This window comes from Methylobacterium sp. 13MFTsu3.1M2 (genome assembly GCF_900112625.1).
GTDB lineage: Bacteria > Pseudomonadota > Alphaproteobacteria > Rhizobiales > Beijerinckiaceae > Methylobacterium.
Genome location: NZ_FOMM01000003.1, coordinates 111,794 through 167,772, shown reverse-complemented (window position 1 = coordinate 167,772; position 55,979 = coordinate 111,794). Strand labels below are relative to the sequence as shown.

The window sequence follows — 55,979 nt, the reverse complement described above, 5'->3', positions numbered from 1 at the left end:
CTCGGCCTCGTACGAGGGGATCCGCAAGGACCAGACCGACCAGGCCTCGGCGCTGATCAACGTCGCCCGCAACGTCGGCGGCTCGATGGGCGTCTCCCTGGCGCAGAACATCCTGGCCTACCGGAGCCAGTTCCATCAGAGCCGCCTCGTGGAGAGCGTCAACCCGGCCTCGCCGGCCTATCAGGAGACCATGCGGCAGGCGACGCAGTACTTCTCCGAGCACGGCTACGCCGGGATCGAGGCCCAGAACCAGGCGACGGCGTGGATCGGGAGCGTGCTCAGCACGCAGGTGGCCTACTGGGCCTATATCGACGTGTTCTGGGTGCTCGGCCTCGTCGCGGCCTGCGCGGTCCCGCTGGCCCTGAGCCTGAAGAGCGTCAAGCTCGGCGGCGGGGCGCCGGCCGGGGGGCATTGAGGGCGGTCGCGGCCAGGGCGCCGCCCGGACTCTGGACGCGCCGCCGGCGCGCGGACCGACCGCCGTCCCTAGCCCGGATCGTCCGCGGGCTTCTCACCCGGCGCCGCGAACAGGTCCTCCGGCGCGACCACGGTGACGCGGCGCTGCGCCACGTCGAGGACCGGCACGAAGGCCTTCGTGAAGGGCAGGAGCGCGGTGGCGCCGCCGTTCGGCGAGCGCAGTTCCAGGAGGTCGCCGCCGCCGTAATTCGGCACGGCCACGATCGTCCCGACGAGGGTCCCGGCCTCGTCCACCGCCGCGGCGCCGATCAGGTCAGCGGCGTAGACCTCGTCGTCGTCCTCGGGCGCGGCCAGACGGTCGCGGGGAACGTACAGGGCGACGCGGTTGAGCGCCTCCGCGGCGCTGCGGCCCGAGACGCCCTTGACCCGGGCGATCAGCATGTCGGGCGACGGGCCGGGGGCGCGACGCACGTCGGCGAGCATCAGCGTCCGGCCGTCGGCCGTCTGGAGAGTTCCGTAGCCGGCGATCGCCTGCGGATCGCCGGTGTAGGATTTGAGCCGGACCTCGCCGGTGAGGCCGTGCGCCCGCCCGAACTCGCCCAGCAGGACGAGGTTCGGATCGGGCGGCGCGGGCCGGGGCGCCGGCTTGGGGGCCGGCGCCTTGGGCGAGGTCGCCGCGTCGGGCGCGATCTTGCCGATCGCCGAGCTCGTGCGGCCTCGGCGGCCGCCGTCGCGGGAGGTGGGACCTGCGGGGCGGCGCGCCATGACCGGTGCGCCTTACGCGGCGGCGTCCTCGGCGGGAGCGGCGGCCTTCTCGGCGCGCTTGGCGGCGCGCTCCTTGGCCTTCTCGCCCGGCTCGGCCTTCTGCGGGTTGTTGCGGGTCGGGCGCTTGGCGAGACCGGCCTGGTCGAGGAAGCGCAGGACGCGGTCGGTCGGCTGCGCACCCTTGGCGAGCCAGCTCTGGATCTTCTCGTTGTCGAGCACGATGCGGGCCGGATCGTCCTTGGCCTTCATCGGGTCGTAGGCGCCGACCTTGTCGATGAAGCGGCCGTCGCGCGGGGCGCGGGCGTCGGCGACGACGATGCGGTAGTAGGGGCGCTTCTTGGCGCCGCCGCGGGTGAGACGGATCTTGAGGGCCATGGTCTGACTACTTTCGCTGTTGCTCGATCTGGGACTCGTGGTCCGCCTTGATCGATTGGTGGTGCCGAATGACTTCCTTGACCACGAAGGCCAGAAACTTCTCGGCGAAGTCGGGGTCGAGCTTGGCCTCGACCGCGAGCTTGCGGAGCCGGGCGACCTGACGGGCCTCCCGGTCCGGATCGGAAGGGGGGATCCCCTTTCGGGCCTTGAGCTCGCCGACCCGCTGCGTGCAGCGGAAACGCTCGGCGAGGAGGTGGATCAGCGCCGCATCGAAATTGTCGATGCTGTCCCGCAGGCGCGCGAGTTCGGGATCGACGGCCTGGGCCGCGAGCACGCTCATTTCTTCTTCCCCGGCATGAACCCACCGAGACCCGGCAGTTTCGGGCCGCCGAGGCCCGGAAGTCCGGGAAGCTTGGGCATCCCGCCCCCGCCCAGGCCCGGCGGCATCGGCGGCAGCTTGCCGCCGAACTGCTTCTCGAGCTGCGCGATCTGCTCCGGCGTCGGCTCCGGCATGCCGGGCGGGAGGCCGGGCATTCCACCGCCCATCCCGCCGCCGCCCAGGCCGAACATCGAGCCGAGCGCCTGCCCGATCCCGCGCTTGCCCTGGCCCATCGCCTTCATCATGTCGGCCATGGTCCGGTGCATCTTCAGGAGCTTGTTGATCTCCGAGACGTCGACCCCCGAGCCCGCCGCGATGCGCTTCTTGCGGCTGTTCTTGAGGAGGTCGGGATTCTTCCGCTCCTGCGGGGTCATCGACGAGATGATCGCCCGCTGGCGCTTGAACATCTTCTCGTCGAGGTTGGCGCCCTCGACCTGCTTCTTGATCTGGCCCATCCCGGGCAGCATGCCCATCAGGCCGCCGATGCCGCCCATCTTCTCCATCTGGGCGAGCTGCATGGAGAGGTCCTCCAGGTCAAACTTGCCCTTGCGCATCTTCTCCGCGGTGCGGAGCGCCTGCTCGTGGTCGATGGTCTCGGCGGCCTTCTCGACGAGCGAGACGATGTCGCCCATGCCGAGGATGCGGTTGGCCACGCGGGCCGGGTGGAACTCCTCCAGCGCGTCGACCTTCTCGCCGACGCCGACGAGCTTGATCGGCTTGCCGGTGACGGCGCGCATCGACAGCGCCGCGCCGCCGCGGGAATCGCCGTCCATGCGGGTCAGCACGATGCCGGTGACGCCGAGCCGCTGGTCGAAGGCGCGGGCGGTATTGACCGCGTCCTGGCCGGTGAGCGCGTCGGCGACGAGCAGCACCTCGTGGGGCCTCGTCGCGGCCTTCACCTCGGCGGCCTCGGCCATCAGGCCCTCGTCCACCGTGGTGCGGCCGGCGGTGTCGAGCATCACCACGTCGAAGCCGCCGAGGCGGGCCGCGTCCATGGCGCGCTTGGCGATCTGCACCGCCGACTGGCCGGCGATGATCGGCAGGCTCTCCACGCCGACCTGCTTGGCCAGCACCGCGAGCTGCTCCATGGCGGCCGGGCGGCGGGTGTCGAGCGAGGCGAGCAGGACCTTGCGCTTCTCGCGGTCGGAGAGGCGCCGGGCGATCTTGGCGGTGGTCGTGGTCTTGCCCGAGCCCTGCAGGCCGACCATCAGGATCGGCACCGGGGCGGGGGCGTTGAGATCGACGGTCTCGGCGTCGGTGCCGAGCATCGCCACGAGCTCGTCGTTGACGATCTTCACGACCATCTGGCCGGGCGTCACCGACTTGAGCACGACGGCGCCGACGGCCTTCTCCTTCACCCGGTCGGTGAAGCCGCGGACCACCTCGAGGGCGACGTCGGCCTCCAGCAGGGCGCGGCGCACCTCGCGCATGGCGGCGGTGACGTCGGCCTCGGTCAGGGCACCGCGACGGGTGAGCCCCGAGAGGATGCCGGAGAGGCGGTCGGACAGGCCTTCGAACATGTTCCTGACGCCCCGCCGTTACTGCTCGAGCCCGGCGCGCTCGACGCGGCGCGCCTGGAGGGCGGCCTCGAAGCCGCGCACGGCCTTGGCGAACTTGTCCCGGCAGTCCGGGTTGCAGAAGCCCACCACGGCGCCGTTGTAGAGCGTCAGCGAGTCCGCCGAGATCGGCTTGCCCGACCACGGGCAGGTCTCGTTGATCGCGTCCTCGATCTTCAACGCTTCTTGATCTCGCGTCATGCGGGTGCCTCGGCCGGCGGATCCCGTCCTCGCATATCGGCCAACGCCCATCGCGCCCGAGGGCGCGGACGCGCTGTCGGGCGTTGACCTCCGGCCTCGCGGGACCGGTCGGCTTGGCATCGGTCGATCTGCTACGGATCGGGAGGCCGGGGCGTAGCGGCAGCCGGCCGGAAAGTCAATTTTTCGGCCCAGCCGGCGCCGCGGCGGTGCCGAAACGGGCCGCCGATCGGTGTTAACTTTTACCGATCGTTAAGCATGTTGGGATTGTCTTCGGGCCATATTCGATCAGGACGCCCGCCGATGTCGGAACCCGCCCGCTCTCACTCGCCGACCGAGTCCGGCAGCTTTCCCGCGACCGGTCCGCTCCGCGACTGGCTGACGGCGATGAAGGCCCAAGCGCCGGCCGAGGCCCGCGGCGATGCCCGGCCCGAGGAGACCCTGCCCGAGGCGAAGCGGCCGCGCGGCGGGGAGGCGGCGTGGTCGCCCCGCGTCGTCCCGGCCCCCGAGGCGCCGCGGGCCGCGGCCGAGGACCCCGACATCGCCGAGCTGATGGCCGAGAACCTGATGCTGAAGGCCAGGCTCCGCGTCGAGGCCGAGCGCCAGGACGAGCTGCAGGCCATCCTGGCCGACGAGATCCGGACGCTCCGCGAGCATATCCGCGACGAGATCGGCTCCCTGGAGGATCTCCGGGCCGAGCAGGAGGACGTCCGCGTCGAGCGCGAGGAGTTCCGCGGCGAGCGGGAGCGCTTTCGGGCCGAGCGCGAGGAGCTGCGCGCCGAGCGCGACCGGGCGATCGCCGAGCGGGACGCCCTGCGGGCCGAGCGGCTGACCCTGGCCGGCGAGCGCGACGCCCTGCGCGAGGAGCGCGACCTGTGGCGCGCCCGGACCGAGGCGCTGGCCCAGCCGCTGTTCCAGTCCCAGCGGCGCTGAGCGGCGCCGACCGCATGTCCGGACCCTGAAACGCCGAAGGGCCACCCGAGAGGGTGGCCCTTCCATTGCCGAACCGTGTTGTCCGGCGGAACTGTCCCGAGATCGGGTCTCTGACGCGTCTTAGAGCGACGCGCCGGAGGCGACGGTCCAGGTCCGATGAGCCGAGACACACGGCTGATGACAATGAGACACTGGATCACCTCCTTTCGTTGGTTGCGGGTGAGGCGAAGGTATGTGGCCGCGCCCGGCTTGTGAAGCCCCGCGCCTGCGCCCGTTTGTCCTCCCCGGCCCGACGCTTCCCCGTCCCGGCAGCCGGGCGTATGACGGGCGCCCCGAGGTCTGCCCGAACCGCCTTGAACGCGCCCTTCGCCAACCCGCCGCGCCCCGCCGACGAGGCCGCGCTCGATCCCGACGCGATGCGCCAGCCGCTCGGCAACGCGTGGTACTGCGTCGGGCAGTCCCGGAGCCTCGGCAGGGCGGGCGGCCGGTCGGCCCTGCGGGCCGTGGCGCTGAACGGCGAGCAGATCGTCCTGGGCCGCGCCCCCGACGGCGCGCCCTTCGCGCTGCGCGACCGCTGCCCCCACCGCGGCATGGCCCTGTCGAAGGGCCGCTTCGACGGCGACACCCTGATGTGCCCGTTCCACGGCTGGCGCTTCGGCACCGACGGGCGCTGCCGCGACGTCCCGACCCTGTCGGAGCACGACGCCGCCGACTTCTCGCGCATCCAGGTGCAGCGCTTCCCCGTGCGGGAGAGCGCCGGCTTCCTCTGGGTCAACCCGCATCTCGGCCCCGCCGCCGGCGCGGTGCCGGAGGTCCCGGCGCTGGAGTTCGAACCGGCCGGCTCCCTCGTGGTCGAGCTGGAGGTCGAGGCCTCCTTCGACCTGACGACGCTGAGCCTCGTCGATCCCGGGCACGTCGCTTTCGTCCACGATTCGTGGTGGTTCCGGCCCTCGAAGCAGCTCCGCGAGAAGGTGAAGACCTTCCAGCCGGTGCCCCACGGCTTCGTGATGACGAGCCACGCCACCACGACGAGTTCACCGGTCTACCGCCTGCTCGGCGGCGTCCCCGAGGTCGAGATCGAGTTCCGCCTGCCCGGCGTGCGGCTGGAGCGCATCCGCGCGGGGGCGAAGCGGGTGGCGAACTACACCTTCGCGACGCCGCTGACGCCGGACCGGACGCTGCTCACCAACGCCCTCTACTGGAGCATGCCGGCCCTGAACCTGCTCAAGCCGGTCGCGCGCCCGCTGATGCGGCAGTTCCTGACCCAGGACCAGCAGGTGCTCCAGCACGCGCAGGACGGGCTCGACCGCAAGCCCACCATGGTGCTGTTCGGCCAGGGCGACCTGCCCTCGCAATGGTATTTCCGGCTGAAGCGCGAGGCCCTGGAATCGGCCCGCGACGGGCGCCCGTTCGTCAACCCGCTGGAGCGCCGCGAGCTGCGCTGGCGCTCCTGAGGCGCCGCTACCGCGCCGTCGCGTCGTCGCGGCAGGGCCGGACCGTCTCCGGCCGCGGGCGCGCCTCCGGGGCGGGGGCCGCGAAGATTGCCAGGTAGGCCCCGTCCGCGAGCGGCCGGAAGCCGGTCTCGCGGTAGCCCGCGGCGGCGAGCTCGCAGCGCAGGAGCGCCGGCGGCGTGCCGTGCCGCGACGGGATCGCGTCGGCATCCACGATCCCGACCCGCCCACCCGGCCGCATCGCGGCGGCGAGATTGTGGAGCAGGCCGAAGGGCTGGGTGATCTCGTGGTACATGTGGACGAGGATCGCCGCGTCCACCGAGGCCGTTGGCAGGCGCGGGTCGTGGGGCTCGCCGCGCACGACCGTGACGTTCCCGAGCGCCTTCACCCGCTTCTCCAAGGCCGCCAGGTAGGACGGCGTCACGTCCTCGGCGAGCACGCGGCCCCGCGGCCCGACCCGGGGGCTCAACCGCACCGTGTAGTAGCCGCTGCCGGCGCCGATATCCGCCACCGTCTCGCCGGGCGCGATGCCCATCCCCTCGGCCACCTGCTCGAACTCGCCCGCCCTGTCGCGCTCGGCCTCCGAGGACCAGCGCGGCGCGACAATCTCGGCCACGGGCCGGTCGGGCCTGGGGAAGGCGGCGGCGGGCGCGCCCGGGGGCGCCAGCGGCTCGGCGGCGCGGGCCGGGCCGGCCAGGGCGGCGGTGGCGGCAGCGGCCGCGAGGAGGTCGAGGGCGCGGATCATGGCCGACAACCCGCGGGGCGCGCCGACGGTGCCGGGCCCGTTGACCGTGCCGCACCCCGCGCGCCATCAAGCGCCATGACGCGCGCGGACACGCCCTGGCGGGCCACGATCCTCACCCTCTACCCGGAGATGTTCCCGGGCCCGCTGGGCGTGTCCCTGTCGGGCGACGCTTTGGCGCGGGGCGACTGGACCCTGGAGGCCCGCAACATCCGCGCGCACGGCCTCGGCCGCCACCGCTCGGTGGACGACACGCCGGCCGGCGGCGGGGCCGGGATGGTCCTGCGCTGCGACGTGCTCGGTGCCGCCATCGACGCCGCGACTTACGACGCCGCGACCGGGGCCGACGACCCGCGCCCGCGCCTGCTGATGTCGCCCCGCGGCCGGCCGCTCACCCAGGCCCGCGTGCGCGACCTCGCGGCGGGACCGGGCGCGCTGATCGTCTGCGGCCGCTTCGAGGGCGTCGACGAGCGCGTCATCGCCGGGCGCGGCCTGGAGGAGGTCTCGATCGGCGACTACGTGCTGTCCGGCGGCGAGATCGCCGCCCTGGTGGTTCTGGACGCCTGCGTGCGCCTCCTGCCCGGCGTGATGGGCAAGGTGGAATCCGGCGTCGAGGAGAGCTTCGAGGGCGGGCTCCTCGAGTACCCGCACTACACGCGCCCCCGCGACTGGGAGGGCCGCGCGATCCCGGACGTCCTCTCCGGCGGCAACCACGCCGCCATCGCCCGCTGGCGGCGGGCGGAGGCCGAGCGGATCACCGCCGAGCGGCGCCCGGACCTGCGCCCCGGGGGCAGCCCCGGTCAGGCCGGCTCGAGGTCGATCACCGGGCCGTCGCGGTCGTAATCCGGCGGGTCGAGCCGCAGCGGCTGCGGCACCAGCCGCGGTGTCCGGCTCGCCTGCAGGAGGCGGGGAATTAAGGCCCCAATAACCAAGAGTAGAACGGACCAGATCGCCAATATCGCGGCGCTGTGGAAAGTCATCGGCGCACCTCAAACGCTACGCGGCACCTCATTAAGGCTAACGGGCCGGGATTAATCGACTGTTCCCCGCCGCCCGGGGTCGTGTCCCGACCGGGGGCAGCGCCGCGAAGACTGCCGCCGGGACGGGCGCTTGCAAGCCGGCCGGTTTCGGCGCATGCGCGAGCCGGGACGTGCCTCCCCCGGGAGCGCGGCCCTCTGCAAGGATGGATCCGCCATGACCAGCCGCCCCACGCAGCGCCCGCGCGTGCCCCACTTCTCCTCCGGCCCCTGCGCCAAGCGCCCCGGCTGGACCCCGGCCGCGCTGGCCGACGCCGCCCTCGGCCGGTCGCACCGCTCCCCCTTCGGCAAGGCCAAGCTCGGCCGGGCGATCGACCTGACCCGCACGGTCCTGCAGGTGCCGTTCGACTACCGGATCGGCATCGTGCCGGCCTCCGACACCGGCGCCGTCGAGATGGCGATGTGGACGATGCTCGGGCCGAAGCCCGTCGAGGTCGCCGCCTGGGAGGCGTTCGGCAAGGAGTGGGTCACGGACGCGCTGAAGCAGCTCAAGATCGCGCCGCGCATTCACCAGACGCCCTACGGGATCCTGCCGGACCTCGCGGCGATCGACACGAAGAACAGCGACGTGGTCTTCACCTGGAACGGCACTGCGGCCGGCGTGAAGGTGCCGGACGGCGACTGGATCGCGGCCGACCGCGAGGGCCTGACGATCTGCGACGCGACCTCGGCGGCCTTCGCCCAACCCCTGCCCTGGGACAAGCTCGATGTCGTGACCTTCTCCTGGCAGAAGGTGATGGGCGGCGAGGCGGCGCACGGCATGCTGATCCTCTCGCCCCGCGCCGTGGCGCGGCTGGAGAGCCACACGCCGTCCTGGCCGCTGCCGAAGATCTTCCGCCTCACCAAGGACGGCAAGCTGATCGAGGGCATCTTCAAGGGCGACACGATCAACACGCCCTCGATGCTGGCCGTCGAGGACTACCTCGACACCCTGGACTGGGCCGAGCGGATCGGTGGCCTGAAGGCGCTGCACGCGCGGGCCGACGCCAACGCGAAGGTCGTCTACGACTGGGTCGCGCGCACGCCCTGGATCGCGCCGCTGGCCGCCGATCCCGCGACCTACTCGAACACGGGCGTCTGCCTCGTGATCGCCGATCCGGACGTGCTCGCCCGCGGCGACGCGGCGGTCTCGGCCTTCGCGGCGGGGATCGTCGAGCGCCTCGACCGCGAGGGTGTCGCCCTCGACATCGGCGCCTACCGCGACGCCCCGGCGGGCCTGCGGATCTGGTGCGGTGCCACCGTGGAGACCTCGGATCTGGAAGCGCTGACGCCCTGGCTCGACTGGGCTTTCGCGGAGGAGAAGGCGGCGCTGACGCGGGCGGCGTAAATACTTCGGGGTCGATGCCCGATCGCCGCCCCGCATCGTCTTTGCGAGCGGAGCGAAGCAATCCAGGGCTTCGCTCCGATTCCGACCGCAGCGCTGCCCTGGGTCGCTTCGCTGCGCTCGCGATGACGGCCTGACGCAACGGAAAACCCCGGTCCTCGCGGAGCCGGGGTTTTCTCGTTCGGGAGACGCGGCCCCGCGGGGCCGCGCCGTCCGTCTCAGTAGTTGTAGGCGCGCTCGCCGTGATCGGCGATGTCGAGGCCCTCGCGCTCCTCTTCCTGCGTGACGCGCAGGCCGATCGTCACGTCGACGAGCTTGTAGAGGATCGCCGAGCCGATGCCCGACCACAGCAGGGTCAGGCCGACCGCCTCCGCCTGGACGATGAGCTGGCTCATCATGTCGTAGGCACCGACGGCGAGCTCGCCCGGCTTCGAGGTGTAGTCGGGGATGCCGACGCCGCCGAGGTTCGGGTCGACCAGGATGCCGGTCGCCAGCGCGCCCAGGATGCCGCCGATGCAGTGGACGCCGAAGACGTCCAGCGAGTCGTCGTAGCCCAGCGCGTTCTTCACGGTGGAGCACATCACGAAGCAGACCACGCCGGCGACGAGGCCGAGCACGATCGAGCCCATCGGGCCGGCGAAGCCGGAGGCCGGGGTGACCGCGACGAGGCCGGCGACCGCGCCCGACAGCATGCCGAGCAGGGACGGCTTGCCCTTGAGGGCCCACTCGGCGAACAGCCACGCCACCGCGGCGCCGCAGGTCGCCACGAAGGTGTTGAGCATCGCGAGGGCGGCGGTGCCGTTGGACTCGAGGTTCGAGCCGGCGTTGAAGCCGAACCAGCCGACCCACAGCAGCGAGGCGCCGATCATCGTCATGGTCAGGGAGTGCGGGGCGAGCAGGTCGCGGCCGTAGCCGATGCGCTTGCCCATGATCAGGCAGCCGACGAAGCCGGCGATGCCCGCGTTGATGTGCACGACCGTGCCGCCCGCGAAGTCGAGGGCGCCCTTCTGGAAGAGGAAGCCGGCATCCTTGTTGACCGCGTCGAGGGCCGCCTGGGCGGTCGCCTTCGAGGCGTCGTCGGTGGCGGCGGCCAGCGCCTTCGCGGCGTTGCCGACGGCGTCCGGGCCGGCCCAGTACCAGACCATGTGGGCCATCGGGAAGTAGATGATCGTGACCCAGAGGATCGTGAACACCACCAGCGCGGAGAACTTCATCCGCTCGGCGAAGGCGCCGACGATCAGCGCGGGCGTGATCATGGCGAACGTCATCTGGAAGCACAGATAGGCGTATTCCGGGATCACGACGCCGTTCGAGAAGGTCGCGACCGTCGAGTTCGCGTCGACGCCCTTCAGGAAGGCCTTCGAGAGGCCGCCGACGAAGTCGTTGAGGCCGCCGCCGCTGGTGAAGGCGAGGCTGTAGCCGTAGAACACCCAGAGCAGGCCGACGATCGACACGATCGCGAACACCTGGGTCAGCACCGACAGCATGTTCTTGGTGCGCACGAGGCCGCCGTAGAACAGCGCGAGGCCCGGGATGCTCATCATCAGCACCAGGGCCGACGAGATCAGCATCCAGGCCGTGTCGCCCTTGTTGGGGATCGGCGAGGGCGGCGGCGAGGCGGCTTCCGGTGTCGGGGTCTGCGCGAGGGACGGCTCGATCAGGAGGGCGGCGATCGCCGCTCCTCCCAAGCCGAGCATGAGGGCATGACGAAGTTTCATGGGCACGTGGCTCCCGGTCTCAAGTCCGTAGTGTTTCAGGAGGTCTGGGGATCGGCGGGCCCGGGCGCACCGGGCCGCGGATCAGAGGGCGTCGGCGTCGGTCTCGCCGGTCCGGATGCGCACCGCCTTCTCCAGCGGCATCACGAAGATCTTGCCGTCGCCGATCTGGCCGGTCCGCGCGGCCCCCGCGATGGCGTCGATCACGCTGGACGTCAGGTCCGAGGCGACGGCGACCTCGATCTTCAGCTTCGGCAGGAAGCTGACGGCGTATTCCGCGCCGCGGTAGATCTCGGTGTGGCCCTTCTGGCGGCCATAACCCTTCACCTCCGTCACCGTCAGGCCGTGCACGCCGATTCCGGTGAGCGCGTCGCGCACCTCCTCGAGCTTGAACGGCTTGATGATGGCCATCACGATTTTCATGGGCGACGCCCCCTTCGAAGTCCTCGGGAACCGTTGCCGTCACCCGACCTGCGGGACGAGCCGACCCGGACCGTCCGCAGGCTCGGGATGACCCGCGGTCGAAGGCCGCTATTCAAGGACTATGCCAGACAAGCTTGGCCGGGAACATTTTGGCCGGTCGCCATTTTGCCCATCGATTAGCCCGATGCGGCCAGATCGCGGGCAGGTCCGGTCGCGCTGCCGCACAAAGACGAGGCAATCTGCCCAATTCCGTGCATCTCGCCCCGTTGCGTGCCGGCAACACACGCGCGGCGACGCGGTTTAATCCCGCGTCGGGCGGATCAGCCCCTCCTGGGCCACCGACGCCACGAGGTTGCCGGCCCGGTCGAAGATCTGGCCCCGGGCGAAGCCGCGGGCGCCGCCCGCGACGGGGCTGTCCTGCGCGTAGAGCAGCCAGTCGTCGATCTTCACGGGCCGGTGGAACCAGAGCGCGTGGTCGAGACTCGCGGCCTGGATCGTCGGGTCGAACACCGAGCGCGCGTGCGGGATCAGCGAGACGTCGAGCAGGGTCATGTCGGACGCGTAGGCCAGCACGGCCCGGTGGAGTGCCGGATCGTCCGGCAGCGCCGAGGCCGCGCGCAGCCAGACATTGAAGATCGGGTCCGGCGCCCGGCCGCCCGCGCCGGCGGGCAGATAGCGGTTCAGGTCGACCGGCCGCAGCGCGATCGGCCGCTCGCGGCCGAAATAGGCGGCGATCGCCTCCGGCATCCCGGTGCCGCCGGCCGCCGCCAGGGCCTTGCCGTCGAGGAGCCCCTCGGGCCCGGCCACCGCCGGCATCGCCGGCTGGTGCGTGAGCCCCTCTTCGACGACCTGATAGGACACCGTCGTGGCGAAGATCGCGCGCCCGTGCTGGATCGCCTTGACCCGGCGGGTCGTGAAGCTCCGCCCGTCCCGGATCCGCTCGACCTCGTAGACGATGGGCGTGCGCGGGTCGCCGGGCAGCATGAAGTAGGCGTGGAGGGAGTGGGCGGGACGGTCGTCGGGCACCGTCCGGGTCGCGGCGACCAGGGCCTGCGCCACCACCTGCCCGCCGAAGACGCGCCGCCAGCCTGTCTTAGGGTTCTGGCCGCGGAACAGGTCGACCTCCAGGCGCTCCAGGTCGAGGATGGCGATCAGCTCGGCGACGGCGTCCGTCATCGCGTCGGTGTTGGCGTCGGTCATGACCCGCGGGGTTTCCGTTCGTTGCCCGCGTGCGACATAGGCTTTTCGGACGAACCAATCCACGCGTCCCGCGCGGGACCCCTAGGAGATCCGCCCCGATGACGGCCGAGACGCCTCGCCCCGGCAGCCGCAGCCTCCTGATCGCCGGCGGCGGCCTGCCCAGCCTCGCCCTGGCCCTCGCCCTGAAGCAGGCCCACGGGCCGGCGCTGGCCGTGACCGTGATCGACCCGGGCGCCGCCGACCCCGCCCGGCATCGCGGCCGCGCCTACGCCCTCGCGGCGGGCGGGCGGCGCATGCTGGAGCGCCTCGGCCTGTGGGCCCGGGTCGCCGAAGCGGCCGAGCCGATCGGCGAGATGGTGATCAGCGACAGCCGCCTCGCCGACCCGGTGCGGCCGGTCTTCCTGACCTTCGGCCGCGAGGCGGACGCGGAGCGCGACGACGGCGAGCCCTTCGCCCACATGATCGAGGCCGAGCCGCTCGCCGCGGCCCTCGCGGAGGCCTGCCGGGCGGCGGGGGTCGCGATCGTCGCCGCCGGGGTGGTGCGCGCGGTGCCGGAGGGGGCCGCGATCCGCGCGGCGCTCACCACCGGCGAGACCCTGCGGGGCGACCTGCTGGTGGCCGCCGACGGCGCGCGCTCGCGGCTGCGCGAGGCGGCGCGGATCGGGTGGGTCGGCTGGTCCTACCCGCAGGTCGGGATCGTGGCGACGATCGGCCACGCCCGGCCACACGAAGGCCGCGCCTTCGAGCACTTCCTGCCCGCGGGCCCGTTCGCGATCCTGCCGCTGCGGGACGGCGGCCCCCTGGGGCACCGCTCCTCCATCGTCTGGACCGAGCGGTCGGACGACGCCGAGGCCCTGCTCTCCGGCGGCCCCGACGAGGTGCTCTCCGAGATCGAGCGCCGGTTCACCCTGGATCTCGGCGCGCTCGCGCTGGAGCACGGACCAAGCCGTCACCCCCTCGCCTTCGGCATCGCCCGCGCCTTCCGCGCCGAGCGCCTCGCCCTGCTGGGCGACGCGGCGCACGTGATCCACCCGATCGCCGGCCAGGGCCTCAATCTCGGGCTCGCGGACGCCGCGGCGCTGGCCGAATCCGTGACCGGCGCGCTGCGCCTCGGCCTCGACCCCGGCAGCCCCGACGTGCTGCGCGCCTACGAGCGCGCCCGGCGCTTCGACAGCTTCGCCATGGCGGCGGCCACCGACGGGCTGAACCGGCTGTTCTCGAACGACGCCCTGCCGCTGCGGCTCGCCCGCGACCTCGGCCTCGGGATCGTGGACCGGCTGCCGGGGCTCAAGCGCTTCTTCATCGGCGAGGCCGCGGCCGCGCGCGACTCGCGGCCCCGGCTGATGCGGGGCGAGGCGCTCTGAGACGCCCGCGGGCCGCGCGCGTCAGGCCCGCCCGGGCGCGGGTCCGCCCTCGCGCGCTCCGGGGCGGAGCGCGTCCGCGGCCCGCCGCCGCCCGAGCGCCCGCGCGGCGCAGATCGCCAGGACGGCGATGACCAGCCCGGCGATCACGTCGACGAAGTAGTGGCCGCCGTCGATCGGCGTGGCGGCGATGAGGAGGACGTTGACGAGGAGGGCCGGGATCCGGGCCGCGCGCAGGTGCCAGAAGGCCCAGATGTAGAGGGCCCCCAGCGCCGCGTGGAAGCTCGGGAACGTGATGATGCCCTCGACGTGGTCGAGGGAGATCGTCCGGAGCGTGCCGTCGCGCAGGCCGGTCAGGTCCGCGACGTGGACGTAGGACGCGGCCGGGTGCAGGTTGGGGAAGTCCGCCGGGGACAGGCCCAGGAAGACGAAGTTGGCCAGGGCCGGCGTCAGCGCGGAGATCAGGACCGTCACCGTGCCGGCGAGGGCGAAGGCCAGGACGAAGTCCCGCAGGGCCCGCAGCCGACCGCTGAAGCCCAGCAGGATGACCGCCAGCATGGTCTGCAGGATCAGGCTCCGGTAGGCCAGCGAGAGCGCCAGCCCGAGCCGCGGATGGCCGTCCACGAAGGCCAGGTAGGCGCGCCAGTCCAGTCCGAGCCGCCGGTCCCATGCGTCGAAGGTCGAATCCCAGAGCGGGCCGCCGGTGCTCGCGACCGTGTACGACAGCGCGGCCGCGCAGGCGCTGAAGGCGATGACCTGCGCCAGCGCGCTCAGCGTCGCGGCGATGCGCGGCTCGGGGCGGCGCGTGCGGTAGACCCGCGCAAGGGCCTCGAGTCCGCCGCAGGCCGCGAGGGTGACGAGGGCGCTGTCCCAGGCGAAGTGCAGCCCGGCGACCGCCATCCAGACGATCGTGGCGACCAGCGTGGCGGCGATGAGGGGCCACGCGCCGACGCCGCCGCGCGGGCGCTCAGCGAACATCGGGGCCCCTGGCGTGTGGCGCTGTCATCGAAGGTCTTGCGGCCGGAATGCCGGCGGATCGTCCCGCACAAGTCTTAAGGATCCGCCCCGGACAAGCCCGGCCGCGCGCGACGCCGGCGACCGGCGAGCCCGTCGACCAAGCCGTCGACCGCGCTGTCGACAACACTGTCGGCGGCCGCGCGGACGGCCCGGATCGGCCCGCGCAGCCCGCGAGCCGCGATCAGGTGCAGGGGCAGGCCGATTGCGGCGAGCAGCACCAGGCCGTCCCACCGGTCCCAGGCGGGCCCGTGCGGCGCCAGGAGGAGGAAGACGCCGCTGACGATGTAGAGTTCGAAGCTCGCCCGCCCCAGCAGGCCGGCCGCGGCGCGCGGCGGGCCGCGCAGCCGGCCGGCGACCGCCAGCGCGAACGCCGAGCCCGCCACCGCCGTCACGGCGAACAGCGCCGGGTCGCCGTACTGCCCGGTCGCGACGTGGACGAAGTTCCGCGGCGCGCAGAGCAGGAGCACGGCGAGGCCGCAGGCGCCGAGCAGCGCCGACACGTCGAACGCCCGAGGCCCGAGCCGCAGGCCCGCGACGTAGAACGGCAGGGCGCCCACGAGCGCGTGGACCTGCCAGTACGGGAACGCCCGCGCGCTGCAGGTCCACGACAGGGCCAGGGCGCCGCCCAGGACGATCCAGTAGCCGCCCGGGAAGGTCGCCGCGCGCGCCGCGGCGTCGATCACCCGTACAAGCCCCAGGGCGACTAGGAACCAGAGCACGCCCAGACCGAAGTCGCGGCCGCACAGCGCGTCGCCCAGCGCGCCCCCGGGCGACAGGGTGCCGGCGAGGGCCTGGGGCACCAGCGCGAGGGTGCCGAACGCCAGCGTCACCGCCACGAGCCGCAGCGCGGAGCGGCAGGCTTCGCCGAGACTCGCCTCGCCCTTGATCCGGTCCACCATCCCGCAGAGCAGGAAGAAGAACGGCATGTGGAAGGCGTAGATGACCCGCCAGACCGCGAGGGCCGGCCCCGGCTCGGGCCCCGACGGGCCGTAGAAGACGGGCTGCAGCAGGTGGCCGGAGAGGACCAGCAGCACGGCGAGACCGCGCGCGGCGTCGAGCTGCAGGTCGCGGGGTGGGGGCATCGGGTCGGTTCGCGGCGTCGGAGCGCCGATGATGCCGCGCCGAGCCTTAGCAAGCCGTGTCACCGGAGCACGGGATTCAACCTAGATTACGCCTCGTCGGCGCGGCGCGGCGGATGCCGCCGGCGCCCGCGCCTCAGCCGGCGACGAGCGCCCGCGCCCGGCGCAGCCACCGCAGGGACGCCTCGACGAGGGTCGGGCTGCGGTGCTTGAGGATCGCCGATTTCAGGAGCGTCCTCGGCACCTCCCAGAGCTGGACGGACCCGACCGGGAAATGCGCCACGTCGCCCGGCGTCAGGTGGTGGCGGCTGCCGTCGGCGTCGGTGACGAAGACCTCGCCGTCGAGGATGGTGATGATCTCGTCGGCGTGGTGGGTCCAGCGGAACGTGCTGGCCGTGGTGCGCCACAGGTAGACCTGCGCGCTGCCGTCATGGGTCTGCGAGACCTCCGCGACCTCGGTGACGGGGTCGCCGGAGACGACCCAGTCCGCCGGGATCGGCGCCGGGGCGAAGGCGGCGCCGCCGGACCGGACCGCCGTGCTGGCGACGGGACGGCCCCGCTCGTGCAGCCGGATCTCCGCCGCGAGGCCGACCAGGGCGAGGCCGACGAGGAGGGCGGCGGCGGTGAGCGGCTTCTTCACGTTGGGCTCCCCACCCCAGCACGGACGAGTCCGTCCGCGCATCGCCCGCAAGGGGTAGAGGGTCGGACTGCCCCGTTCCAGCCCGCGACGCCGAACTTCGCGCGTTTAGCTTAACCTGGGCGCGCCGGCCGCTCAGGCGGCGTCCGCCCGGCGCTCCGCGATCCAGCGCGTCGCGTCGGCCCGCGGGGCGACCACGTCGGTGTCGATGCGCAGCTGCGGGCTGTAGGCCGGATCCTCCGCGATGACGTCGCCCCAGCGGCGCAGGAAGCGGGCGATCTGCGAGCCCGGCGCGAAGCTGGTCTGCCGCGAGGCGCTCTCGTGGTGCGCCATCTCGGCGAAGGGCGTGTAGACGATGCGGTAGCCGAGCTGCCGCATTTTCAGGCAGAGGTCGACGTCGTTGAAGTCGAGGGCGAAGCCCTCGTCGAAGCCGTTGACCGCCTCCAGCACCGCCTTGCGGGTGGCGAAGAGCGCCCCTGTCACCGCCGAGCAGTCGCGCTGCGTCAGGGCCCAGTCGCCGTAGGTCGGCTCGGCCGCGTCCCGGTTGTACCAGGGGTGGGCGAACACGTCGAAGATGCCGCCGGTCATGCCGGCATGCTGGATCTTGCCGGTGGGGAACAGCAGCCGGCCGCCGGCGCCGCCGACGCCGCGGTCCAGCGCGAAGGTCAGGAGCGCCTCGATCCAGCCGGGGCGGCGCACGACGAGGTCGTCGTTCATCAGGATGACGAGGTCGGTCTCGGCCGCGCGCCAGAGGGTGTTCATCTTGGCCGCGTAGTTGAACCGCTCGCCCGGCGCCCGGGTCGTCAGCAGGCGGGTCACGGTGAAGCGGTCGGAGCGGCCGCGGTAGATCGCGTCGTCGGCCACGTCGTCGCCGATCAGCACGCGGATCCGGTCGGCCGGGTAGGTGCTGCGGCCGAGACTGTCGAGCAGGTTGATCACGTGGGGCTTGGCGCCCTCGACGGCGCGGCCCTGATCGTCCTTCGGGCGGCTCTGGTTGGTCGGCACGACCAGGGTCATGGCCGGCCGCGCGTCGAAGCTCCGGCGGATCTCCAGCGTGTCCGGGGTCAGCCCCGGGGCGGTGCGCAGCGGCATGCCGGAGGCCTCGAACCAGCGGTCGAGGGCGTGGGCGCGCGCCGTGCGCGTCGCCTTCGGGCGCTCCAGCGGCGAGGCGATCAGGGTCTGGGGGATCCGGTCGATGCCGATCCCCGCGGAGATCGCGCCGAGCAGGAATCGGAACCACGCGGCGCTGCCGTGGCGCAGGCCGAAATCGGGGCTGAGGCCGGCCAGGGCCGAGACGCGGATCAGCAGCGGGAAGCCGATATAGTCGTCGGCCATCAGGAGGGCCGGGTTGAAGGCCGGCTTGCAGTGGACGCTGCGGACCTGGCCGGCGCCGTCCACCACGGCGTCGTCGCCGTAGAAGAGGCCGATATCGGGCCGCTCCGCCAGCGCGCGCGTCAGGTGCGCCGCGAGGTCGGGGCGCAGCTCGGAGGCCGCGGGCGCGACGAAGATCGCCCGGCAGGCGGGGAACTGGCCGGCCGCGACCTGGGCGAGCCGGCGCTCGTCGAGGGGACGGAGCTGCGGGTCGAGGGGCAGCGGCAGGATCGCGTCCGGCCACGGGAGCGTGCCCCACGAGGCCGACGGGGCCGGGACCGGCTTCTTCTTCAACACGGGTCGCGTCTCCGGGGATTCAGGACCGTTCGGCGGCCAGGAGGCGGGTCAGGCTCGCCTCCATGGCCCGCGCCACCGCGCCGATGGACAGCCGCTCGCGGATGCGGGCCCGGGCGGCGGCGCCGATCCGGGCCGCGTCGCCGCCGGTCACCGCCCGGGCCGCGTCGTTGAGGGCCCGGGTCAGGTCCGGCTCGTCCACCTGGCCCCACTCGGCGCCGCGCAGGTACGGGCCGTAGGTCTGGTCGAGGGCCGTGACCTCGGCCTTCACGGGGAAGCCGCAGGTGGCGTCGAGGAAGTCGCGGCAGCCGCCGTAATCTGTGGCGACCACGACCTTACCCATCTCCATCGCTTCGGCGATCGTCAGGCCGAAGCCCTCCGAGGAGTGCGACGACGCGTAGATTGCGCAGAGATCGAACAGCGCGCCGAGCTCGTTCTGGGAGAGCGGCTGGTCGATCACCACGACGTCGCCGGACGTGCCCACGAGGTCGAGGAGCTTCTTGCCCTCCTCGGGCAGGTCGAACACGTGCTTGGTCTTGAGCACGAGCTGCCAGCCGGCCTGCCCGAGACCCGCCGCCCGGAAGGCCCGGATCAGCGCGTGCGGATTCTTGCGGGCGAGGTAACTGGAGCCGTCAAAGGCGTAGAGGATCACCCGCTTGGACGGGTCGATCGCGAAGGCCTTGCGCAGGTTCGCCTTGGCGGCGGCGCTCACCGGCTCGCCGGCCTCGTTCTCGACCACGTAGGGCACGACGTCGACCGGGATGTCGGTGATCTGCCGGAAGATCGCCGCGCAGAACTCCGTGGGCGCCCAGATCGCGTCGAGGCCGTCGACGGTCGGGAGCCAGCCCCCGGGCACGTGCGAGGTCTCCCAGACGAACAGCCCGATCTTCAGCCGCGCCTGCGCGGCGATCGCCCGCTGCCGGTCGCTCATCAGCGAGTGCCAGCTGTCGCCGTTGAAATGCACCAGCGCGACGTCGGCGGGGCCCGAGAAGGTCCGGGCCTGCCACGCGGGCGCCACCCGGGCGTGGACGTGGAACGGCCGCTCCATCGGGTGGACGTTCAGCGCGAACGGCGCGCGGTGCAGGGCGCGCGCGTAGCTCCGGGCCGCGACGCCGAGGCCGTTGGCGTAGTTCATCGGCGAGACGTAGGCGACACGCAGCGGCCGCTCCGGCGCCCGGGGCCGGCGCAGGTCGGCCCAGATCTTGGCCCCCGGATACGTGTAGGTCACGTCGAGCCGGTCGAGGTCGAAGCCGCGCTCGGCGATCGCCTCCCGCACCGCCGCCCCGCCGATCGCGGCGTGCTCGCCCAGCAGCGAGCGCTTCACGAACGGGAAGCCCTGGCTGAGCATGTTCTCCCAGTCGAACAGGGTGCGGTTGTTGCGCGGGTCGTTGACCAGCGACATGTGCTTGTTCTGGGCCGAGAACAGGCTGCGCATCCCGAGCCCGGCCGCCCGCATCCGCTGCGAGAAGGTCAGCTCGTACTCGGTGATGACCGCGTTCTTGTCCGGCCAGTTCGCCACCGACAGGAGGAAGTGGTTGAAGGCGTAGGAGGACAGGCAGCGCCGCTTCAGGGCCAGGAAGAAGCTCTGGAGGTGGTGGCTGTAGTAGAAATTGTCGGCGAGGCCGATCACCGCCTCCGGGAAGGCGTCGATCTTGGCGAGCAGGCCGGCGAAGTCGTCGCGGTCGAGGGGCCCGACGAGGCTGTCGTTGGCGAGGTAGAGCGTCTCGGAATCGAGGAGGTCGGTGTCCTCCAGGAGGACATGCGCCCAGGCGGCGAAGTCGAAGCCGCTGTTCTCGCGCAGGTAGACCGAGGCGCAGAGATCCAGGATCGCCTGCGGCACGGCGTTCTTGTGCTGGTCGGCGGCGATGATCAGGACGAGGTCGGTCCCGTTCTCCGCGAACGCCCGCAGGTACGGCTCGACGTGGCCGCGGATCCGCCCCTCGGGGCAGTGGGTGATGAACAGGGCGGTGCGGCCGTGCCGCCGGGGCTCGCGCTTCAGGCAGGAGAGGCGCGCGTCGGAGGCTTCCGGCACCGCGGCCCCGGGGACGCGGCGGGTCAGACGGCCCGCCTCCAGGCCGGTCGTGACGTAGTCGATCAGTGGGTTGAGGCCGAGCGCCGCGACCTTCGGGTAGCGGGCGCGGTACCAGGGCGCGTCGAAGCGCGGCGACGGGCTCGTCGTGCGCCCGCCATCGGCGAGGAAATGCGCCAGCGGGTTCTGCCCGGCCGCGTCGTCTTCAAGGTAGGTCTCGGTGTACCAGCGCGTGGCGAACCAGGGCCCCGGGTCGAGGCCCTCGGCGGCGCCGTGCTCCAGGTAATGGACCAGCGGGTTGAGGCTGTCGGCCCGCACCGCGGCGGACTGGGCCGCGTACCAGTCGGGATCGAACAGCGGGTGGGGCGCGTAGCGGCGGTAGCCGCCGGCCATCACGTAGTGCTCCAGGGGCTCGAGCCCGCTGGTCTCGGCCTCGGGGCAGCGCTCGCGGTAGAACGCGGCGTCGAAGAGCCCCGACCGCCGGATCAGGTCGACGTGCCGCGACAGGCCGGCGAACTCCTCCGGGTTGCGCAGGTAGCCCTGCTTCCGGCCGGTCTCGAAGAAGTGGCTCAGCGCGTTGCCGCCGGCCGCGCGGGCATCCGGGTAGCGGGACAGGTACCAGGCGGTGTCGAACTGAGGCGACGGGTCGGTGTCGCCCCGCGACAGGAAGTCGGAGAACGCCCGGGCGCGGTGCTCCGCGCCGCCGAGGTAGCGCGTCGCGTACCAGTTCGGATCGAACAGCGGGTTGGGGCGGATGCCCGCCGCGGCACCGCGGTCGAGGAAGTGGAGCAGCGGGTTGGTGCCCTCGGCCCGGAGGCCCGGGACGGAGTCGAGGTAGAGGTCGCCGTGGAAGAGCGGGTGCGGCCAGCGCCCCTCGCGCCCGCCATGGACCGCGTAGTGCACCGCCGGATCGATCCCCTCGCCGACCACGTCGGGGTAGCGCCTCGCGTACCAGGCCGGGTCGAACAGGCCGGATTCCTTGACCGCGCGGACGAGGTCCGCCTGGCGGGGTTCGGTGCGGCGGCGGCCCTTGAGGCGCCGGGTCAGCGGGCGCGCGAGGGACTGCGCCGCGCCGGCGAGGCCGGCCTTCTCCGACGATCCGACGACGAACACATCTCGAAGGCGCATGGTCAGGTCCGGATACGCGGGAAGCCCGCAAAGCTGCCCACGCCGCGATCCGCGAGAGACATCAGAGGGTTCGGCCGGTCCGGCGGTCGCGGGTGAGGATCGCCCCGGCTTGGGCGCCTTCCTAAAGGTCCGGGTCGCCGACGCCAAGAGCGGGGCGGGATCGGCGTCCGACCCATCGCGGGCGGCTCCGGTCTCGGCGAGGGCGTACGGACGTCGCCAACGCGGCCGCGAACGGGCGTGCGGCGATCCCGACCTTGCCAGCCCGGCACCTGAAGCCCCACACTTGCGGGATTGGCCGGCGGGTCCCGCGGGGCCCGGGCAGGAGATGGATATCGGCATGACGCAGGGGATCAGCCCGGCCACCACCCTGGACGACGGCATCGTGGCGACGGCGGAGAGCTGCCTCGCCGACGTCGGCGCGGCGCGGGAGGCGATCCACGGGGTGATCTTCGGCCAGGAGAAAGTGGTCGATCTCGCACTCGTGACCATCCTGGCCGGCGGCCACGGCCTGCTGGTCGGCCTGCCGGGCCTCGCCAAGACCAAGCTGGTCGAGACGCTGGGCACGGTGCTGGGCCTCGACGCGCGGCGCGTGCAGTTCACGCCCGACCTGATGCCCTCCGACATCCTCGGCACCGAGATCCTGGAGGAGGACGCCGAGCGCCGCCGGGCCTTCCGGTTCGTGCAGGGGCCGGTCTTCACCCAGCTCCTGATGGCCGACGAGATCAACCGCGCGAGCCCGCGCACGCAGTCGGCGCTGCTGCAGGCCATGCAGGAGGGCCACGTCTCGGTGGCGGGCGCCCGCCACGACCTGCCGCGGCCGTTCCACGTGCTCGCCACCCAGAATCCGATCGAGCAGGAGGGCACCTATCCCCTGCCCGAGGCGCAGCTCGACCGCTTCCTCCTGGAGATCGACGTCGGCTACCCCGACCGCGCCGCCGAGCGGCGGATCCTGATCGAGACCACCGGCGTGGACGAGGCGCGCCCGCGGGCCGTGATGTCCACCGAGCAGTTGCTCACCGCCCAGCGCCTCGTGCGCCGGCTGCCGGTGGGCGAGGCCGTGGTCGAGGCGATCCTCGACCTCGTGCGCGCCGCCCGGCCGGACAGCGGCGACGCCATCGTGAAGGACAAGCTCCTCTGGGGGCCCGGCCCCCGCGCCAGCCAGGCGCTGACGCTCGCAGCCCGCGCCCGGGCGCTGATCGAGGGCCGGGTCGCGCCGTCGGTGGCCGACGTGAAGGCGCTCGCCGAGCCGGTGCTCAAGCACCGGATGGCGCTGAGCTACACCGCCCGCGCCGACGGCGAGACCATCGAGGGCCTGATCGCCAAGCTCGCGGAGAAGCTCTGACTTTGGTCGCGACGAACGCCCTCGACGCCGGCAGGCGCACCCCCGGCCGGCGCGAGAGCGAGGGCGCGACCGCCCTCTCCGACAAGATGCCCCGCCTCGTCCTGGAGGCGCGCCGCGTGTCGAGCCTGCTGGCCCACGGCCTCCACGGCCGCCGCCGCGCCGGGCCGGGCGAGAGCTTCTGGCAGTTCCGCCCCTTCGTCACCGGCGAGGCCGCGGCCCGCGTCGACTGGCGCCGCTCGGCCCGGGACGACCGGCTCTACGTCCGAGAGCGCGAATGGGAGGCGGCCCACAACATCTGGCTGTGGATCGACCGCTCGGCCTCGATGGGCTTCGTGTCGGACCTCGCCTCGGCCCCGAAGATCGAGCGCGCTCTGATCCTGGGCCTCGCCCTGGCCGACGCCTTCGTGGAGGGCGGCGAGCGGGTGGGCCTGCTCGGCCTGACCCGCGCGAGCGCCTCCCGCGGGATCGTCGAGCGCCTGGCCCAGGCGCTCGTGGCCGACACGGCCGGCCTCACCCAGGACCTGCCGCCCCGGGCCAGCCCCGCCCGCTTCGACGAGGTGGTGCTGATCGGCGACTTCCTGACCGAGCCCGACCGGATCGCGGCCTCGGTGCAGAGCCTCGCCGGCCGCGGCAGCCGCGGCCACCTCCTCATGGTGGCGGACCCGATCGAAGAGACCTTCCCCTTCACCGGCCAGGCCGTCCTGCACGATCTCGAGGGCGGCCTCAGCCTCGATATCGGCGACGCCGACGCCTGGGGCGCGCGCTACCGGGCCCGGATCGCCGAGCATCGGGCCGCGCTGGCGTCCATCGCCCGCGGCCAGGGCTGGACTCTGACGATCCACCGCACGGACCGGCCGGCGAGCGAGGCGGCCCTGCGGCTCGCCACGCTGATCGCCGCCCGCGGCACCGAGTGAGGCCGCCATGCTGGGTCTGACCTTCGCGGCGCCGCTGGCGCTCGCCGCCCTGATCGGCCTGCCGGCCCTGTGGTTCCTGCTGCGGGTGACCCCGCCGCGCCCCCGCCGGATCGACTTCCCGCCGCTGAAGCTCGTCGCCGACCTGATCCCGCAGCGGCAGACCCCGGCGCGCACGCCGCCCTGGCTGCTGATCCTGCGGCTCCTGATCGCCGCCGCCCTGATCCTCGCGGTCGCGGGTCCGGTCTGGAACGCCGGGGGCGTCGGGGCCGGGGGCGGCCGCAGCGCGCTCCTCGTGCTCCTCGACAACGGCTTCCCCGCCGCCCACGACTGGCGCGACCGCCTGCGCGTCGCCACCGACGCGGTGGAAGGCGCCGCCCGGGACGGACGGCCCGTCGCGGTGATCGGCCTCGCCGACGCCCCCGCGGCCTTCGAGGCGAAGACGCCGGCCGCCGCCCTGGAGCGCCTGCGCGCCCTCGCGCCGCGCCCGATCCTCCCCACCCGCGACGCGCATCTCGCGACGATCGAGACCTTCCTCGACAAGAACCGCGGCGCCGGGCTCGTCTGGATCAGCGACGGCGTCGCCGGCGCGGGCGACACGCGCTTCGCCAAGGGGCTCGCCGACCTCGCGGGCGACAGGGGCGCGGCCCTCACGGTGCTGCGGGCCGACAGGCCGCCGGCCCTCGCCCTCACCGCCACCGAGAACGCCGGCAAGCTCGTGACCCACGTCCTGCGGGCGGCGCCGAACGGGCGCGACGCGGGCGTGATCCGGGCGCTCGACCAGAAGGGCCTGCCGCTCGCCGAGCGCGACTTCGCCTTCGGGGCCGACGCCACCGAGGCGGACGCGACCTTCGAGATGCCGGTGGAGCTGCGCAATAGCATCAGCCGGCTGGAGATTGCGGGCGAGCGCTCGGCCGGCGCTGTGGTGCTGCAGGACGAGCGCGGCAAGCGCCGCCGGGTCGGGCTCGTGTTCGGCGGCACCCTCGACCAGGCGCAGCCGCTCCTGGCGCCGACCTACTACCTGTCGCGGGCGCTCCAGCCCTTCGCGGACGTGCAGGAGCCCCGGGGCGCCAAGGGCACGGCGGACTCGATCAACCAGCTCCTCGACAATCAGGTCTCGGTCCTCGTGCTGGCCGATGTCGGCGCGCTCGACGAGAAGACCACCGCGCGGATCGAGAGCTTCGTGAAGGACGGCGGGATGCTGCTGCGCTTCGCCGGCCCGCGGCTCGCCGCCGGCAACGATCCGCTCGTGCCCGTGCGGCTGCGGCGGGGCGGCCGGACCCTCGGCGGCACGCTCTCCTGGGACAGCCCCAAGACCCTGGCCCCCTTCCCGCCCGAAAGCCCCTTCGCGGGCCTGACGCCGCCGGCCGATATCGGCGTGCGCCGCCAGATCCTGGCCGAGCCGGACGGCGACCTGCCGAACCGGACCTGGGCGTCGCTCCAGGACGGCACGCCGATCGTCACCGCGCAGAAGCGCGGCCAGGGCACGATCGTGCTGTTCCACGTGACCGCCGACACGACGTGGTCGAACCTGCCGCTCTCCGGCCTGTTCATCGACATGCTCCGGCGCGTCGTGGCGCTGGCCGGCGCCGCGGCGCCGGTCCAGGGGGACGCGACGCGGGCCGCCGCCCCGGTGCTCGCGCCGCGGGTGACCCTCGATGGCTTCGGCGCGCTGGGATCGCCGCCGGCCTCGGCCACCGCGGTGTCGGCCGACTACGCCGACCGGGCGAACCTCGAACATCCGCCGGGCTTCTACGGCCCGCCGGACGGAGGCATCAGCGTGAACGCCCTGAAACCGGATGACCGGCTGAAGCCCCTCGACACCGCCGCGCTCGAGGGCGCCCGGTTCGGGTCCCTCGCCGGCGCCGAGACCCTGGACCTGCGGCCGAGCCTGTTCACCCTGGCGCTGCTGCTGCTGGCGCTCGACACCCTGGCGGGGCTGTGGCTCGGCGGCTTCCTGCGCCGCGGCGGTCTGGCGGCCCGCCTGCGCGGCCGGCCGGCCGTGCTGGCCCTCGCCGGCCTCGTCCTGCTCGCCGCCCTGCCGGCGCGCCCGGTCCGCGCGGAGGAGCCGCCGGCCAACCGACCGAACGGCATCGAGTCGGCGCTGGTCACGCGCCTCGCCTACGTGATCACGGGCGACGCCGCCGTCGACGAGGCGAGCCGCACCGGCCTCACCGGCCTGACCCAGATGCTGGCCGCGCGCACCGCGCTGGAGCCGGGCGAGCCGGCCGGGATCGATCCGGCGAAGGACGAGCTGGCCTTCTACCCGCTGATCTACTGGCCGATCGCCCCGAACCGGCCGCAGCCCTCGGACGTCGCGATCCGCAAGATCGACGCGTTCATGCGCAACGGTGGCACGGTCCTGTTCGACACCCGCGACGCGCTCACCGCGCGGCCGGGCGGGCCGCCCACCCCGGAAGGAGCCTATCTCCGGAAGATGCTGGCGACGCTCGAGGTGCCGGAACTGGAGCCGGTGCCCCTCGACCACGTGCTGACCAAGGCCTTCTACCTCGTGGACAGCTTCCCCGGCCGCTACGCCACGGGCCAGACCTGGGTGGAGGCTTTGCCGCCGGCCGCGGAAGGCGCCGAGCGCCGTCCCGCCCGCGCCGGCGACGGCGTGAGCCCGATCATCATCACCGGCAACGACCTCGCCGCCGCCTGGGCGGTGGGACGCCGGGGCGAGCCGCTCTACCCGGTCGTGGGCGGCGACCAGCGCCAGCGCGAGATGGCTTTCCGGGGCGGCGTGAACATCGTGATGTACACGCTCACCGGGAACTACAAGGCGGACCAGGTCCACGTGCCCGCGCTGCTGGAGCGGCTGGGGCAGTGATGGGTTCGGACACACGGCGCGCGGCCGCCTCCCCTCCCGCTTCTGCGCACCGGCAGATCCGAAGTGCGCGCGCGGCGACGCATCGGCAGGACGGGGCGCGGGTCCCCTCTCCCGTGCGGGAGAGGGACAGGGTGAGGGGCCAGATCTCTCCGGACGCGGCGCTCCCTGCCGGCACATCGACGGCGTGCTCGAGCCTGTACCTTCCCGACCCTCACCTCAGCCCTCTCCCGCGCGGGAGAAGGAGCCCGTCGCGCCTGCCCGCGCCGCCGCGTGAGCGTGGCGGTTCATGGAATGAGGCGCGGCGCCGCCTCACGGATCCGGAGCGCTCCGCCCCATGCTGAGCCTCAGCTTCACCCCGCTCCTGCCCTGGCCGGCCATCGCCGTTCTCGGAGCGATCGTCGCCGTCCTGGCGGTCTTCGCCGTGCTGGCGCGCGGCCGGACCGCGCTGCTGCGCGTCCTCGTCCTCGCCCTGGTGCTCGCGGCGCTCACCAATCCCGCGCTGGTGCGCGAGGACCGGGAGCCCGTGAAGGACGTGGCCGCCATCGTGGTCGACCGGTCCGGGTCCCAGCAGCTCGGCGACCGGCCGCAGATGACCGACGCCGTCCGCGCCGAGTTGCAGCGCCGGTTCGGTGCGCTCACCGATATCGAGCCCCGCTTCATCGACGTGCCGGATTCCAAGGACGGCGACGACGGCACCAAGCTGTTCACGGCCCTGAGCCAGGCGCTCGCCGACGTGCCGCCGGAACGCCTCGCCGGGATCGTGATGCTCACCGACGGCGTGGTGCACGACGTCCCCGCCTCCCTGGCCCAGCTCGGCATCAAGGCGCCGCTCCACGTCCTCGTCACGGGACACCCGGACGAGCGCGACCGGCAGATCAAGCTCCTGGAGGCGCCGCGCTTCGGGATCGTCGGCAAGGACCTGACGATCCGCGCCGAGGTGATGGAGCGCGGCGGCACCGGCCACGCCGTCGTCACGGTGCGCCGCGACGGCGAGGAGATCGGCCGGCGGGACGTCGCCACCGACAAGCCGTTCGCCCTCAACCTGCGCATCGAGCACGGCGGCCCGAACGTGGTGGAGATCGAGGTCGAGCCGCTGCCGGGCGAGCTCACCACGGTCAACAACCGGGCGGTCCTGCCGATCGAGGGCATCCGCGAGAAGCTCCGGGTGCTACTGGTCTCCGGCGAGCCGCACCAGGGCGAGCGCACGTGGCGCAACCTGCTGAAGTCCGACGCCAACGTCGACCTCGTCCACTTCACCATCCTGCGCCCCCCGGAGAAGCAGGACGGCACGCCAATCTCGGAACTCTCCCTGATCGCCTTCCCGACGCGCGAGCTGTTCGTCCAGAAGATCAAGGACTTCGACCTGATCATCTTCGACCGCTATGCCAACCAGAGCGTGCTGCCGCAGGCCTATTTCGACAACATCGTCCGCTACGTCCGCGAGGGCGGCGCCCTGCTGATCGCCGCGGGCCCCGAATTCGCCGGGCCGGCCAGCCTCGCCCGCACGCGGCTCGCCGGCATCCTGCCCGGCGACCCCGACGGCCGGGTCGTCGAGAAGCCCTACAAGGCGACGCCGACGCAGGTCGGCCAGCGCCATCCGGTCACCCGCGCCCTGCCGGGCTCGGACGCGAACCCGCCCGCCTGGGGCGACTGGCTGCGCATCGTCGAGGCCCGGACCCGGCCGGGGATCCAGCCGATCCTGTCGGGGGCCGAGGGCCTGCCGCTGCTGGCGCTATCGCGCGAGGACAAGGGCCGCGTCGCCCTGCTCCTGTCCGACCACGCCTGGCTCTGGGCGCGGGGCTACCAGGAGGGCGGCCCCTATCTCGACCTGCTGCGCCGCCTCGGCCACTGGCTGATGAAGGAGCCGGCGCTGGAGGAGGAGGCCCTGCGCGCCCAGACCACCGGGCGCGGCCGCGAGGTGCGGGTCGAGCGCCAGACGATGGCGGACCAGGCCGAGCCGGTCACCGTCACGGGCCCGACCGGCAAGGTGACGACGCTCACGCTCAAGCCCAAGGAGCCCGGCCTGTTCACCGCGACCTTCGACGCGGAGACCCTGGGTCTGCACACCCTGCGGTCGGGCAACCTCGTGGCCTTCGTCAGCGTCGGGCCGGCCAACCCGCGCGAGCTCGCCGACGTGTTCAGCGACACCGAGCGCCTGAAGGCCGTGGCCGATGGGTCGGGCGGCTCGGTCCGCCGGGTCGCCGAGACCGGCGGCATCCAGGTGCCGCGCCTCGCGCTGGTGCGCGGCGGCCGCCTCGCCGGCAGCGACTGGATCGGATTCCGTCCGAGCGACAGCGCCAATATCCGCGGGGTCGAGGTCTACCCGCTGGCGCTCGGCCTCGCGGCGCTGGCCGCGCTGGCGGCCGCCCTGCTCGCCATGTGGCTGGTCGAGGGCCGCCGGGGACGGGCGGCGTGACGCGGACCCGCGGCGGGTGGCGCGCGACGCGCGTGCGGTCCTGTGCGGCGGCGCATGGTCGACGGGTGGCCGCCCGCGTCCTATGACCCCGGTACTCTCGAGACGCCCGCGCCGCGCGCGGGCCCGACGCAACGGAGACAGCCTGCCCGTGACAGCGCAGACCGTGACTGGACGCCTCCTCGCCGCGACGCTCCTCGTCGCCTGCCTCCAGCTCGCCCCGGCCCGTGCGCAGGAACCGGCCGCGATGCCGTCGACGCCGCCTGCCGTGCCGGCCACCCTGCCGGCCGCAAACGGTCAGTGGACCCACGCGATCACGCTGATGGGCCAGCCGAAATACGGCCCCGACTTCAAGCATTTCGACTACGCCGACCCGGCCGCGCCCAAGGGCGGCACGGTCCGGTTCGGGGCCCAGGGCGGGTTCGACAATTTCAACATCGTCGTCGCCGGCCTGAAGGGCGACCTCGAGAACGGCATCCAGCAGATCTACGATTCGCTGATGACCGAGTCGTCGGACGAGCCGTTCACCTCCTACGGCCTGCTCGCCGAGGCGGTGCGGATCGCCCCCGATCTCGGCTCGGTCTCCTACCGCCTGCGCGAGAACGCCCGCTGGCACGACGGCAAGCCGATCACGCCCGAGGACGTGGTCTGGTCCTTCGACGTGCTGAAGGCCAACAGCCCGTTCTACGCCGCCTACTATCAGACCGTGGCCAAGGCCGAGGTGACCGGGCCGCGCGAGGTGACCTTCACCTTCACCGAGACCGGCAACCGCGAGCTGCCGCAGGTGATCGGGCAGCTGCGCGTCCTGCCCAAGCACTGGTGGACCGCCCAGGACGCCAACGGCAAGCCGCGCAGCGTCACTGAGACGACCCTGGAGCCGCCGCTGGGCTCGGGCCCCTACCGGCTCGCGAAATTCGAGCCGGGCCGCACGACCACCTACACCCGCGTGCCCGACTACTGGGGCAAGGACCTGCCGGTGAATGCCGGGCGCTACAACTTCGACACCGAGCGCTACGAGTATTTCCGCGACGGCACCGTGCTGGTCGAGGCGCTGAAGGGCGATCTCTACGACTTCCGGGTCGAGAACATCGCCCGGAACTGGGCGACCGCCTACGAGGATTTCCCGGCCGTGAAGGAGGGTCGCCTGATCAAGGAGGCGTTCCCCGAGCGCGGCATGGGCATCATGCAGGCCTTCGCGTTCAACACGCGCCGGGACAAGTTCAGGGACCCGCGCGTCCGCCGGGCATTCAACCTCGCGATGAACTACGAGGAGATGAACAAGGCCCTGTTCTACGGCCTGTACAAGCGGATCAACTCCTACTTCTTCGGCTCCGAGCTGGCCTCCTCGGGCCTGCCGGAGGGCGAGGAGAAGGCGATCCTCGAGAGCGTCAAGGACAAGGTCCCGGCCTCGGTCTTCACCACCCCCTACGCCAACCCGGTCAATGACGGCCCCGAGGCGGTGCGCAAGAACCTCCGCGAGGCCGTCGGCCTGCTGCGCGAGGCCGGCTACGAGCTGCGCGGCGGCAAGATGGTCAGCAAGGCCACAGGCGAGCCGCTGACCGTCGAGTTCCTGGAGTTCCAGAACACCTTCGAGCGGGTGATCCTTCCGTTCGCCGCGCAGCTGAAGCTGATCGGCATCGACGCCACCCTGCGGGTGATCGACCAGGCGCAGTACCAGAACCGCATCCGCAACTTCGACTTCGACGTCACCACGTCGTCGTGGGGCGAGTCGCTCTCGCCCGGCAACGAGCAGCGCGAGTACTGGGGCTCGGCGGCGGCCGACAAGCCCGGCTCGCGCAACCTGATCGGGATCAAGGACCCCGGCATCGACGCCCTGATCGAGAAGGTGATCTTCGCCAAGGACCGGCACACCGTGATCGCGGCGACGCGCGCCCTCGACCGGGTGCTCCTCGCCCACGACTACGTGGTCCCGCAATGGTCCTCCGACCAGCAGCGGACCCTGCGCTGGAACCGGTTCGGCCACCCGGCGATCCTGCCGCTCTACGCCAGCTCCGGCTTCCCGACGACGTGGTGGTACGACGAGAAGCTCGCGGCCAAGACCGGGGCGCCCCGTTGACGGGCGCGCCCGGAATGCCGACCCGGCGCGGGCTGGTCCTCGGGGCCGGCGCCCTCGCGGCGCTGCCGCCGTGGCGCCCCGCCTGGGCCGCCGACGCGCAGGAGCGCCACGGCCTGTCCAGCTTCGGCGAGCTGAAATACGGCCCGGACTTCGCGCATTTCGACTACGTGAACCCGATGGCGCCCCGCGGCGGGCGCTTCTCGGCGCAGCTCGCCGCGACGACCGGCAACCAGTCGCTCAACACCTTCAACACGCTCAACGTCTACGTGCTGCGCGGCGACGGGGCCGCCGGCATGCCGCTGACCTTCGACAGCCTGATGGTCCGGGCCCTCGACGAGCCGGACGCCCTCTACGGGCTGGTGGCGCGCGCCGTCACGGTCAGCGCGGACGGCCTGACCTACACCTTCGCGCTGCGCCCGCAGGCGCGGTTCCACGACGGCTCGCCGCTGACCGCGCGGGACGCGGCCTTCAGCCTCAAGCTCCTGCGCGACAAGGGCCACCCCGAGATCGCCGAGGTGATCCGGCCCATGACCGACGCCCGGGCCGAGGGCGACGGGCGGCTCGTGGTGACCTTCGAGCCGGGCCGCGCCCGGGACCTGCCGCTGTTCGTCGCGCAGCTGCCGCTCTTCTCCGCCGCCTACTACGCCGGCCGGGACTTCGAGGCCTCGACCCTGGAGGCGCCGCTCGGCTCCGGTCCCTACCGGGTCGGCACCGTCGATCCAGGCCGGTCCATCGGCCTGGAGCGCGTCCCGGATTACTGGGCCGCCGAGCTGCCGGTGAATGTCGGCCAGAACAACTTCGACGCGATCCGCTACGAGTATTTCCGCGACCGCACCGTGGCCTTCGAGGCGTTCAAGAGCGGTGCCTTCACGTTCCGCGAGGAGTTCACCGCCCGGGTCTGGGCGACCGGCTACGACTTCCCGGCGATGACCGAGGGCCGCGTTGTCCGCGAGACGGTGCCAGACGCGCGGCCGAGCGGCACGCAGGGCTGGTGGATCAACACCCGGCGCGCGGCGTTCCGCGACCCGCGGGTGCGCGAGGCGATCGGCCTGTGCTTCGATTTCGAATGGTCGAACCGCAACCTGATGTACGGCGCCTACGCGCGCACGGCCTCGTTCTTCGAGAATTCCGATCTCAAGGCGACCGGCAAGCCCTCGGCCGAGGAGCTCGCCCTGCTGGAGCCGTTCAAGGACCTGCCGCCCGAGGTGTTCGGCGAGGCCTGGGCGCCGCCGGTCTCCGACGGGTCCGGCCAGGACCGGGCGCTGCTGAAGCGCGCCGACGCGCTCCTGCGGGAGGCCGGCTGCACCCGCCAGGGCGGCAACCTGCTGCTGCCCGGCGGCCAGCCCCTGACCCTCGAGTTCCTCGACGAGGATCCGGTCTTCCAGGCGGTCACGCAGCCCTTCATCCGCAACCTGGGGCTGCTCGGCATCAAGGCGAGCCTGCGCACGGTCGACCCGTCTCAGTACCAGGCGCGGCTGAAGGATTTCGACTTCGACGTCACGCCGCGCCGCTACAGCAGCGGGCTCACCCCCGGCGCGGAGCTGCGCGAGACCTACGGGTCCCGCTCCGCCGGGACCGCGGGCTCCAACAACCTGTCGGGGATCGCGAGCCCGGCGATCGACGCGCTGCTCACCGCCGTCGCCGACGCGACGTCGCGGGCGGACCTGACCACCGCCTGCCGGGCCCTGGACCGGGTCCTGCGGGCCGGGCGCTACTGGGTGCCGATGTGGTACGCCTCGACCCATCGCCTCGCCCTCTGGGACGTGTACGGCCGCCCGGCGACGCCGCCGAAATACGATCTCGGCGCCCCCGGGACGTGGTGGTTCGACGCCGACAAGGCCAAGCGGATCGGGCGGGACTGACGCCATGCTCGCCTACATCCTGCGCCGCATCGGCCTGATGGTCCCGACCCTGTTCGGGATCATGCTGATCACCTTCACCATCGTGCAGTTCGCCCCCGGCGGACCGGTGGAGCGGGTGCTGTCGCAGCTCCAGGGCCAGCGCGACGGGGCCATGTCCCGCATCACCGGCGGCTCGGGCGACCTCGGCGGCGCCAGCCGGCCGTCGGGCGGCGGCGACGCCAGTTCCCGCTACCGCGGCGCCCAGGGGTTGAGCCCGGAATTCATCGCCAAGCTCGAGAAGCAGTTCGGCTTCGACAGGCCGGCGCCCGAGCGCTTCGCCAAGATGCTCTGGGACTACGTCCGGTTCGATTTCGGCCGCAGCTACTTCCGCGACGTCACGGTCATCCAGCTGATCAAGGAGCGGCTGCCGGTCTCGATCTCGCTGGGCCTGTGGATGACGCTGCTGTCCTACGCGATCTCGATCCCGCTCGGGATCCGCAAGGCCGTGGCGGACGGCACACGCTTCGACCGCGCGACCTCCTTCGTGGTGATCATCGGCTACGCGATCCCGGGCTTCATGTTCGGGCTGATGCTCATCATCCTGTTCGCCGGCGGCTCGTTCTACCAGTGGTTCCCGCTGCGCGGCCTGACCAGCGAGGGCTGGGAGAGCTTCTCGCCCTGGCACAAGGTGACCGACTACGCGTGGCACATGGTGCTGCCGCTGACCGCTCTGGTGATCGGCGCCTTCGCCACCTCGACCCTGCTGACCAAGAACTCGTTCCTCGACGAGATCCGCAAGCAGTACGTGCTGACCGCGCGGATGAAGGGGCTGTCCGAGCGGCGCGTGCTCTACGGGCACGTGTTCCGCAACGCGATGCTGATCGTGATCGCGGGCTTTCCGGGCGCCTTCATCTCGGCCTTCTTCACCGGCTCGCTGCTCATCGAGACGATCTTCTCCCTCGACGGCCTGGGCGAGCTGTCGTTCCGGGCGATCGTCGGGCGCGACTATCCGGTCGTGTTCGCCACGCTCTACATCTTCTCGCTGCTCGGGCTCGCGGTGAACCTGCTGTCCGACCTGATCTACGTCTGGATCGACCCGCGGATCGATTTCTCGGCGCGGGCGACCTGACCGCGCGACGCGCGGAGCCTCAGGCCTCCGGGAGGCTCGCGGCGCCGGCCGGCACCGGCGGCTCGTCGCGCCGGGGGCCGGCCAGGCCCAGCAGCGCCGCGATGGCGTCGCCGTCCGGCGCGCCGAGGAGGTCCGCCAGGGTGTAGCGGTCGAGGACGGCGAGGAACGCCGCCAGGGCCTCGCCCAGCACCCGCCGGAGCCGGCACGGGGCCGTGATGGCGCAGGCGCCGCCGCCGAAACACTCGACCAGCGCCAGGTCGTCCTCGGTCTGGCGCACCACTGCACCGACGACGATCTCCTCCGGCGGCTTCGCCAGCCGAAGGCCGCCGCCCCGGCCGCGGATCGTCCGGATCAGGCCGAGCCGACCCAGCTGGTGGACCACCTTGGTCAGGTGGTTCTCCGAGATGCCGTAGGCGCGCGCGATCCCGGCGATCGAACTCTGCTCGGGCTCGTGGAGCCCGACGTAGATCAGCGTGCGCAACGCGTAATCCGTGTAGCGGGTCAGGCGCATCTCAACTCCAGAAGACGATCCCTGCCGTGGGGCGATGCGATGTCCGCCGCGGTCCGAGTCCGTACGCGCAGCCGCGGACCGGCACCACCGCAGGCAGGCGAACAGGCATCGTCCCTATAAGATGTATTTCACTTGCATCTTTTCGAGGGGGCGCTAAAAGAAGCATGTCGTATGCACCTTTTGAGCTGTGCCATGCCCGCGCCCCTCTCCCCCGCCACCGTCGCTCTCATCAAGGCCACCGTGCCGGCCCTGGAGGCCCACGGCCTCACCATCACCAAGCGCATGTACGAGCGCCTCTTCGAGAACGCCGAGATCCGCGACCTCTTCAACCAGTCCCATCACGGCGAGACCGGCTCTCAGCCGAAGGCCCTGGCCCAGGCCGTGCTCGCCTACGCCCGCAACATCGACAATCTCGGCGTCCTGGCGGGCGCGGTCGAGCGCATCGCGCAGAAGCACGTCGCCCTGAACATCCTCCCGGAGCACTACCCGCACGTGGCCGACGCCCTCCTCGGCGCGATCGGGGATGTCCTCGGCGAGGCCGCCACGCCGGAGATCGCCACGGCCTGGGGGGAGGCCTACTGGTTCCTGGCGGAACTGCTTATCGGCCGGGAGGCCGCGATCTACCGCGACCACGCCTCCAAGCCGGGCGGCTGGAACGGCTGGCGCGACTTCGTGGTCGACAGCGTGACCCAGGAGAGCGAGACGATCCGCTCCTTCGTCCTCGTGCCGGCCGACGGTGGCCCGGTGCTGCGGCATCGGCCGGGCCAGTATCTCGGCTTCCTCCTGGACCTGCCGGGCCGCGGCGTGCTGAAGCGGAACTACTCGGTGTCCTGCGCGCCGAGCGACCGGGCCTACCGCATCACCGTCAAGCGCGAGGCGGCGCCGGGCCGTCCGTCCGGGATCGCCTCGAACTGGCTGCACGACCACGCGCGGCCCGGCACCGTGCTGAAGGTCGCCGCACCGGCGGGCGACTTCAGCCTCGACACCGAGAGCGACGCGCCCGTGGTGCTGGTCAGCGGCGGCGTCGGGCTGACCCCGATGATCAGCATGCTCGAGACCATCGCGGCGGACAGCCCGGACCGGCCGACCTGGTACGTCCACGGCGCCCTGTTCGGCCGCGTCCACGCCCTGCGCGACCACGCCCGGGCGCTCGCGGCGCGGGCCCGCGCCGCGACGCTCGTGACGTTCTACGCGGAGCCCGAAGCCGCGGACCGGCCGGGTGAGCACTACGACGTCCAGGGCCTGATCACGGCGGACTGGCTCGCGGAGCACACGCCGCACGACCGCGCGACCTACTACCTGTGCGGTCCCAAGCCGTTCCTTCGGGATCTCGCCACCGGCCTGCTGCGCCGCGGCGTCCCGGCCGAGCGGGTGAAGTTCGAGTTCTTCGGCCCGGCCGACGAGCTCTTCGAGGAGCCCCGGCAGGCAGCCTAAGCGGCGCTCACGCCGACCCGCCGCCGAGCGGGCGCTCCGGGCCGAGCACCCGCGCCACGGTGGTCCGCAGCGCCTGCGCGCTCCGATAGCCAACAGCCGCCGCGACCGCCCGCGGCGGCCGCCCCTCGGCCGCCAGCGCCAGCGCCCGGATCACGCGGGCTCTCGCCCGCCAGTCGCCGAAGCTGAGACCGGTCTCCGCGCGGAACCCGCGCGTGAGCGTGCGCCGGCTCGCGCCGGCACGGTCGGCCCAGGCGTCGAGATCGGCCTCCGAGGCCGGATCCTCGATCAGCGCGAGGCAGACGCGGCGCAGGCGCGGGTCCCGGGGGAGCGGCAGCGCGAGCGGCGTCGCGGGGGCCCGGCCGATCTCGTCGAGCACCAGGGCGGCGAGGTGGCCGCCGCGACCCGCCTCTGCGTAGAGCACCGGCTCCTCCGCCAGCGCGGTGAGCGCGGCGGCGAGGAGCCGCGACACCGCGATCACCCGGCAGCTCGCCGCGAAGGACCGGACCGCGGCGGGATCGAGATAGGCCGAGCACATCGCGACCGCGCCGTGTGTCGCGACCGCGTGCGGCAGAAGCGGCGGGATCCAGAGGGCGTGCCCCTCGGGAACCACCCAGGTGCCGTCCTCCGCGAACGCCATCATCAGCCCGGACGTGGCGTAGAGCAGCTGCGCGCGGGGATGGAAGTGCCGGGCGAGGTGCATCCCGGCCGCGTAGGTCTTGGGCATCACCGCGACCGGGCGGGGCACGTCCTGATAGTCGGACGCCTCGGTCGACCGCCCCGCGCCGCGCGCCTCCGTCAACATTGGCCCGTTCGCGTACATATCCGGCCCAACACCGCCATCGGGTCAGGCTATCAGGGGTTCGTCTCGGAGGATACGCCGCGATGGATTCCGACACGCTGTCCCGCCGCACCCTGCGCTTCGTCAACGTCGCGCACGCCCTCGATCACTTCGTGCTGCTGATCTACCCGACCGCGGTCATCGCCATCGCGGCCCAGACCGGGCTCGGCTACGGCGAGCTGATCGGGCTCGCCACCGGCGCCTTCGTGGCCTTCGGTCTGTGCTCGCTGCCGATGGGCTCGCTGGCCGACCGCTTCGGGCGGCGCAACATGCTGGCGGTGTTCTTCTTCGGCTACGGCCTGTCCTGCCTGGGCGTGGCGAGCGCCTCGACGCCGCTGGGCTTCGCCCTCTGGCTCTGCGTCCTCGGGCTCGCCTCGGCGATCTACCACCCGGTCGGCTCGGCCATGCTGGTCACCCATGCGCGCCGGCTCGGGCACGATCTCGGCATCAACGGCGTCTGGGGCAATCTCGGCGCGGCCTCGGCCTCCGGCCTGACCGCGCTGCTCGCCGCCGCGGTCAGCTGGCGCGCGGCCTTCATCGTTCCCGGCCTCGTCTGCCTCGCCTGCGGGGCCGCCTTCGTGGCCCTGGTCCCGGGCGACGGCGACGCCGCGGGGAGGAAGGCCGGCGGCGCGGCCGTGATCCCGGTGACCCGGCCCTGGGCGCTCATGGCGATGTTCGCCCTGTCGATCTTCGCGGGCGGCCTGACCTTCAACCTGACGACGATCAGCCTGCCCAAGGTGATCGACGAGGGCGTCGGGCAGGCGCTGCCCCTGGCGCTGACCGGCTCGATCGCCACCGGCGTCTTCCTGTTCGGCGCTCTGATGCAGCTCGCCATGGGCCGGCTGATCGACCGCTACAGCCTGCCCTCCCTGTTCGTGGCGCTCTCGGTGCTGCAGCCGCTGGGGCTCGGGATCGCGGCCGCCTCCACCGGCCTGCCGCTGCTCGCCGGGCTCGTCCTCGCCATGACGGCGATCTACGGGCAGGTGGTGATCAACGACGCGATGATCGCCCGCTACGTGCCGCCCGCCTACCGGGCCCGCGCCTACAGCGTGCGCTACTTCGTCGGCTTCACGGCGAGCGGCTTCGTGGTGCCGGCGATCGCCCTCCTGCACGACCGCGGCGGCTTCGCGCTGGTCCTCGGCGTCGCCTCCGCCTGCGGCGCGGTGATCTGGCTCGCGGCCCTGGGCTTCCTGAGGCTGACGCAGGGCGGCGCGCGGCCCGCCCTGGCCGCCGCCGAGTAGCGCGACGGTTTGCGGGTCCGGCCCGGCGCTGCTACGCGGCGCCCGTCCGACCCGCGAGTACCCCGTGACCGATCTGTCCCTCGTCATCCGGCCGGAGCGGCCGGACGATGCCCCCGCCATCGAGCGCCTCCATGCCCGGGCCTTCGGTCCCGGCCGCTTCGCCCGCACCGCCTACCGCCTCCGCGAGGGCGCGGCCGAGCGGATCGATCTCGGCATCACCGCCTCCGTCGGCAGCTTCCTCGTCGGCTCGGTCCGGATGGGTCCGGTGCGGACCGGGGCGACGCCCTTCGTGATGCTCGGCCCCCTGGCGGTCGATCCGAGCTTCGAGGGCCGCGGCATCGGAGGCACCCTGACCCGCGCGGCGATCGAGGGGGCCCGGCGGGCGGGAGAAGGTCTGGTGATCCTCGTCGGCGACGCGCCCTACTACGCCCGCTTCGGCTTCACGCCGGTTCCGCCCGGGCGCCTGACCCTGCCGGGGCCGGTCGACCCGGCGCGCCTTCTGTGGCTGGAACTGGCCGAGGAGTTCCGTGCGGGCGTGTCGGGCCCGATCGAGGCGATCAGGACCTGAAGCGGGGTCCCGAAGGACGCTCCTCAGCCCTCAGACGGTGATTCCGGTCCGCACCGGGCTGGTCTTCTGCATGCGCGTGAATGGCCCAGCTCAACCCACACGCAGCCGCCGTCATTGCGAGCGGAGCGATGCGATCCAGTCGCGCCACACTTACGGCGGGCGCGCTGACCCTGGGTCGCTTCGCTGTCGCTCGCGATGACGGAGAGGGCCGACGGGTCCGCCGAGCAGCGAGCGCCGCCGGGGCCGGCGCTCGACCGTTCGAAACCCCGTTCAGGCCCGCCGGAGCGCCAGCGCGGCGATCAGCCCGGCCGCGAGCAGCGCCAGCGCCACCGGCGTCGCCGAGGTCGCCGGCCACGCCGAGGCGGCGGCCGTGAACAGCGCCCCGAACGTCATCTGGGTGAAGCCGTAGAGGCTGGAGGCCGACCCGGCGGCGTGCGGGTCGACGTTCATCAGCCCCGCCACCGCGTTGGGGCTGAGCAGACCGACGCCCACCGCGTAGGCGAAGAGCGGCACGATCAGGCTGACCACGCCGAGCATGCCGGTGCGGTCCACGACCAGCAGCGACAGCGCCGCCCCGATGCAGAGGAGGTTGCCGCTCCGCGCCGCCTTGCGGATCGGCACCCGGGCGGCGAGCCGGCTCGCCAGGACGGCGCCGCCGACCATGCCGAACACGACGATCAGGCAGTCGAAGCCCACCTCCTGCGAGGAGCGCCCGAGCCGGTCCACGAGGAGGAACGGCGCCACCGCCAGGAACGCGTAGAGACTGGTGCCGCCGCAGGCCCCCGCCACCAGGTAGGCCCGGAACACCGGGACCCGCACCAGCCGCAGGTAGCCGGACAGGACGGCGACGAAGCCCGGCAACGCCACCTTGTGGCGGTTGGTCTCGGGCAGGGTGAAGACCACGAGCGCACCCAGCACGGCGACGAGGCCGGCCAGCACCACGAACACCGCGCGCCAGCCGAAGGCCTCGTTCACCACGCCGCCGATCGCCGGGGCCAGCGCGGGCGTGAGCGTCATCGCGGTGGTGAGGATCGCGAGCTTCCGGGCGGCGTCCTCGCGGGTCGAGACATCGCGGACCATCGCCCGGCCGATCACCAGCGAGCCGCAGGCGCCGAGGGATTGCAGGACGCGGGCGACGAGCAGGACCCCGATATTCGGCGCGGGGATCGCGAGCAGCAGGCCGGCGAGGTAGAGGCCGAGTCCCCCGATCAGGATCGGGCGCCGCCCGTACCGGTCCGAGAGCGGCCCGTAGAGGAGCTGACCGCCCGCGAGCCCGATCAGGTAGACGGTGATCGTCAGCTGCGCGCCGGCGGCGTTGGTGCCGAGGTCGACGGCCGCCGCCGCCAGCGCCGGCACGAAGATGTGCAGCGCCACCGTTCCGGTCATGGTCACGGCGACGAGGAGCGGCAGGGGGGCCCGGCGCTCCGGCACGGCGGGACGTCGATCAGTCAAGGGGCCCTACGCGGTTCTCGATCCGGCCGGATGCCGGGGCGCAGCCGCCTTAGAGCAAGGGCCACGCCCGGAGCCATGCCGGCGGAACGCGCCAGGCACGCGAGGGGCGGGACCGTGCCCGGCCCCGCACCCGGCCGTGCCGCCTACTCCTTCGGCAGCGGCTGCGGGGTCGGCAGCGGCGCGTTCAGATCCTTGGTCGGGCCGCCGACCTCCAGATCCTTAGCCCGCTCGACGGCCTCGGGATTGGCCTTCGCGGCCGGCTCCTTGGCGGCCGGCGCCGTCGGCGCGGTCGGCTCGGCGGGGATCAGGCTCGAGGGCTGGCCCTGCTGGTCGCTGTCGTGGGCGCTGGCCGGGGGCGCCGGCGCGTTGCGGTCGCTCGACTCGCCGGTCGTGCGCGGGCTGCCGGGCGACTTCGCCTCGACCGGCTTGGCGGTGCCGGTATCGGCGGGCTTGGCCGGGCTGTCCTTACCCTCGGACGCCTTGTTGGCGGCGGGCTTGTCGGCGGACGGCTTGTCGGCGGCGGGCTTGTCCTCGGGCTTGGCCGCGGCGGGCGCGGCCGCCGGCGCGGCGTCGGTCTTCTCGACGGCCGGCAGCGGCTTCGGCGATTCGGCGAGCGTCCGCAGGTAGGCGATGACGTTGGCCCGCTCCTGCGGCGCCGCGATGCCCGCGTAGGCCATCTTGGTGCCCTTCACGTAGGCCTTCGGGTTCGTCAGGAACTCGTCGAGGTCGGCGTAGGTCCAGGTGCCGCCCTTCTCCTTCATGGCCGCCGAGTAGTCGAAGCCCGCATGCGCGCCCTTCGGCCGCTCGACGATGCCGTACAGGTCGGGGCCGACCTTGTTCGGGCCGCCCTTCTCGAAGCTGTGGCAGGCGTGACAGGCCTTGGTGCCGGCCTCGCCCTTCTCGGCATTGGCGCTCGCGAGGCGGACGGCGATCGGCTCGACCTTGGCCTCGGGCGCCGCCGCGGCGGTCTCGGGCTGCGGCTCGGGCAGGTCGTAGCCGGCATTGCCCGCCGGCTTCGGGTGGTAGATCAATTCGGCGACGAAACCCGATCCGGCCGCGAACAGAAGGGCGCCGAGGACCGCACCCAGGACCTTGTTCACCTCGAACGAGTTCATGCTCTTCTCGCAACTCGGCCGTGCCGAACGCGCGCCTGACACGGGCGAGCGGGCTCGGACACCGGACATTGGAAGATTTCGAGGTTGCCTTAGCGGTTCCGGGCCGCTCCTGACAATGCCGCAGGGGCGTTCCGCGTCGCTCCGGCGCAGGATTGTTCCACCGAATTGTCCAGCTTGTCACCGGGTGGCACCTTTTCTCCACCGCGGCCCGGCCCGTTTCCGCAGGCCCGTTCCCGGGGGACGACAACCGGGGGCCGGCCTGTTAAGCAGCCGGCCGCCTCCCGTCGCGGCCGCTCGATCCGCGCATCCGGATCCGAATCTCGATGTCCGATCCCCTGGTCCTGATCCCGGCGCGCCTCGCCGCGACCCGCCTGCCGAACAAGCCGCTGGCCGACATCGCCGGCGAGGCCATGATCGTCCATGTCTGGCGCCGGGCCGTCGAGGCCGGGATCGGCCCGGTGGTGGTCGCCACCGACACGGCGGAGATCGCCCGCACGGTCGAGGCCGCGGGCGGCCTCGCGGTGATGACCCGGGCCGACCACCCATCGGGCTCCGACCGCCTCGCCGAGGCCCTGGAGATCGTCGATCCGGAGGGCCGCCACGACGTGGTCGTCAACGTGCAGGGTGACCTGCCCACCATCGACCCGGCGATCATCGGCGCCTCCGTCGCGCCGCTCGCCGACCGCACCGTCGACATCGTCACCCTCTGCGCGCCGATCACCGATCCGCACGAGGCCGACAACCCCAACGTGGTCAAGCTCGTCGGCCACGCGGTCGGTCCCGGGCGCCTGCGCGCCCTCTACTTCACCCGCGCCCGCGCGCCCTGGGGCGACGGGCCCCTCTGGCACCATATCGGCCTGTACGCCTACCGGCGCACGGCGCTCAGCCGGTTCGTGGCCCTGCCGCCCGGCGAGCTGGAGGTGCGGGAGAAGCTGGAGCAGCTGCGGGCCCTCGAGGCCGGCATGCGCATCGACGCCGCCATCGTCGACGACCTGCCGCTCGGCGTCGACACCCCCGCCGACCTGGAACGGGCCCGCGCCCTGCTGCAGGGCCGGCGCCTGAACTGACCGACGAACGAATCTGCGCCGCCATGACCGACCGCACCATCGCCTACCAGGGTGAGCCCGGGGCCAACTCGCACATCATCTGCGCGGAGGCCTATCCGGACTGGACGCCGCTGCCCTGCCCGACCTTCGAGGACGCCTTCGCGGCGGTGACGGAGGGGCGCGCGCAGCGGGCGATGATCCCGATCGAGAACTCGATCGCGGGCCGCGTCGCCGACATCCACCACCTGATCCCGATCTCGCCGCTGCACATCGTGGCCGAGCACTTCCTGCCGATCCACTTCCAGCTGATGGTCCTGCCGGGCACGAAGCTCGAGGCGCTGAAGAGCGTCCACAGCCACGTCCACGCGCTGGGCCAGTGCCGCCGCATCATCCGCCGGCTGGGCCTGAAGGCCGTGGTCGCCGGCGACACCGCCGGGGCGGCCCGCGAGATCGCCGAGATCGGCGACCCGAGCCGGGCGGCCCTGGCGCCCGCTCTCGCCGCCGAGGTCTACGGCCTGGACATCCTCGAGCGCGACGTCGAGGACGAGGCGCACAACACCACCCGATTCGTGGTGTTCTCCCCCGAGCCCGAGCCGGTCGCCCAGGGCGCCGAGCCCTGCGTGACGAGCTTCGTGTTCCGCGTCCGCAACATCCCGGCCGCCCTCTACAAGGCGCTCGGCGGCTTCGCGACCAACGGCGTCAACATGTCGAAGCTCGAGAGCTACATGGTCGACGGCGAGTTTACCGCCACGCAGTTCTACGCCGAGGTCGACGGCCATCCGGAGGATACGGGCCTCCGCCGCGCGTTGGACGAGCTCGGCTTCTTCTCGCGCGAGCTGCGGGTGATCGGGACCTACCCGGCCCACCCGTTCCGCGAGGCGGCGCGGCCGCCCGCGGAGTGATCCTCACTCCCGCCGCAGGATGCGGTCGGCGGCCAGATCCGACCAGAAGCCCGGCCGGAAATCCCGCTTGAGCGCCTCGGGATCGTAGACGGTCTCGACCCAGGTCAGGAAGTCGAGGCCCTGCGCCTCGCCCTCGACGCGGTAGCGGGCGAAGAACGCGTCGAGGATCCCGGTCTTGGCGAAGCGGAGATGGCCGTAGCGGGCGGAGAGCTGCCGGGCGGCCTCGGCCACCGGGCGGCCCTCGTGCAGGATCAGGTACAGGGCCGAGGCGAGGCCGGCCCGGTCGGCGCCGGACTTGCAGTGCATCACGGCCGGGTACTCGATGCCGGCGAAGAACGCCTTGGCGCCGAGGATGGTGGCGCGGTCCGGCGCCTCCCGCGAGCGGAGCACGAACTCGACGAGCTTGAGGCCGTGGCGCTCGCAGGCCTCGCGCTGCAGCGGCCAGGACCCGTGCTCGCGCCCGCCGCGCAGGGAGATGATCGTCCGCACGCCCTCGGCCCGGAAGCGGGCGAGCTGGTGGGGACCGGGCTGGGCCGAGCGCCAGACGGCGCCGGTGCCGACCCGGTGCCGGTTGAGGTAGGCGAGGCGGAACACGCCGTGGTCCATCAGCAGCATGCTGGCCCAGGCCATCAGCCGGTCGCCGGGGCCGGCGATCGGCCGCTCGAAGCGGGCGATCCGGGCCATGCGGCGCGCGTAGCGCGTCTCGGGCTTGAGGAAGCGGTTGAACAAGGCCGGGCTGCCGAGGGAACGAGCCCGGGCTCTACCAGCCACCCGGCGGCCCGGCAATTCGCGGCCCCGCGGCGGCCCCGCGGCGGCCCGGCACCAGACCGGCACGCGGTCGACCATACACCGACGCGATCCGGCGCCGTTCTTGCCTTCACTCCGCCCGGATCGGCATCGAACCTGCGCGGACCGCGCGAGTTATCCGCCGGTCGGACGATGGGAGGCCCGAGGCCCATGAGCACGCGCACCACGAGCATCCGCCGGGCCCGCGAGGCCGACCTCGGCGGCTTGTCCAAGGTGTTCGACGCGTCGTGGCGCGAGGCCTATCGCGGCATCATCCCGGGCGTCGCTCTGGAGCGGCTGATCTCGACCCGGGACCGGGCGTGGTGGCGGGGCGCCCTGCGCCGCGGCCGGCCGATCGCGGTGGTCGAGACGGGCGAGCTCGTCGTCGGCTACGCGGCCTACGGGCGGACGCGCAGCCGGTCCCTCGGCACCGAGGCGGAGATCGACGAACTCTACCTGCTGCCGGAGTACCAGGGCGTCGGCCTGGGCCGCCGCCTGTTCCGGGCGGTGCGCAACGACCTCGCGGATCACGGCCTCGCGCGGCTCGGCGTGTGGAGCCTGGAGGACAACGCCCGCGCGAGCGCCTTCTACGAGGGGCTCGGCGGCGTCGCCGGCCCGCGGGTGCTGGACCGCGTGGCGGGCCTCCCGCTCCCGAAGGTCGGGTTTCTCTTCAGCTAACGTTTTCCAGCGCTCGTTGCCGGGCCGTACCATCGACTGATTTGCTTTGCCAGGCGGCGCCTCTAAGAGATCCGGGAAGCGGACGAGACCGCATTCCGGAAGCGACACGCCATGAAGATCGACGCCATCCCGCTCGGCAAGAAGCCGCCGCACGACGTCAACGTGATCGTCGAGGTGCCGCTCGGCGGCGAGCCGATCAAGTACGAGATGGACAAGGAATCCGGCGCGCTGGTCGTCGACCGGTTCCTGTACACGCCGATGTTCTACCCGGGCAATTACGGCTTCATCCCCCACACCCTGTCGGGCGACGGCGATCCCTGCGACGTGCTGGTGGCCAACACCCGCGCGGTGCTGCCGGGCGCGATCATCAGCGCGCGTCCCGTGGGCGTCATGGTGATGCAGGACGAGGGCGGCGAGGACGAGAAGATCATCGCGGTGCCCTCGCGCCACCTGACCAAGCGCTACGACCGGGTCGAGAACTACACCGACCTGCCCGACATCACGATCCAGCAGATCCAGCACTTCTTCGAGCACTACAAGGATCTGGAGCCCGGCAAGTGGGTCAAGTTCGTCCGCTGGGGCGACAAGGAGGAGGCCCACCGGCTGATCGAGGAAGCGATCGAGCGCGGCAAGGCCAAGAAGTAAGGGTGTTCCGGCCGCTCCTCCGGGGAGCGGCCCGTACCCGTCAGCCGTCGATGCGGCGCAGCCCGGCCCGGTAGCGCCGGGCATTCTCCACGTAGCGCAGGGCGGCCTGCCGCAGACCCTCGATCGCGGCCTCGTCAAGGGTGCGCACGGCCTTGGCCGGCGCCCCGACGATCAGGCTGTGATCCGGGAACTCCTTGCCCTCGGTGACCAGCGCGTTGGCGCCGACGAGGCAGCCGCGGCCGATCCGGGCCCCGTTCAGAACCGTCGCCCCCATGCCGACGAGGCTGCCGTCCCCGATGGTGCAGCCGTGCACGATCGCGCCGTGCCCGATCGTGACGTCGGTCCCGATCACGAGGGGGAAGCCGGGATCGACGTGCATGATCACGCCTTCCTGGACGTTGGTGCGGTCACCGATGCGGATCGGCTCGTTGTCGCCGCGCAGGGCCGCGCCGAACCAGATGCCGACATCGAGGCCGAGATGCACCCGGCCGATCACCTGCGCGTCGGGCGCGATCCAGACCCGGGCCGGGTCGGCGAGGTCGGGGACGTGCTCGTCGAGGGCGTAGAGCGGCATGGCGGCCTTTCACGGAAGAGCGGTGGTATCGGCCGCGCGGCGCGGCCGGGATTGCGACAGATGACGCGCGGCACGTGTCGCGGGAATGGTACGGCGCGTCCAGGCTGCCAATGCTAGGCTGGCTCCGCAAGCGGTCGCGACCCGGATCGGAGACAGAGATGGCACGCCTCCCGGCCCTGATCGGTCTGACGCTTCTCCTGCTGACGCAGGGGGCCGGGGCCGCGGACCTGCGGGGGCCGGCGGCGCCGGGCCGGTTCCGGGCGACGTGCGAGGATCTCGGGACCTTCTGCTTCGCCGACGCCTGCGGCGGCGATCAGATCGCGGCGGCCGAGGGCTGCCGGGCGCGCTGCCCGAGCGCGTCGATCGTCGAGGTCGTCCCGGCCGCCTGCCCGCTGCCGGACGGTCGGTCCGTGCCGATCCTCCGGCGCCGCGGCTGAGAATTGGCCGCGATCGAGGGCCGGGAGAAATATCGGACGTCCGCGGCAACGAAACGCGGAACGCGGCATTGACCGTTTCGAACACGCTAACAACGGAGACGCGGACAGATGCTCGCGAACGCGCGCGATGCCCGCCGGCGCACGAAGCTGACCAGCGATCTCCGTCCGCCCGAAGCGGGAGCGAACGCCGATCCCGTCCTATACGGCGTGGCCGCGGGTCTGGCGGCCCTGTTCCCGCCCGTAATGCTGCGCTCGGAGGCCGCGCCCGAGACGCACCGCGCCTCCGAGACCTCGCGAGCGCCGGACGCGACCGGCACCCGCTGAGGCTAGGACCGGTCGGCGCAGGCTCCCCTCAGGCCGCGAGCCGGACGAGGAGGAGTAGGGTCGCCAGGAGCGGCGCCGCCGCGGCGAGCCAGAGGGCGCCCGGATGGAAGCCCTGGGGTCCCGAGAAGCGCGCGGTCCGCGTCACCGCGGGGCGCAGGGGATCCCCGCGTCCGATCCCGATCCCGACTGGCATCCGCGCACTCCTCGATACCGGAGGAGTGAGCGCCGACGTCCCTCAAGAGCGTCTGAATCGGCGGCCGTCGTCGTTCGGCGTGGTGAACCGGCCCTTAAAGGGCCCGGTCGAACTTCAGCTCGCCGTTCGGGCTCTTCAGAACGAGCTGCGAGCCGACCATGTCCCACGCCGCCGAGGTGCGCAGGGCGATGAAGAACGCCTGCTCGGCGGCCGCGAGGCCCTTGTCGCAGCTCTTCTTGGTGAGCGCGAGCGGGCCGACGGCGATGTGCTGCTCCTTGAGCGGGAAGGCGGTCGCCGCGAAGGTGTTGCAGCCGCCGTAGCCGCGGGCGCGGTACTGCTTGTCGATGATGAAGCTCGGCCGGTCGCCGCCCGTGAACGGCTTGCCGTTCAGGCTCACGGCGGTCCAGGTCGAGTCCAGCGGGAACATCTTCTCGCTGGCCTTGGTCCCCGGCACGTACTGGGGCTTCTTCTCCTCCTCGCCGCCCGGCCGGCGGTTGCCCCGGCCGAAGCCCGTGGGCGAGCCGCCCATCTGCGCCTGCGCCTGCGTCGCCGCGGTCAGGTCCATGGCCAGCACGGCACAGGCCAAGCTCGCGATCAGCACCCCTCTCATCGTCCAGTCCCCATGTCGCGCGCGCCGCGCGCAGGTCATCCCGGTCCGGAAGCGCCGCGCGGGCCGCGCGGTCCGGCCCCTCGCGTGGGCCGCTCCGAATCCTTGCGCCGTGCCGGATGCGACAGGATTTCAGCACAATTATGGTCGCGCTCGGCCGAAGACCGCCCGGAAACGATCCGGGACCGCGATCGTTGTTGATCAGTGCGAAGCAGGAGGATCACCTTGGCAGGATCGGACGAGGGCGCGCAGAGCGGGACCCGGGCGCTCGCCATGACCCCGGCGCAGTCGCGGGCGGCTCGCGGGCTGCTCGGCTGGTCGGAGGCCGATCTCGCCGGCAAGGTCGGCCTGGACGAGCGATTCGTGCGGGATTTCGAGGGCGGCTACAGCGACGCGCCCAGTGGCCAGGTCGAGGCCCTGCGCAGCGCCCTCAGCGCCGCCGGTGCGGTCTTCCGCGATGCGCCGACGCCCGGCGTCCACCTCGCGGCGGGCCAGGGCGTCGACGAGGGCACCCGCACCGACGCGCTCACCACCGAGAACGATCGCTGACACCCGCCGGCCGGCCCGAACGCGCCGCTCATGGCGCGTTCATGCGCCGCGCCTGACAACCCGGGACGCCACAACCCGCGCACCGTCCGTGGAGCGTCCCGTGATCGATCCCGTCAGCAGCCCGTCGCGGTGCGACCGGCGCTTCCTCTTGGCCTCCGACCTCTCGGCCTCTGACCGGATCGGAGGCCGCTGATGCGCGCCGACGCCTTCCTCGCCGCCGCCGACGCGCTGCCCGTGGCGAGCCTCGACGCCCTCCTGGGGAGCCGGGGGCTCGTGGTGGTCGCGCCCCATCCCGACGACGAGAGCCTCGGATGCGGCGGGCTGATCGCCGCCGCCCGGGCGTCGGGACGGCCCGTGCATCTCGTCGTGGTCAGCGACGGCTGCGGGTCGCACACGCATTCCCGTCTCTACCCGCCCGAGAAACTGCGCGCTCTGCGCGAGGCGGAGACCCGGCGGGCCGTGGCGGTCCTCGGCCTCGGGCCCGAGGCCGTCACCTTCCTGCGCCTCCCGGACGCGCACGTCCCGAGCGACGGCCCCGGGGCCGAGGCCGCCGCGTCCGCGGTAGCCCGCGCGGCCGCGGTGATCGGGGCCGGCGCGGTCTTCGTCACCTGGCGCCACGATCCCCACTGCGACCACAAGGCGGCCGCGGCGATCGTCGCCCTCGCGCGGCCGCAGATGCCGGGGGTCCGCGTCTACGAGTACCCCGTCTGGGGCTGGACCCTGCCGCCCGAGACCGAGGTCGGGCCGAGCCCCGCCGGCCTGCGCCTCGACGTCTCCGCCTATCGCGAGACCAAGGCGCGCGCCGTCGCCGCCCACGAATCGCAGACCACCGACCTGATCGCGGACGATCCCCAGGGCTTCCGGCTCGAGCCCGCCATGATCGACCGGCTCTGCGGCCCCTACGAGCGCTTCGTCGCGGTCCCCGCATGAGCCGCCGGACGCAGACCCTGCCGGAAGACTACTTCCTCGGCATGTACGCCAGCGACCCGGATCCCTGGCGCTTCACCTCGTCGTCCTACGAGCGCGACAAGTACGCGGCGACGCTGGCGGCCCTGCCGCGGGCGCGCTACCGGACCGCGTTCGAGCCGGCCTGCTCCATCGGCGTCTTCACCCACGCCCTGTCCGAGCGCTGCGAGCGTCTGCTCGCCACGGATCTGGTTCCGGCCGCCCTGGAGGACGCCCGGGCGCGCTGCGCGGATCGCCCCCACGTCGAGATCCGGCAGGGCACGATGCCGGCGGACTGGCCCGAGGAGCGGTTCGACCTGATCGTCCTCTCCGAGTTCCTGTACTTCCTGGCCCCGGAGGATTTCGCCGCGCTCGTGCGCCGGGCCGGCGCGACGATCGCGCCCGGCGGCGACATCGTGCTGGTGCACTGGCTGGGCGAGACCGACTACCCGCTCTCGGGTGACGGCGCCGCCGAGGGCTTCATCCGGCTGTCGGCGCCCTTCGCCCAGGTCCTGAGCCAGGCGCGTACGGACAAGTACCGCATCGACGTCCTGCGCGCCGGAACCGCCCCGTGAGCGTCGCGGTCATCACCCTCAACAAGGGCCGGCGCGCGCACCTGACCCGGCTGCTCGAAGGCCTCGGTCGCGGCGACCCGCCCGACCGCTGCGTCGTCGTCGAGATCGGCGACGACGCGGCGCCCTACCCGGCCCTGCCCTTCCCGGTGGAGCGCGTGCCGTTCCCGCGTGCCGGCCTGCCGCTCGCCGCGGCGCGCAATGCCGGGCGCCGGGCCGCCGGTGCCGACACGCTGATCTTCCTCGACGTGGACTGCATCCCCTCGGCGGGGCTCGTCGCGGGCCTGTCGCGGGCGGTGGCCGAGCGGGACGGCCTGATCTGCTGCGAGATCGGCTACCTGCCGGCCGGCGCGGTCGCGGACGGGTGGCGCGAGACGGATCTGGCGCGTCTCGGCGCGCCGCACCCGGTGCGGGCCTTCCCGCCCGCCGGCACGGTGGCGCCGGCGCCGCAGCCCGGCCTGTTCTGGTCCCTCGCCTTCGCGGTGCGGGCCGCGACCTACGACCGCCTCGGCGGCTTCGACGAGACCTTCTCGGGCTACGGCGCGGAAGACACCGACCTCGCCTTCCGGGCCGAGCGGGCCGGCGTGCCGATCCTGTTCCTCGGCGGCCCCCGGGCCTACCACCAGCATCATCCGGGCTACGACCCGCCGCTGCAGCATTTCCGCGACATCGTCGCCAACGCGGCGCGCTTCCACGACCGGCACGGGATCTGGCCGATGGACGGCTGGCTCGACGGGTTCGCCCGGCTCGGGCTGATCGCGGCGGACCGCTCCACCGGGATCGTGGTTCACCGGGACCCGACGCCGGACGAGATGGCAGCGGCGCGGCTACCGGACGATCAGCCGTTTTGACGGGACTTCGGGCCACGCGGCGCCGCCGTCCTCGCGAGCGCAGCGAGGCAACCCGGCAGCGACACGCATGTCGCCGTAGCCGCGACCCTGGATTGCTTCGCTGCGCTCGCAAGGACGAGACGTTCCTGGCAGTGCAGAGGGCGGATCCCGGCCAGGGGGCCGGGATCCGCCCGCGTCGGAGCCGTCTTCAGCCCTTCATGGCGTTCGCCTTCTCGATCAGCGCCTCGGCCATGCGGATCGAGGCGATGTCGATGAGGCGGCCGTCCAGGGACACGGCGCCGCGGCCGGCCTTGGCGGCCTCTTCCATGGCCTCGAGGATGCGCCGGGCCTTGGTGACCTCGGCCTCGGAGGGGGTGAACACCTCGTTGGCGAGCTCGATCTGGCTCGGGTGGATCGCCCACTTGCCCTCGAAGCCGAGGGCGGCGCAGCGGCGGGCCGCCGAGCGGTAGCCGTCCGGATCCGAGAAGTCGCCGAACGGTCCGTCGATCGGGCGCAGGCCGTAGGCGCGGCAGGCGACCAGCATGCGGTTCTGGGCGAACAGCCACGGGTCCTGCCAGTGGGTCTGGCGGCTGCCGGACTCGTCCTTGTCGGTCAGCACCGAGAAGTCGGGGTTCACGCCGCCGATGACGGTGGATCGGGCGCGGGTCGAGGCGGCGTAGTCGGCGACGCCGAAGGACATCGCCTCCAGCCGCTTCGACGACTGGGCGATCGCCTCGACGTTGGCCATGCCGAGGGCCGTCTCGATCAGCACCTCGAAGCCGATCTGCTTCTCGCGCTTCTTGGCCTGCTCGATCTGGGTGACCAGCACGTCGATGGCGTAGACGTCGGCCGGCACGCCGACCTTGGGGATCAGCACCATGTCGAGCCGCGGGCAGGCTTCGACGATGTCGACCACGTCGCGGTACATGTAGTGGGTGTCGAGACCGTTGATGCGGATCATCATGGTCTTGTTGCCCCAATCCAGGTCGTTCAGCGCCTGGATGATGTTGGTGCGGGCCTTCTCCTTGTCGTCCGGGGCAACCGCGTCCTCGAGATCGAGGAAGATCACGTCCGCCGCCGAGGAGGCCGACTTCTCCATGAAGGTCGGGTTGGAGCCGGGCACGGCGAGTTCGGAGCGGTGCAGGCGCGGCTTGGCCTGCTGGATCAGGGTGAAGCTCATCTTGGGTTCTCTCTCCTGGTGACGGTTCTGGTGCCGTTGCGGGATGCGGTCCCGTTCATCGGCGGCAAATGGCGCGCGCGTGGGTCGCTGACAGGGCGCGGCTGCACGAATGGACCGGGTTCCCGGTACGGGATCGAGGCACGGGTCCCGTCTCCCGCGCGGGAGAGGGAGCCCGCTGGACCCTCCCCTATCCGGTCGCCCCGAAGCCGACCGCGATGCAGTTTATGGACAGGAGCAGGGCCGACTTCACCGCCTCGCGCCGGTCCTCGTCGGTCTCGGCGCGATAGCGGGCGAGCAGCTCGACCTGCTCGCGGCTGACCTGGTTGATCGTCGGGAGCCGGCCCTTCAGGCGGTCCCGGAACAGGGGGAAGCGCTCGGCCAGCTCCGTGCCGCCGCTCACCCGCAGCACCATCTCGCGGGTGAGCGCGTACTCGGCCTCGATCATCGAGAAGATCCGGTCCCGCACGCCCGCGTCCTGGACGAGGCCCGCGTAGGCGCGGGCGATGTCGAGATCGACCATCATCAGCGTCTTCTCGACCTCGTCGAGGACGAGGCGGAGGATGCGGGACTCGTTGAACAGCCGCTTGAGGGTCGCCTCGCCGTCGCGGCCGCGCACGTCGATGAAGCTCGCCAGCCCCGAGCCGACGCCGTACCAGCCGGTGATCACGTGCCGGTTCTGCGACCACGCGAACACCCAGGGGATCGCGCGGAGGTCCGAGAGCGAGCGCGCGCCGAAGCGGCGGGCCGGACGCGAGCCGATGTTGAGAAGGGAGATCTCGTCCAGCGGGCTCGCCGCCTGGAAGTAATCGACCAAGCCGTCGGTCTGGAGCAGCTGGACGTAGGCCGCCCGCGAGGCCCCGGCGAGCGCCTCGAGGGCGTCGTCGTGGCCGGGGCCCGCCCGCTCGCCGTCGCCGGCGAGCGCGTGCTCGAACACCGAGGCCGCCAGCAGCTCCATCTGGTAGGCGGCCGTGCCGCGATTGGCGTACTTGAACGAGACGACCTCGCCCTGCTCGGTGGTCCGGAACCGGCCGCGGATGGAGCCCGGCGGCTGGGCCATGATGCCCTTCTGGGTCGGCACGCCGCCGCGGCTCACCGAGCCGCCGCGCCCGTGGAAGAAGGCGATCCCGACGCCGAGCTCCTCGCCGAGCCGGGTCAGCTTGCTCTGCGCCTTGTAGAGTTCCCAGTTGGCGGCGACGAAGCCGCCGTCCTTGTTGGAGTCGGAGTAGCCGATCATCACCTCCTGCACGCCGCCCTGCCAGCGGGTGGAGCGGCGGACCACCGGCACGTTGAGCAGCGCCCGCATGATCGCCGGGGCGGCGCGCAGGTCGTCGATGGTCTCGAACAGGGGCACGATCGGCAGCGGGCAGATCTCCGTGCCGGCGGCGTCGAGGAACACCCCCGCTTCCTTGGCCAGCAGGTACGCGCCGAGCACGTCCTCCACCGAGCGGGTCATCGACAGCACGAAGGCGCCGAACGCCTCGCGGTCGAGGGCCTCGCGCATCTCGGCGACAAGGGCGAAGGTGGCGAGCGTCTCGCGGGCGGCGTCGGGCAGGTCCTCGAAGGACCGCTCGGGATCGCGCGGCCGGGCGAGCTCCGTGTCGAGCCACTGGCGCCACGCGGCCGAGCCGAGGGCCGGCGGCTCGCCGTCGCCGTTGCGCTGGCGCCAGAGGGCGTGGAGCGTGTCGGTGGTCCGGGTGGTGTTCTCACGCAGGTCGAGGCGGACCGTCGAGAAGCGGAAGATCTCGACCATGCGCCGGACCGGACGCACGAGATCCCGCGCCAGTGCCCCGCACTTGGCCTCGGTCAGGCCGCGCTCCAGGGTGCGCAGGTCCTCGATGAGCCCGTCCGCGCTCGCGTAGTCGGGGCCGGACGGGTGCTCGCCCTCGTTGCGGGCGATCGTCGCCTCGATCTTGCGCAGGACGCAGGAGAGGTACTGGCGATAGGGCTCGCCCGGGTTGCGCCGGGTGATGGCGCGGGCCTGGCCGCTCTCGGCGAGATTCCGGTCGAGCTCCGCGCGGAAGCTCTCGGGCAGCGGCAGCGAGCGCTCGGTGAGCGAGAGGGTCCGCCCCAGCTCGCGAACGCCGTCGCGGTAGCGCGTGAGCGAGGCGAGCGCGTTCCGGTGCAGGGTCTGCCGGGTGACTGCCGCCGTGACGTAGGGGTTGCCGTCCCGGTCGCCGCCGATCCAGGAGCCGAACTGGAAGAACGGCGGCACCCTGAACTCCGTGCCCGGATAGGTCTCGGCCAGCGCCTCGTGGAGGGTCTCCAGGGTCTCGGGCAGCATCTCGAACAGGGTCTCGTCGAAGAAGTGCAGCCCCCAGGCCACCTCCCGCTCGACAGTCGCCTTCTCCAGGTGCAGCTCGCCCGTCATCCAGACCAGCTCGATCTGGTCGCGCAGCTCGTTCATGAGCCCGTTGCGCTCACGGTCGGTCCAGCGCGGCATCTCCAGCTCGCGCAGGACGAGGTAGATCCGCCGGAACTTCTCCAGCACCGTCACCCGCTTGCCCTCGGTCGGGTGGGCGGTGAGCGTCGGGCGGATGCGCAGGTCGCTCAGCAGCGCCTGGATTTTTTCAGGGGGCACCCCCTGTTTGCGCGCGTCGGAAAAAACCTTGGCGAAGGAGCCGCCGAGCGCGGCCCGCCCCTCCGTGCGCTCCACGTGCCGGCGTCGGCGCATCGCGGCGTTCTGCTCGGCGATGGAGATCAGCTGGAACCAGATGCCCTGCACCTGCAGCGCGCGCGCCAGCATCTGCGGCGAGAAGCGCGAGATGTCGGCCGTCCCGTGCAGGACCGCCTCGAGGTCGGGGTCGTGCCGGCGGGCGACGTCGAGCAGCGCCTGGAACAGGATGTCCAGCGCCTGTTCCGACGACGTGCCGACGATCACCGGCGGCGCGAAGGCCGTGGCATCGACGAGACCGGGGGTTGCGTGAAGGGTGCGGGTCATGGAGCCACCTCGTGGCGCACGGTCTTTCTCGAGGATGTTCAGCGCGATGCGCCGTCACCTCCGGGAGGGAAGCGCGCATCGGCCGGTGCCCAGCGCGACGCGCGCCCTCTCCCGCTCGGGAGAGAGGACCCGCGCCGCGTTCCGGGACGTAAGGCGGGCCGGCCGCGCTACGCGGCCCGGGCCAGCACGTCGGCCACCGTCTGCCCGAAGGATCCCGGATCCGGCGCCACCGTCAGCCCGTAGGAGCGCATGATCTCGGCCTTCTCGGCGGCGCTGTCGCCGGCCGCCGAGATGATCGCGCCGGCATGGCCCATGCGGCGACCCTTCGGGGCGGTCAGCCCGGCCACGAAGCCGATCACCGGCTTCGACATGTTCTCGCGGATCCAGGCCGAGGCCTCGGCCTCCTGCGGGCCGCCGATCTCGCCGATCATCAGGACCGCGTCGGTGTCCGGGTCGGTCTCGAACAGGGCGAGGTGGTCGAGGAAGGACGAGCCGTTGATCGGGTCGCCGCCGATGCCCACCGAGGTCGAGATCCCGAGCCCGAGTTCCTTGAGTTGCGAGGCGGCCTCGTAGCCCAGCGTCCCGGAGCGGGAGATCACCCCGACATTGCCCGGAAGGTAGATGTGGCCGGGCATGATGCCGAGCATCGCCTTGCCGGGCGAGATGATGCCGGCGCAGTTCGGGCCGACCACCATGGTCCGCTTCTCTTTCGGGTAGCGGTACAGGTAGCGCTTCACCCGCATCATGTCCTGGGCCGGGATCCCGTCGGTGATCGAGCAGACCAGCCGCAGGCCGGCATCGGCCGCCTCCATGATGGCGTCCGCCGCGAAGGGGGGCGCCACGAAGGTGATCGACGTGGTGGCGCCGGTCGCCGCCACCGCCTCCTTGACGGTGTTGAACACCGGCAGGCCGAGATGGGTGCGCCCGCCCTTGCCCGGGGTGACGCCGCCGACGACGTTCGTGCCGTAATCCAGCATCTCCTTGGCGTGGAAGGTGCCCTTGTCGCCCGTGATGCCCTGGACGATGATCGGGGTGGTCTCGTCGATGAGGATGCTCATGGCGCGGTCTCCCCTCTCAGTGCTGCGTCTTGGCGGCGGAGCAGGCGTCGACCGCCTTCTTGGCCGCCTCAGCCAGCGTGTCGGCGGTGATGAGATCGAGGCCGCTCTCGGCCAGGATCTTCTTGCCGGCCTCGACGTTCGTGCCGGCGAGCCGGACCACGAGCGGCACGTCGATCTTCACCTCGCGGGCGGCCTGGACGACGCCCTCGGCGACCCAGTCGCAGCGGTTGATGCCGGCGAAGATGTTGACCAGGATCGCCTTCACGTTGCGGTCCGAGAGCACGAGCCGGAAGGCCGTGGCGACCCGCTCAGGAGACGCGCCGCCGCCGACGTCCAGGAAGTTCGCCGGCTCGCCGCCTGCGTGCTTGATCATGTCCATGGTGGCCATGGCGAGGCCCGCGCCGTTGACGATGCAGCCGATCTCGCCCTCGAGGCCGATGTAGCTGAGGTTGTGCTCGGCGGCCTGCGCCTCGCGGGGATCGCCCTGGGACGGGTCGTGCATGTCGGCGATGCCCGGCCGGCGGAACATCGCGTTGTCGTCGAAGCTCATCTTGGCGTCGAGCGCCAGCACCCGGTCGTCCTTGG

Annotated in this window: 52 protein-coding genes (2 of these 52 running past the window's edge); 26 read left to right on the top strand and 26 right to left on the bottom strand. The window is 72.6% G+C overall.

What is annotated here, in order from left to right:
- A protein-coding gene (locus tag BM314_RS02855) for a DHA2 family efflux MFS transporter permease subunit (RefSeq protein ID WP_091976895.1) crosses the window boundary here: on the top strand, positions 1–415 show its final stretch. The gene continues 1,256 nt to the left of window position 1, outside the view; the window shows 415 of its 1,671 coding nt (coding positions 1,257–1,671); its start codon lies beyond the left edge, outside the window; its stop codon occupies positions 413–415.
- Between the two features lie 68 nt (positions 416–483).
- On the opposite strand, the gene rimM is transcribed toward BM314_RS02855, so the two are convergent.
- Genes rimM through BM314_RS02830 form a run of 5 tightly spaced genes read right to left on the bottom strand, consistent with a single transcriptional unit; the run spans position 484 to position 3,690 of the window.
- On the bottom strand, positions 484–1,179 hold the full coding sequence (rimM, locus tag BM314_RS02850; protein WP_091976809.1) for a ribosome maturation factor RimM: 696 nt from the start codon (positions 1,177–1,179) through the stop codon (positions 484–486).
- Positions 1,180–1,191: 12 nt separating this feature from the next.
- On the bottom strand, positions 1,192–1,554 hold the full coding sequence (gene rpsP, locus BM314_RS02845; protein WP_020092607.1) for a 30S ribosomal protein S16: 363 nt from the start codon (positions 1,552–1,554) through the stop codon (positions 1,192–1,194).
- A 7-nt stretch (positions 1,555–1,561) separates the two neighbouring features.
- On the bottom strand, positions 1,562–1,894 hold the full coding sequence (locus tag BM314_RS02840) for a chorismate mutase (protein WP_012320554.1): 333 nt from the start codon (positions 1,892–1,894) through the stop codon (positions 1,562–1,564).
- Positions 1,891–3,453: a signal recognition particle protein gene (ffh, locus tag BM314_RS02835; RefSeq protein ID WP_091976807.1), complete on the bottom strand. Its 1,563-nt coding sequence runs from the start codon at positions 3,451–3,453 to the stop codon at positions 1,891–1,893. Before ffh ends, BM314_RS02840 begins: the two co-directional genes overlap by 4 nt.
- Before the next feature lie 18 nt (positions 3,454–3,471).
- Positions 3,472–3,690, bottom strand: coding sequence for an eL24 family ribosomal protein (locus BM314_RS02830; RefSeq protein ID WP_026604841.1), 219 nt, complete (start codon positions 3,688–3,690; stop codon positions 3,472–3,474).
- A 300-nt stretch (positions 3,691–3,990) separates the two neighbouring features.
- Here BM314_RS02830 and BM314_RS02825 point away from each other — a divergent pair, with 300 nt between their 5' ends.
- Positions 3,991–4,620, top strand: a complete 630-nt coding sequence (locus BM314_RS02825; protein WP_091976805.1) for an ATPase — start codon at positions 3,991–3,993, stop codon at positions 4,618–4,620.
- 320 nt (positions 4,621–4,940) lie between these two features.
- The gene (locus BM314_RS02820) at positions 4,941–6,074 is read left to right on the top strand and encodes an aromatic ring-hydroxylating oxygenase subunit alpha (protein ID WP_091976804.1); all 1,134 of its coding nucleotides are present in this window, start codon (positions 4,941–4,943) and stop codon (positions 6,072–6,074) included.
- 7 nt (positions 6,075–6,081) lie between these two features.
- Here the strand turns inward: BM314_RS02820 and BM314_RS02815 are convergent, their stop codons facing one another.
- Positions 6,082–6,816 carry a class I SAM-dependent methyltransferase gene (locus BM314_RS02815; RefSeq protein WP_091976802.1) on the bottom strand — a complete coding sequence of 245 codons (735 nt, stop codon included), beginning with the start codon at positions 6,814–6,816 and terminating at the stop codon, positions 6,082–6,084.
- A 75-nt stretch (positions 6,817–6,891) separates the two neighbouring features.
- Here BM314_RS02815 and trmD point away from each other — a divergent pair, with 75 nt between their 5' ends.
- A complete protein-coding gene (gene trmD, locus BM314_RS02810) occupies positions 6,892–7,656 on the top strand; it encodes a tRNA (guanosine(37)-N1)-methyltransferase TrmD (RefSeq protein WP_020092613.1) in 765 nt (254 codons plus the stop codon).
- Positions 7,657–8,007: 351 nt separating this feature from the next.
- A complete protein-coding gene (locus BM314_RS02800) occupies positions 8,008–9,177 on the top strand; it encodes a phosphoserine transaminase (protein WP_091926194.1) in 1,170 nt (389 codons plus the stop codon).
- Positions 9,178–9,392: 215 nt separating this feature from the next.
- Here BM314_RS02800 and BM314_RS02795 read toward each other — a convergent pair whose 3' ends face one another.
- The 3 genes from BM314_RS02795 to tesB all read right to left on the bottom strand — a co-directional run bounded on the left by BM314_RS02795 (position 9,393) and on the right by tesB (position 12,512).
- On the bottom strand, positions 9,393–10,892 hold the full coding sequence (locus BM314_RS02795; RefSeq protein WP_091679542.1) for an ammonium transporter: 1,500 nt from the start codon (positions 10,890–10,892) through the stop codon (positions 9,393–9,395).
- Positions 10,893–10,973: 81 nt separating this feature from the next.
- Positions 10,974–11,312, bottom strand: coding sequence for a P-II family nitrogen regulator (locus tag BM314_RS02790; RefSeq protein ID WP_010683623.1), 339 nt, complete (start codon positions 11,310–11,312; stop codon positions 10,974–10,976).
- 300 nt (positions 11,313–11,612) lie between these two features.
- Complete coding sequence (gene tesB, locus BM314_RS02785) at positions 11,613–12,512, bottom strand: acyl-CoA thioesterase II (RefSeq protein WP_091976800.1); 900 nt, start codon at positions 12,510–12,512, stop codon at positions 11,613–11,615.
- 98 nt (positions 12,513–12,610) lie between these two features.
- On the opposite strand from tesB, the gene BM314_RS02780 reads away from it, so the two are divergent.
- A complete protein-coding gene (locus tag BM314_RS02780; RefSeq protein ID WP_091976798.1) occupies positions 12,611–13,876 on the top strand; it encodes an FAD-dependent monooxygenase in 1,266 nt (421 codons plus the stop codon).
- A 21-nt stretch (positions 13,877–13,897) separates the two neighbouring features.
- Here the strand turns inward: BM314_RS02780 and BM314_RS02775 are convergent, their stop codons facing one another.
- From BM314_RS02775 to BM314_RS02755, 5 genes are all read right to left on the bottom strand, one after another.
- A complete protein-coding gene (locus BM314_RS02775) occupies positions 13,898–14,851 on the bottom strand; it encodes a phosphatase PAP2 family protein (protein WP_091976796.1) in 954 nt (317 codons plus the stop codon).
- Between the two features lie 74 nt (positions 14,852–14,925).
- Complete coding sequence (locus BM314_RS02770) at positions 14,926–15,972, bottom strand: acyltransferase family protein (protein WP_091976794.1); 1,047 nt, start codon at positions 15,970–15,972, stop codon at positions 14,926–14,928.
- A 133-nt stretch (positions 15,973–16,105) separates the two neighbouring features.
- Positions 16,106–16,609, bottom strand: coding sequence for a cupin domain-containing protein (locus tag BM314_RS02765; protein WP_020092621.1), 504 nt, complete (start codon positions 16,607–16,609; stop codon positions 16,106–16,108).
- 132 nt (positions 16,610–16,741) lie between these two features.
- Positions 16,742–18,274, bottom strand: a complete 1,533-nt coding sequence (locus tag BM314_RS02760; RefSeq protein WP_091976792.1) for a glycosyltransferase family 2 protein — start codon at positions 18,272–18,274, stop codon at positions 16,742–16,744.
- Between the two features lie 19 nt (positions 18,275–18,293).
- Positions 18,294–21,428, bottom strand: coding sequence for a rhamnan synthesis F family protein (locus BM314_RS02755; RefSeq protein WP_091976790.1), 3,135 nt, complete (start codon positions 21,426–21,428; stop codon positions 18,294–18,296).
- A gap of 337 nt (positions 21,429–21,765) precedes the next feature.
- On the opposite strand from BM314_RS02755, the gene BM314_RS02750 reads away from it, so the two are divergent.
- From BM314_RS02750 to BM314_RS02720, 7 genes are all read left to right on the top strand, one after another.
- Entirely contained in the window at positions 21,766–22,770 is a 1,005-nt protein-coding gene (locus tag BM314_RS02750) for an AAA family ATPase (RefSeq protein WP_026604846.1), read from the top strand.
- A gap of 2 nt (positions 22,771–22,772) precedes the next feature.
- Complete coding sequence (locus BM314_RS02745; RefSeq protein ID WP_091679560.1) at positions 22,773–23,684, top strand: DUF58 domain-containing protein; 912 nt, start codon at positions 22,773–22,775, stop codon at positions 23,682–23,684.
- A 7-nt stretch (positions 23,685–23,691) separates the two neighbouring features.
- Positions 23,692–26,511 (top strand): DUF4159 domain-containing protein, encoded by a 2,820-nt coding sequence (locus tag BM314_RS02740; RefSeq protein ID WP_091976788.1) that lies wholly within the window; start codon positions 23,692–23,694, stop codon positions 26,509–26,511.
- A gap of 334 nt (positions 26,512–26,845) precedes the next feature.
- The gene (locus BM314_RS02735) at positions 26,846–28,927 is read left to right on the top strand and encodes a hypothetical protein (protein WP_091976786.1); all 2,082 of its coding nucleotides are present in this window, start codon (positions 26,846–26,848) and stop codon (positions 28,925–28,927) included.
- Positions 28,928–29,075: 148 nt separating this feature from the next.
- The gene (locus tag BM314_RS02730) at positions 29,076–31,001 is read left to right on the top strand and encodes an extracellular solute-binding protein (RefSeq protein ID WP_091976784.1); all 1,926 of its coding nucleotides are present in this window, start codon (positions 29,076–29,078) and stop codon (positions 30,999–31,001) included.
- 14 nt (positions 31,002–31,015) lie between these two features.
- Complete coding sequence (locus BM314_RS02725; RefSeq protein WP_091976783.1) at positions 31,016–32,863, top strand: extracellular solute-binding protein; 1,848 nt, start codon at positions 31,016–31,018, stop codon at positions 32,861–32,863.
- A gap of 4 nt (positions 32,864–32,867) precedes the next feature.
- Entirely contained in the window at positions 32,868–33,971 is a 1,104-nt protein-coding gene (locus BM314_RS02720; RefSeq protein WP_091976781.1) for a microcin C ABC transporter permease YejB, read from the top strand.
- A 19-nt stretch (positions 33,972–33,990) separates the two neighbouring features.
- Here BM314_RS02720 and BM314_RS02715 read toward each other — a convergent pair whose 3' ends face one another.
- Positions 33,991–34,482, bottom strand: a complete 492-nt coding sequence (locus tag BM314_RS02715) for an Rrf2 family transcriptional regulator (RefSeq protein WP_091976779.1) — start codon at positions 34,480–34,482, stop codon at positions 33,991–33,993.
- A gap of 192 nt (positions 34,483–34,674) precedes the next feature.
- Here BM314_RS02715 and hmpA point away from each other — a divergent pair, with 192 nt between their 5' ends.
- Entirely contained in the window at positions 34,675–35,916 is a 1,242-nt protein-coding gene (gene hmpA, locus BM314_RS02710; RefSeq protein ID WP_091976778.1) for an NO-inducible flavohemoprotein, read from the top strand.
- Between the two features lie 7 nt (positions 35,917–35,923).
- Here the strand turns inward: hmpA and BM314_RS02705 are convergent, their stop codons facing one another.
- The gene (locus BM314_RS02705; RefSeq protein ID WP_244539827.1) at positions 35,924–36,718 is read right to left on the bottom strand and encodes an AraC family transcriptional regulator; all 795 of its coding nucleotides are present in this window, start codon (positions 36,716–36,718) and stop codon (positions 35,924–35,926) included.
- Positions 36,719–36,798: 80 nt separating this feature from the next.
- On the opposite strand from BM314_RS02705, the gene BM314_RS02700 reads away from it, so the two are divergent.
- The gene (locus BM314_RS02700) at positions 36,799–37,995 is read left to right on the top strand and encodes an MFS transporter (protein WP_091976774.1); all 1,197 of its coding nucleotides are present in this window, start codon (positions 36,799–36,801) and stop codon (positions 37,993–37,995) included.
- 64 nt (positions 37,996–38,059) lie between these two features.
- Complete coding sequence (locus tag BM314_RS02695) at positions 38,060–38,563, top strand: GNAT family N-acetyltransferase (RefSeq protein ID WP_091976773.1); 504 nt, start codon at positions 38,060–38,062, stop codon at positions 38,561–38,563.
- A gap of 270 nt (positions 38,564–38,833) precedes the next feature.
- Here the strand turns inward: BM314_RS02695 and BM314_RS02690 are convergent, their stop codons facing one another.
- Both BM314_RS02690 and BM314_RS02685 read right to left on the bottom strand, forming a co-directional pair.
- Positions 38,834–40,015 carry a multidrug effflux MFS transporter gene (locus BM314_RS02690; protein ID WP_234081219.1) on the bottom strand — a complete coding sequence of 394 codons (1,182 nt, stop codon included), beginning with the start codon at positions 40,013–40,015 and terminating at the stop codon, positions 38,834–38,836.
- Between the two features lie 143 nt (positions 40,016–40,158).
- The gene (locus tag BM314_RS02685; RefSeq protein ID WP_091926163.1) at positions 40,159–41,130 is read right to left on the bottom strand and encodes a c-type cytochrome; all 972 of its coding nucleotides are present in this window, start codon (positions 41,128–41,130) and stop codon (positions 40,159–40,161) included.
- 323 nt (positions 41,131–41,453) lie between these two features.
- On the opposite strand from BM314_RS02685, the gene BM314_RS02680 reads away from it, so the two are divergent.
- Entirely contained in the window at positions 41,454–42,197 is a 744-nt protein-coding gene (locus BM314_RS02680; protein WP_020092638.1) for a 3-deoxy-manno-octulosonate cytidylyltransferase, read from the top strand.
- Between the two features lie 23 nt (positions 42,198–42,220).
- A complete protein-coding gene (locus BM314_RS02675) occupies positions 42,221–43,078 on the top strand; it encodes a prephenate dehydratase (protein ID WP_091976771.1) in 858 nt (285 codons plus the stop codon).
- A 3-nt stretch (positions 43,079–43,081) separates the two neighbouring features.
- On the opposite strand, the gene BM314_RS02670 is transcribed toward BM314_RS02675, so the two are convergent.
- On the bottom strand, positions 43,082–43,807 hold the full coding sequence (locus BM314_RS02670) for a tyrosine-protein phosphatase (protein ID WP_020092640.1): 726 nt from the start codon (positions 43,805–43,807) through the stop codon (positions 43,082–43,084).
- A gap of 228 nt (positions 43,808–44,035) precedes the next feature.
- Between BM314_RS02670 and BM314_RS02665 the strand changes: the two genes are divergently transcribed.
- Positions 44,036–44,542: a GNAT family N-acetyltransferase gene (locus BM314_RS02665; RefSeq protein ID WP_091976770.1), complete on the top strand. Its 507-nt coding sequence runs from the start codon at positions 44,036–44,038 to the stop codon at positions 44,540–44,542.
- A 111-nt stretch (positions 44,543–44,653) separates the two neighbouring features.
- Complete coding sequence (ppa, locus tag BM314_RS02660; protein WP_020092642.1) at positions 44,654–45,187, top strand: inorganic diphosphatase; 534 nt, start codon at positions 44,654–44,656, stop codon at positions 45,185–45,187.
- Between the two features lie 40 nt (positions 45,188–45,227).
- On the opposite strand, the gene BM314_RS02655 is transcribed toward ppa, so the two are convergent.
- Complete coding sequence (locus BM314_RS02655) at positions 45,228–45,761, bottom strand: gamma carbonic anhydrase family protein (RefSeq protein WP_020092643.1); 534 nt, start codon at positions 45,759–45,761, stop codon at positions 45,228–45,230.
- Positions 45,762–45,919: 158 nt separating this feature from the next.
- On the opposite strand from BM314_RS02655, the gene BM314_RS02650 reads away from it, so the two are divergent.
- Both BM314_RS02650 and BM314_RS02645 read left to right on the top strand, forming a co-directional pair.
- Complete coding sequence (locus BM314_RS02650) at positions 45,920–46,198, top strand: hypothetical protein (RefSeq protein WP_091976768.1); 279 nt, start codon at positions 45,920–45,922, stop codon at positions 46,196–46,198.
- Between the two features lie 108 nt (positions 46,199–46,306).
- The gene (locus BM314_RS02645) at positions 46,307–46,522 is read left to right on the top strand and encodes a hypothetical protein (protein WP_091679600.1); all 216 of its coding nucleotides are present in this window, start codon (positions 46,307–46,309) and stop codon (positions 46,520–46,522) included.
- A gap of 28 nt (positions 46,523–46,550) precedes the next feature.
- On the opposite strand, the gene BM314_RS30455 is transcribed toward BM314_RS02645, so the two are convergent.
- Together BM314_RS30455 and BM314_RS02640 are read right to left on the bottom strand one after the other, a co-directional pair.
- Positions 46,551–46,715 carry a hypothetical protein gene (locus tag BM314_RS30455; RefSeq protein ID WP_170868022.1) on the bottom strand — a complete coding sequence of 55 codons (165 nt, stop codon included), beginning with the start codon at positions 46,713–46,715 and terminating at the stop codon, positions 46,551–46,553.
- Between the two features lie 94 nt (positions 46,716–46,809).
- Entirely contained in the window at positions 46,810–47,325 is a 516-nt protein-coding gene (locus BM314_RS02640) for an META domain-containing protein (protein ID WP_056525903.1), read from the bottom strand.
- A 222-nt stretch (positions 47,326–47,547) separates the two neighbouring features.
- Between BM314_RS02640 and BM314_RS02635 the strand changes: the two genes are divergently transcribed.
- The 4 genes from BM314_RS02635 (at position 47,548) to BM314_RS02620 (ending at position 50,239) form a co-directional block, all read left to right on the top strand.
- Positions 47,548–47,871, top strand: coding sequence for a helix-turn-helix domain-containing protein (locus tag BM314_RS02635; protein ID WP_091976767.1), 324 nt, complete (start codon positions 47,548–47,550; stop codon positions 47,869–47,871).
- 192 nt (positions 47,872–48,063) lie between these two features.
- Complete coding sequence (locus BM314_RS02630) at positions 48,064–48,801, top strand: PIG-L deacetylase family protein (RefSeq protein ID WP_091976765.1); 738 nt, start codon at positions 48,064–48,066, stop codon at positions 48,799–48,801.
- Positions 48,798–49,391, top strand: a complete 594-nt coding sequence (locus BM314_RS02625; RefSeq protein WP_091976763.1) for a class I SAM-dependent methyltransferase — start codon at positions 48,798–48,800, stop codon at positions 49,389–49,391. The genes BM314_RS02630 and BM314_RS02625 overlap by 4 nt, the downstream gene beginning before the upstream one ends.
- Positions 49,388–50,239 carry a glycosyltransferase family 2 protein gene (locus BM314_RS02620; protein WP_091976761.1) on the top strand — a complete coding sequence of 284 codons (852 nt, stop codon included), beginning with the start codon at positions 49,388–49,390 and terminating at the stop codon, positions 50,237–50,239. The genes BM314_RS02625 and BM314_RS02620 overlap by 4 nt, the downstream gene beginning before the upstream one ends.
- 187 nt (positions 50,240–50,426) lie before the next feature.
- Here the strand turns inward: BM314_RS02620 and BM314_RS02615 are convergent, their stop codons facing one another.
- The 4 genes from BM314_RS02615 to BM314_RS02600 form a co-directional block, all read right to left on the bottom strand.
- A complete protein-coding gene (locus tag BM314_RS02615) occupies positions 50,427–51,398 on the bottom strand; it encodes an HpcH/HpaI aldolase/citrate lyase family protein (protein ID WP_012320599.1) in 972 nt (323 codons plus the stop codon).
- Positions 51,399–51,585: 187 nt separating this feature from the next.
- On the bottom strand, positions 51,586–54,336 hold the full coding sequence (locus BM314_RS02610) for a phosphoenolpyruvate carboxylase (RefSeq protein ID WP_056525893.1): 2,751 nt from the start codon (positions 54,334–54,336) through the stop codon (positions 51,586–51,588).
- Between the two features lie 167 nt (positions 54,337–54,503).
- Positions 54,504–55,394, bottom strand: a complete 891-nt coding sequence (gene sucD, locus BM314_RS02605; RefSeq protein ID WP_010687110.1) for a succinate--CoA ligase subunit alpha — start codon at positions 55,392–55,394, stop codon at positions 54,504–54,506.
- Between the two features lie 16 nt (positions 55,395–55,410).
- Positions 55,411–55,979, bottom strand: the 3' end of a protein-coding gene (locus BM314_RS02600) for a malate--CoA ligase subunit beta (RefSeq protein WP_020092653.1). It continues 610 nt past the right edge of the window; the window shows 569 of its 1,179 coding nt (coding positions 611–1,179); its start codon lies beyond the right edge, outside the window; its stop codon occupies positions 55,411–55,413.

Excerpts from the sequence above, each read along its gene's own strand:
- BM314_RS02820 (WP_091976804.1), top strand. The coding sequence starts at position 4,941 with ATGACGGGCGCCCCGAGGTCTGCCCGAACCGCCTTGAACGCGCCCTTC.
- BM314_RS02665 (WP_091976770.1), top strand. The coding sequence starts at position 44,036 with ATGAGCACGCGCACCACGAGCATCCGCCGGGCCCGCGAGGCCGACCTC.
- BM314_RS30455 (WP_170868022.1), bottom strand. The coding sequence starts at position 46,715 with ATGCCAGTCGGGATCGGGATCGGACGCGGGGATCCCCTGCGCCCCGCG.
- BM314_RS02700 (WP_091976774.1), top strand. The coding sequence starts at position 36,799 with ATGGATTCCGACACGCTGTCCCGCCGCACCCTGCGCTTCGTCAACGTC.
- rpsP (WP_020092607.1), bottom strand. The coding sequence starts at position 1,554 with ATGGCCCTCAAGATCCGTCTCACCCGCGGCGGCGCCAAGAAGCGCCCC.
- BM314_RS02770 (WP_091976794.1), bottom strand. The coding sequence starts at position 15,972 with ATGCCCCCACCCCGCGACCTGCAGCTCGACGCCGCGCGCGGTCTCGCC.
- trmD (WP_020092613.1), top strand. The coding sequence starts at position 6,892 with ATGACGCGCGCGGACACGCCCTGGCGGGCCACGATCCTCACCCTCTAC.
- BM314_RS02610 (WP_056525893.1), bottom strand. The coding sequence starts at position 54,336 with ATGACCCGCACCCTTCACGCAACCCCCGGTCTCGTCGATGCCACGGCC.
- BM314_RS02640 (WP_056525903.1), bottom strand. The coding sequence starts at position 47,325 with ATGAGAGGGGTGCTGATCGCGAGCTTGGCCTGTGCCGTGCTGGCCATG.
- BM314_RS02800 (WP_091926194.1), top strand. The coding sequence starts at position 8,008 with ATGACCAGCCGCCCCACGCAGCGCCCGCGCGTGCCCCACTTCTCCTCC.
- BM314_RS02680 (WP_020092638.1), top strand. The coding sequence starts at position 41,454 with ATGTCCGATCCCCTGGTCCTGATCCCGGCGCGCCTCGCCGCGACCCGC.
- BM314_RS02675 (WP_091976771.1), top strand. The coding sequence starts at position 42,221 with ATGACCGACCGCACCATCGCCTACCAGGGTGAGCCCGGGGCCAACTCG.
- BM314_RS02780 (WP_091976798.1), top strand. The coding sequence starts at position 12,611 with ATGACGGCCGAGACGCCTCGCCCCGGCAGCCGCAGCCTCCTGATCGCC.
- BM314_RS02775 (WP_091976796.1), bottom strand. The coding sequence starts at position 14,851 with ATGTTCGCTGAGCGCCCGCGCGGCGGCGTCGGCGCGTGGCCCCTCATC.
- hmpA (WP_091976778.1), top strand. The coding sequence starts at position 34,675 with ATGCCCGCGCCCCTCTCCCCCGCCACCGTCGCTCTCATCAAGGCCACC.
- BM314_RS02725 (WP_091976783.1), top strand. The coding sequence starts at position 31,016 with ATGCCGACCCGGCGCGGGCTGGTCCTCGGGGCCGGCGCCCTCGCGGCG.
- BM314_RS02755 (WP_091976790.1), bottom strand. The coding sequence starts at position 21,428 with ATGCGCCTTCGAGATGTGTTCGTCGTCGGATCGTCGGAGAAGGCCGGC.
- BM314_RS02840 (WP_012320554.1), bottom strand. The coding sequence starts at position 1,894 with ATGAGCGTGCTCGCGGCCCAGGCCGTCGATCCCGAACTCGCGCGCCTG.
- BM314_RS02720 (WP_091976781.1), top strand. The coding sequence starts at position 32,868 with ATGCTCGCCTACATCCTGCGCCGCATCGGCCTGATGGTCCCGACCCTG.
- BM314_RS02625 (WP_091976763.1), top strand. The coding sequence starts at position 48,798 with ATGAGCCGCCGGACGCAGACCCTGCCGGAAGACTACTTCCTCGGCATG.
- BM314_RS02795 (WP_091679542.1), bottom strand. The coding sequence starts at position 10,892 with ATGAAACTTCGTCATGCCCTCATGCTCGGCTTGGGAGGAGCGGCGATC.
- BM314_RS02735 (WP_091976786.1), top strand. The coding sequence starts at position 26,846 with ATGCTGAGCCTCAGCTTCACCCCGCTCCTGCCCTGGCCGGCCATCGCC.
- BM314_RS02705 (WP_244539827.1), bottom strand. The coding sequence starts at position 36,718 with ATGTTGACGGAGGCGCGCGGCGCGGGGCGGTCGACCGAGGCGTCCGAC.
- BM314_RS02645 (WP_091679600.1), top strand. The coding sequence starts at position 46,307 with ATGCTCGCGAACGCGCGCGATGCCCGCCGGCGCACGAAGCTGACCAGC.
- sucD (WP_010687110.1), bottom strand. The coding sequence starts at position 55,394 with ATGAGCATCCTCATCGACGAGACCACCCCGATCATCGTCCAGGGCATC.
- BM314_RS02630 (WP_091976765.1), top strand. The coding sequence starts at position 48,064 with ATGCGCGCCGACGCCTTCCTCGCCGCCGCCGACGCGCTGCCCGTGGCG.
- rimM (WP_091976809.1), bottom strand. The coding sequence starts at position 1,179 with ATGGCGCGCCGCCCCGCAGGTCCCACCTCCCGCGACGGCGGCCGCCGA.
- BM314_RS02815 (WP_091976802.1), bottom strand. The coding sequence starts at position 6,816 with ATGATCCGCGCCCTCGACCTCCTCGCGGCCGCTGCCGCCACCGCCGCC.
- BM314_RS02825 (WP_091976805.1), top strand. The coding sequence starts at position 3,991 with ATGTCGGAACCCGCCCGCTCTCACTCGCCGACCGAGTCCGGCAGCTTT.
- BM314_RS02740 (WP_091976788.1), top strand. The coding sequence starts at position 23,692 with ATGCTGGGTCTGACCTTCGCGGCGCCGCTGGCGCTCGCCGCCCTGATC.
- BM314_RS02685 (WP_091926163.1), bottom strand. The coding sequence starts at position 41,130 with ATGAACTCGTTCGAGGTGAACAAGGTCCTGGGTGCGGTCCTCGGCGCC.
- ppa (WP_020092642.1), top strand. The coding sequence starts at position 44,654 with ATGAAGATCGACGCCATCCCGCTCGGCAAGAAGCCGCCGCACGACGTC.
- BM314_RS02655 (WP_020092643.1), bottom strand. The coding sequence starts at position 45,761 with ATGCCGCTCTACGCCCTCGACGAGCACGTCCCCGACCTCGCCGACCCG.
- BM314_RS02615 (WP_012320599.1), bottom strand. The coding sequence starts at position 51,398 with ATGAGCTTCACCCTGATCCAGCAGGCCAAGCCGCGCCTGCACCGCTCC.
- ffh (WP_091976807.1), bottom strand. The coding sequence starts at position 3,453 with ATGTTCGAAGGCCTGTCCGACCGCCTCTCCGGCATCCTCTCGGGGCTC.
- tesB (WP_091976800.1), bottom strand. The coding sequence starts at position 12,512 with ATGACCGACGCCAACACCGACGCGATGACGGACGCCGTCGCCGAGCTG.
- BM314_RS02650 (WP_091976768.1), top strand. The coding sequence starts at position 45,920 with ATGGCACGCCTCCCGGCCCTGATCGGTCTGACGCTTCTCCTGCTGACG.
- BM314_RS02830 (WP_026604841.1), bottom strand. The coding sequence starts at position 3,690 with ATGACGCGAGATCAAGAAGCGTTGAAGATCGAGGACGCGATCAACGAG.
- BM314_RS02750 (WP_026604846.1), top strand. The coding sequence starts at position 21,766 with ATGACGCAGGGGATCAGCCCGGCCACCACCCTGGACGACGGCATCGTG.
- BM314_RS02715 (WP_091976779.1), bottom strand. The coding sequence starts at position 34,482 with ATGCGCCTGACCCGCTACACGGATTACGCGTTGCGCACGCTGATCTAC.
- BM314_RS02790 (WP_010683623.1), bottom strand. The coding sequence starts at position 11,312 with ATGAAAATCGTGATGGCCATCATCAAGCCGTTCAAGCTCGAGGAGGTG.